Source organism: Trinickia sp. LjRoot230 (assembly GCF_964253315.1).
Lineage (GTDB): Bacteria > Pseudomonadota > Gammaproteobacteria > Burkholderiales > Burkholderiaceae > Trinickia.
This window is the reverse complement of sequence record NZ_CAXUQX020000001.1, coordinates 2,051,686-2,107,858: the sequence shown is the minus strand read 5'-3', so window position 1 is coordinate 2,107,858 and position 56,173 is coordinate 2,051,686. Positions and strand designations below refer to the sequence as shown.

General features: G+C 61.9%; 51 protein-coding genes and 1 pseudogene (1 of these 52 cut by a window edge). 31 read left to right on the top strand and 21 right to left on the bottom strand.

Going from position 1 to position 56,173, the window contains the following annotated elements; all coding sequences use genetic code 11:
* From phaC to phaR, 4 genes are all read left to right on the top strand, one after another.
* Positions 1-1,361, top strand: partial view of a class I poly(R)-hydroxyalkanoic acid synthase gene (phaC, locus tag ACSQ20_RS09835; protein ID WP_436023018.1) — the 3' portion only. Its footprint begins 391 nt before the window's first position; 1,361 of the gene's 1,752 nt are visible here — the last part of the coding sequence; the start codon falls outside the window, past its left edge; the stop codon is at positions 1,359-1,361.
* A 78-nt stretch (positions 1,362-1,439) separates the two neighbouring features.
* The gene (locus ACSQ20_RS09830) at positions 1,440-2,621 is read left to right on the top strand and encodes an acetyl-CoA C-acetyltransferase (protein WP_436019382.1); all 1,182 of its coding nucleotides are present in this window, start codon (positions 1,440-1,442) and stop codon (positions 2,619-2,621) included.
* A 107-nt stretch (positions 2,622-2,728) separates the two neighbouring features.
* Positions 2,729-3,469: a 3-ketoacyl-ACP reductase gene (locus tag ACSQ20_RS09825; protein WP_436019380.1), complete on the top strand. Its 741-nt coding sequence runs from the start codon at positions 2,729-2,731 to the stop codon at positions 3,467-3,469.
* 164 nt (positions 3,470-3,633) lie between these two features.
* Positions 3,634-4,203 (top strand): polyhydroxyalkanoate synthesis repressor PhaR, encoded by a 570-nt coding sequence (phaR, locus tag ACSQ20_RS09820; RefSeq protein WP_436019378.1) that lies wholly within the window; start codon positions 3,634-3,636, stop codon positions 4,201-4,203.
* A 46-nt stretch (positions 4,204-4,249) separates the two neighbouring features.
* Here the strand turns inward: phaR and ACSQ20_RS09815 are convergent, their stop codons facing one another.
* Positions 4,250-5,143 (bottom strand): alpha/beta fold hydrolase, encoded by an 894-nt coding sequence (locus ACSQ20_RS09815; RefSeq protein ID WP_436019376.1) that lies wholly within the window; start codon positions 5,141-5,143, stop codon positions 4,250-4,252.
* A gap of 254 nt (positions 5,144-5,397) precedes the next feature.
* Between ACSQ20_RS09815 and ACSQ20_RS09810 the strand changes: the two genes are divergently transcribed.
* The 6 genes from ACSQ20_RS09810 (at position 5,398) to ACSQ20_RS09785 (ending at position 10,936) form a co-directional block, all read left to right on the top strand.
* Positions 5,398-5,880: an Hcp family type VI secretion system effector gene (locus tag ACSQ20_RS09810; protein ID WP_436019374.1), complete on the top strand. Its 483-nt coding sequence runs from the start codon at positions 5,398-5,400 to the stop codon at positions 5,878-5,880.
* An 18-nt stretch (positions 5,881-5,898) separates the two neighbouring features.
* Entirely contained in the window at positions 5,899-6,420 is a 522-nt protein-coding gene (locus tag ACSQ20_RS09805; RefSeq protein WP_436019372.1) for a DUF2778 domain-containing protein, read from the top strand.
* Positions 6,401-6,670 carry a hypothetical protein gene (locus ACSQ20_RS09800; protein ID WP_436019370.1) on the top strand — a complete coding sequence of 90 codons (270 nt, stop codon included), beginning with the start codon at positions 6,401-6,403 and terminating at the stop codon, positions 6,668-6,670. The genes ACSQ20_RS09805 and ACSQ20_RS09800 overlap by 20 nt, the downstream gene beginning before the upstream one ends.
* Positions 6,671-6,915: 245 nt before the next feature.
* On the top strand, positions 6,916-8,307 hold the full coding sequence (rimO, locus tag ACSQ20_RS09795; RefSeq protein ID WP_436019368.1) for a 30S ribosomal protein S12 methylthiotransferase RimO: 1,392 nt from the start codon (positions 6,916-6,918) through the stop codon (positions 8,305-8,307).
* A gap of 201 nt (positions 8,308-8,508) precedes the next feature.
* Positions 8,509-9,693 carry a beta-ketothiolase BktB gene (gene bktB, locus ACSQ20_RS09790; protein WP_436019366.1) on the top strand — a complete coding sequence of 395 codons (1,185 nt, stop codon included), beginning with the start codon at positions 8,509-8,511 and terminating at the stop codon, positions 9,691-9,693.
* Positions 9,694-9,748: 55 nt separating this feature from the next.
* The gene (locus ACSQ20_RS09785) at positions 9,749-10,936 is read left to right on the top strand and encodes a cystathionine beta-lyase (RefSeq protein WP_436019364.1); all 1,188 of its coding nucleotides are present in this window, start codon (positions 9,749-9,751) and stop codon (positions 10,934-10,936) included.
* A gap of 24 nt (positions 10,937-10,960) precedes the next feature.
* Here ACSQ20_RS09785 and serB read toward each other — a convergent pair whose 3' ends face one another.
* Entirely contained in the window at positions 10,961-11,803 is an 843-nt protein-coding gene (serB, locus tag ACSQ20_RS09780) for a phosphoserine phosphatase SerB (protein ID WP_436019362.1), read from the bottom strand.
* A 314-nt stretch (positions 11,804-12,117) separates the two neighbouring features.
* Between serB and ACSQ20_RS09775 the strand changes: the two genes are divergently transcribed.
* Positions 12,118-12,669, top strand: coding sequence for a DUF6013 family protein (locus ACSQ20_RS09775; RefSeq protein ID WP_436019360.1), 552 nt, complete (start codon positions 12,118-12,120; stop codon positions 12,667-12,669).
* 15 nt (positions 12,670-12,684) lie between these two features.
* On the opposite strand, the gene ACSQ20_RS09770 is transcribed toward ACSQ20_RS09775, so the two are convergent.
* Both ACSQ20_RS09770 and ACSQ20_RS09765 read right to left on the bottom strand, forming a co-directional pair.
* A complete protein-coding gene (locus ACSQ20_RS09770; protein WP_436019358.1) occupies positions 12,685-13,494 on the bottom strand; it encodes an ABC transporter permease in 810 nt (269 codons plus the stop codon).
* Positions 13,491-14,183: an ABC transporter ATP-binding protein gene (locus ACSQ20_RS09765; RefSeq protein ID WP_436019356.1), complete on the bottom strand. Its 693-nt coding sequence runs from the start codon at positions 14,181-14,183 to the stop codon at positions 13,491-13,493. Before ACSQ20_RS09765 ends, ACSQ20_RS09770 begins: the two co-directional genes overlap by 4 nt.
* Positions 14,184-14,373: 190 nt before the next feature.
* Here ACSQ20_RS09765 and ACSQ20_RS09760 point away from each other — a divergent pair, with 190 nt between their 5' ends.
* The 3 genes from ACSQ20_RS09760 to ACSQ20_RS09750 all read left to right on the top strand — a co-directional run bounded on the left by ACSQ20_RS09760 (position 14,374) and on the right by ACSQ20_RS09750 (position 19,853).
* Entirely contained in the window at positions 14,374-16,701 is a 2,328-nt protein-coding gene (locus ACSQ20_RS09760) for an AsmA family protein (protein WP_436019353.1), read from the top strand.
* 61 nt (positions 16,702-16,762) lie between these two features.
* Entirely contained in the window at positions 16,763-18,355 is a 1,593-nt protein-coding gene (locus ACSQ20_RS09755) for an ABC-F family ATPase (protein WP_436019351.1), read from the top strand.
* Between the two features lie 58 nt (positions 18,356-18,413).
* On the top strand, positions 18,414-19,853 hold the full coding sequence (locus tag ACSQ20_RS09750; RefSeq protein WP_436019349.1) for an aldehyde dehydrogenase family protein: 1,440 nt from the start codon (positions 18,414-18,416) through the stop codon (positions 19,851-19,853).
* 52 nt (positions 19,854-19,905) lie between these two features.
* Here the strand turns inward: ACSQ20_RS09750 and ACSQ20_RS09745 are convergent, their stop codons facing one another.
* Together ACSQ20_RS09745 and ACSQ20_RS09740 are read right to left on the bottom strand one after the other, a co-directional pair.
* Entirely contained in the window at positions 19,906-21,447 is a 1,542-nt protein-coding gene (locus tag ACSQ20_RS09745; RefSeq protein WP_436019347.1) for an MFS transporter, read from the bottom strand.
* A gap of 10 nt (positions 21,448-21,457) precedes the next feature.
* Positions 21,458-22,198, bottom strand: a complete 741-nt coding sequence (locus ACSQ20_RS09740) for a 3-oxoacyl-ACP reductase family protein (RefSeq protein WP_436019345.1) — start codon at positions 22,196-22,198, stop codon at positions 21,458-21,460.
* Positions 22,199-22,295: 97 nt separating this feature from the next.
* On the opposite strand from ACSQ20_RS09740, the gene ACSQ20_RS09735 reads away from it, so the two are divergent.
* Both ACSQ20_RS09735 and ACSQ20_RS09730 read left to right on the top strand, forming a co-directional pair.
* Positions 22,296-22,946, top strand: a complete 651-nt coding sequence (locus ACSQ20_RS09735) for a TetR/AcrR family transcriptional regulator (RefSeq protein ID WP_436019343.1) — start codon at positions 22,296-22,298, stop codon at positions 22,944-22,946.
* A gap of 147 nt (positions 22,947-23,093) precedes the next feature.
* Positions 23,094-23,507 carry a VOC family protein gene (locus ACSQ20_RS09730; RefSeq protein WP_436019341.1) on the top strand — a complete coding sequence of 138 codons (414 nt, stop codon included), beginning with the start codon at positions 23,094-23,096 and terminating at the stop codon, positions 23,505-23,507.
* Positions 23,508-23,551: 44 nt separating this feature from the next.
* Here the strand turns inward: ACSQ20_RS09730 and ACSQ20_RS09725 are convergent, their stop codons facing one another.
* Entirely contained in the window at positions 23,552-23,755 is a 204-nt protein-coding gene (locus ACSQ20_RS09725) for a DUF1289 domain-containing protein (RefSeq protein WP_436019339.1), read from the bottom strand.
* Positions 23,756-24,169: 414 nt separating this feature from the next.
* Here ACSQ20_RS09725 and ACSQ20_RS09720 point away from each other — a divergent pair, with 414 nt between their 5' ends.
* The 4 genes and pseudogenes from ACSQ20_RS09720 (at position 24,170) to ACSQ20_RS09705 (ending at position 28,349) form a co-directional block, all read left to right on the top strand.
* The gene (locus tag ACSQ20_RS09720) at positions 24,170-25,270 is read left to right on the top strand and encodes a polyamine ABC transporter substrate-binding protein (protein ID WP_436019337.1); all 1,101 of its coding nucleotides are present in this window, start codon (positions 24,170-24,172) and stop codon (positions 25,268-25,270) included.
* Between the two features lie 210 nt (positions 25,271-25,480).
* Positions 25,481-26,569, top strand: a pseudogene (locus ACSQ20_RS09715) (ABC transporter ATP-binding protein); the annotation flags it as partial.
* A gap of 8 nt (positions 26,570-26,577) precedes the next feature.
* A complete protein-coding gene (locus ACSQ20_RS09710; protein WP_436019335.1) occupies positions 26,578-27,531 on the top strand; it encodes an ABC transporter permease subunit in 954 nt (317 codons plus the stop codon).
* Entirely contained in the window at positions 27,531-28,349 is an 819-nt protein-coding gene (locus ACSQ20_RS09705) for an ABC transporter permease subunit (RefSeq protein ID WP_436023016.1), read from the top strand. Before ACSQ20_RS09710 ends, ACSQ20_RS09705 begins: the two co-directional genes overlap by 1 nt.
* A gap of 39 nt (positions 28,350-28,388) precedes the next feature.
* Here ACSQ20_RS09705 and ACSQ20_RS09700 read toward each other — a convergent pair whose 3' ends face one another.
* The 3 genes from ACSQ20_RS09700 to ACSQ20_RS09690 are packed head-to-tail and all read right to left on the bottom strand — an operon-like array spanning position 28,389 to position 34,182.
* The gene (locus ACSQ20_RS09700; protein ID WP_436019333.1) at positions 28,389-29,837 is read right to left on the bottom strand and encodes an efflux transporter outer membrane subunit; all 1,449 of its coding nucleotides are present in this window, start codon (positions 29,835-29,837) and stop codon (positions 28,389-28,391) included.
* Between the two features lie 2 nt (positions 29,838-29,839).
* Positions 29,840-33,016, bottom strand: a complete 3,177-nt coding sequence (locus tag ACSQ20_RS09695; protein ID WP_436019331.1) for an efflux RND transporter permease subunit — start codon at positions 33,014-33,016, stop codon at positions 29,840-29,842.
* On the bottom strand, positions 33,013-34,182 hold the full coding sequence (locus ACSQ20_RS09690; RefSeq protein WP_436019329.1) for an efflux RND transporter periplasmic adaptor subunit: 1,170 nt from the start codon (positions 34,180-34,182) through the stop codon (positions 33,013-33,015). Before ACSQ20_RS09690 ends, ACSQ20_RS09695 begins: the two co-directional genes overlap by 4 nt.
* A gap of 182 nt (positions 34,183-34,364) precedes the next feature.
* Between ACSQ20_RS09690 and ACSQ20_RS09685 the strand changes: the two genes are divergently transcribed.
* Together ACSQ20_RS09685 and ACSQ20_RS09680 are read left to right on the top strand one after the other, a co-directional pair.
* Positions 34,365-34,973, top strand: coding sequence for a TetR/AcrR family transcriptional regulator (locus ACSQ20_RS09685; RefSeq protein ID WP_436019327.1), 609 nt, complete (start codon positions 34,365-34,367; stop codon positions 34,971-34,973).
* 121 nt (positions 34,974-35,094) lie between these two features.
* Positions 35,095-36,180, top strand: coding sequence for a hypothetical protein (locus ACSQ20_RS09680; RefSeq protein WP_436019325.1), 1,086 nt, complete (start codon positions 35,095-35,097; stop codon positions 36,178-36,180).
* Positions 36,181-36,230: 50 nt separating this feature from the next.
* On the opposite strand, the gene ACSQ20_RS09675 is transcribed toward ACSQ20_RS09680, so the two are convergent.
* From ACSQ20_RS09675 to ACSQ20_RS09645, 7 genes are all read right to left on the bottom strand, one after another.
* Positions 36,231-36,461, bottom strand: coding sequence for a DUF2795 domain-containing protein (locus ACSQ20_RS09675; RefSeq protein WP_436019323.1), 231 nt, complete (start codon positions 36,459-36,461; stop codon positions 36,231-36,233).
* Between the two features lie 55 nt (positions 36,462-36,516).
* A complete protein-coding gene (locus ACSQ20_RS09670; protein ID WP_436019321.1) occupies positions 36,517-36,780 on the bottom strand; it encodes a hypothetical protein in 264 nt (87 codons plus the stop codon).
* Positions 36,781-36,861: 81 nt separating this feature from the next.
* Positions 36,862-38,199, bottom strand: a complete 1,338-nt coding sequence (locus tag ACSQ20_RS09665) for a C45 family autoproteolytic acyltransferase/hydolase (protein WP_436019319.1) — start codon at positions 38,197-38,199, stop codon at positions 36,862-36,864.
* A 232-nt stretch (positions 38,200-38,431) separates the two neighbouring features.
* The gene (locus tag ACSQ20_RS09660) at positions 38,432-39,382 is read right to left on the bottom strand and encodes an IS5 family transposase (RefSeq protein ID WP_436018149.1); all 951 of its coding nucleotides are present in this window, start codon (positions 39,380-39,382) and stop codon (positions 38,432-38,434) included.
* Positions 39,383-39,523: 141 nt separating this feature from the next.
* Positions 39,524-41,257 (bottom strand): ClcB-like voltage-gated chloride channel protein, encoded by a 1,734-nt coding sequence (locus tag ACSQ20_RS09655; RefSeq protein WP_436019317.1) that lies wholly within the window; start codon positions 41,255-41,257, stop codon positions 39,524-39,526.
* A gap of 100 nt (positions 41,258-41,357) precedes the next feature.
* Complete coding sequence (locus ACSQ20_RS09650; RefSeq protein WP_436019315.1) at positions 41,358-42,092, bottom strand: glutathione S-transferase; 735 nt, start codon at positions 42,090-42,092, stop codon at positions 41,358-41,360.
* Positions 42,093-42,155: 63 nt separating this feature from the next.
* On the bottom strand, positions 42,156-43,226 hold the full coding sequence (locus tag ACSQ20_RS09645; RefSeq protein WP_436019313.1) for a YeiH family protein: 1,071 nt from the start codon (positions 43,224-43,226) through the stop codon (positions 42,156-42,158).
* 114 nt (positions 43,227-43,340) lie between these two features.
* On the opposite strand from ACSQ20_RS09645, the gene ACSQ20_RS09640 reads away from it, so the two are divergent.
* Positions 43,341-44,288, top strand: coding sequence for a LysR substrate-binding domain-containing protein (locus ACSQ20_RS09640; RefSeq protein WP_436019311.1), 948 nt, complete (start codon positions 43,341-43,343; stop codon positions 44,286-44,288).
* Positions 44,289-44,294: 6 nt separating this feature from the next.
* Here the strand turns inward: ACSQ20_RS09640 and ACSQ20_RS09635 are convergent, their stop codons facing one another.
* Positions 44,295-45,566, bottom strand: a complete 1,272-nt coding sequence (locus ACSQ20_RS09635) for a hypothetical protein (protein WP_436019309.1) — start codon at positions 45,564-45,566, stop codon at positions 44,295-44,297.
* Between the two features lie 200 nt (positions 45,567-45,766).
* Between ACSQ20_RS09635 and ACSQ20_RS09630 the strand changes: the two genes are divergently transcribed.
* The 6 genes from ACSQ20_RS09630 to ACSQ20_RS09605 all read left to right on the top strand — a co-directional run bounded on the left by ACSQ20_RS09630 (position 45,767) and on the right by ACSQ20_RS09605 (position 51,656).
* Complete coding sequence (locus tag ACSQ20_RS09630; RefSeq protein ID WP_436019307.1) at positions 45,767-46,534, top strand: sugar phosphate isomerase/epimerase; 768 nt, start codon at positions 45,767-45,769, stop codon at positions 46,532-46,534.
* Between the two features lie 18 nt (positions 46,535-46,552).
* Complete coding sequence (locus tag ACSQ20_RS09625) at positions 46,553-47,512, top strand: sugar kinase (protein WP_436019305.1); 960 nt, start codon at positions 46,553-46,555, stop codon at positions 47,510-47,512.
* Positions 47,513-47,578: 66 nt separating this feature from the next.
* A complete protein-coding gene (locus ACSQ20_RS09620; protein ID WP_436019303.1) occupies positions 47,579-48,874 on the top strand; it encodes an MFS transporter in 1,296 nt (431 codons plus the stop codon).
* Positions 48,875-48,878: 4 nt separating this feature from the next.
* Positions 48,879-49,868: a 2-hydroxyacid dehydrogenase gene (locus ACSQ20_RS09615; RefSeq protein ID WP_436019301.1), complete on the top strand. Its 990-nt coding sequence runs from the start codon at positions 48,879-48,881 to the stop codon at positions 49,866-49,868.
* A gap of 280 nt (positions 49,869-50,148) precedes the next feature.
* A complete protein-coding gene (locus tag ACSQ20_RS09610) occupies positions 50,149-51,216 on the top strand; it encodes a LacI family DNA-binding transcriptional regulator (RefSeq protein ID WP_436019299.1) in 1,068 nt (355 codons plus the stop codon).
* Between the two features lie 74 nt (positions 51,217-51,290).
* Positions 51,291-51,656 (top strand): DUF3022 domain-containing protein, encoded by a 366-nt coding sequence (locus ACSQ20_RS09605; protein ID WP_436019297.1) that lies wholly within the window; start codon positions 51,291-51,293, stop codon positions 51,654-51,656.
* 26 nt (positions 51,657-51,682) lie between these two features.
* On the opposite strand, the gene ACSQ20_RS09600 is transcribed toward ACSQ20_RS09605, so the two are convergent.
* A complete protein-coding gene (locus ACSQ20_RS09600; RefSeq protein WP_436019295.1) occupies positions 51,683-52,117 on the bottom strand; it encodes a PGDYG domain-containing protein in 435 nt (144 codons plus the stop codon).
* A 106-nt stretch (positions 52,118-52,223) separates the two neighbouring features.
* Complete coding sequence (locus ACSQ20_RS09595) at positions 52,224-52,730, bottom strand: Spy/CpxP family protein refolding chaperone (RefSeq protein WP_436019293.1); 507 nt, start codon at positions 52,728-52,730, stop codon at positions 52,224-52,226.
* Between the two features lie 175 nt (positions 52,731-52,905).
* Between ACSQ20_RS09595 and ACSQ20_RS09590 the strand changes: the two genes are divergently transcribed.
* Entirely contained in the window at positions 52,906-53,367 is a 462-nt protein-coding gene (locus tag ACSQ20_RS09590; protein ID WP_436019291.1) for an Lrp/AsnC family transcriptional regulator, read from the top strand.
* A gap of 200 nt (positions 53,368-53,567) precedes the next feature.
* Positions 53,568-54,665 (top strand): saccharopine dehydrogenase C-terminal domain-containing protein, encoded by a 1,098-nt coding sequence (locus ACSQ20_RS09585; RefSeq protein WP_436019289.1) that lies wholly within the window; start codon positions 53,568-53,570, stop codon positions 54,663-54,665.
* Between the two features lie 12 nt (positions 54,666-54,677).
* Here ACSQ20_RS09585 and ACSQ20_RS09580 read toward each other — a convergent pair whose 3' ends face one another.
* Complete coding sequence (locus ACSQ20_RS09580; RefSeq protein WP_436019287.1) at positions 54,678-56,132, bottom strand: hypothetical protein; 1,455 nt, start codon at positions 56,130-56,132, stop codon at positions 54,678-54,680.
* Positions 56,133-56,173 lie beyond the last annotated feature (41 nt).

The window sequence follows — 56,173 nt, the reverse complement described above, 5'->3', positions numbered from 1 at the left end:
GCGAGCGCATTCGCTTCTCCGTCCAGCAGTGGGCGGCGGCCACCTCTCCCAGCAACTTCCTCGCGCTGAACCCGGAGGCGCAAAAGGCGCTGCTCGAGAGCCACGGTGAAAGCCTGCGCCAGGGCGTGCTCAATATGCTTGCCGACATGCGGCGCGGCAAAATCTCGCAGAGCGACGAATCTGGCTTCGTGGTCGGCAAGAATATCGCAACGACCGAAGGCGCCGTCATCTTCGAAAACGAGCTGATGCAGCTCATTCAGTACAAGCCGCAAACGGCAACCGTATTCGAACGGCCGCTATTGATGGTGCCGCCTTGCATCAACAAGTACTACATTCTCGACTTGCAGCCGCAGAGCTCGCTCGTGGCGCATGCACTGGCGTGCGGGCACCAGGTCTACATGATCTCCTGGCGCAATCCGGACGCTTCGCTCGCGGCCAAGACGTGGGACGACTACACGAGCGATGGCGTGCTTGCCGCCATCGAGGTCGTCAAGGCCGTGAGCGGGCGAGAGCAGATCAACACGTTCGGCTTTTGCATCGGCGGCACGATGATCGCGACGGCGCTTTCGGTGCTGGCCGCGCGCGGCGAGCACCCGGCGGCGTCCATGACGCTGCTGACTGCGATGCTCGACTTCACCGATACCGGCGTGCTCGATGTGTTTGTCGACGAAGCGCACGTGCGCATGCGAGAGCAGACGATCGGTGGCGCGAACGGCACGGCGCCGGGGCTCATGCAGGGGGTTGAATTCGCCAACGCATTCTCGTTTTTGCGGCCGAACGATCTTGTGTGGAACTATGTCGTCGATAATTATCTAAAGGGCCGCACCCCCGCGCCGTTCGACCTGCTCTATTGGAACAGCGATTCGACCAATCTGCCCGGGCCGATGTACGTCTGGTATCTGCGGAACACGTATCTGGAAAACCGCTTGCGCGAGCCGGGCGCGCTCACCGTGTGCGGCGAGTCAGTCGACCTCTCGCGCATCGATGTGCCGACCTTCATCTATGGCTCGCGCGACGACCACATCGTGCCATGGCGCACGGCGTATGCCTCCGCGCCGTTGTTGACGGGGCCGCAGCGCTTCGTGCTCGGTGCATCGGGCCATATCGCGGGCGTGATCAACCCGCCGGCAAAGGGCAAACGCAGTTATTGGTCGCATGAAGGCAGCGAGAAGGCGCTGCCGGAAGACCCGGACGCATGGCTGGCGGACGCTGTCGAGAAACCCGGTAGCTGGTGGCCCGATTGGATCTCCTGGCTTGATCAATACGGCGGCAAAAAGGTGAAGCCTCGCGCGCAGCTCGGTTCGGCCGAATATCCGATCATCGAGCCGGCGCCGGGACGTTATGTGCAGCAGCGCGACTAACCGCGTGCGAAACGATTTTTAACTGTACGAGTTGTGGCTGAGTGTGGCCGCATCGCGCAGAGCTCAGAGGAGTGACAAATGACAGACGTAGTGATCGTATCGGCCGCCCGCACCGCGGTCGGCAAATTTGGCGGCTCGCTGGCCAAAATCGCGGCGCCCGAGCTCGGCGCGGCGGTGATTCGCGCAGTACTCGAGCGCGCGGGCGTCAAGCCCGAGCAGGTCAGCGAGGTAATCATGGGACAGGTGCTCACGGCCGCTTCGGGCCAGAACCCCGCGCGTCAATCGCTGATCAAGGCCGGGTTGCCCTCGGCTGTCCCGGGCATGACGATCAACAAGGTTTGCGGTTCGGGCCTCAAGGCAGTCATGCTGGCCGCCAATGCGGTGATCGCGGGCGACGCGGACATCGTCGTCGCAGGCGGTCAGGAAAACATGAGCGCTGCACCGCATGTGCTGCCGGGCTCGCGCGACGGCTTTCGGATGGGCGACGCCAAACTCGTGGATTCCATGATCGTCGACGGCCTCTGGGACGTGTATAACCAGTACCACATGGGTATCACTGCGGAGAACGTCGCGAAGGAATACAGCATTACGCGGGAGGAGCAGGACAAGTTCGCGGCATTGTCGCAAAACAAGGCTGAGGCTGCGCAAAAGGCCGGGCGTTTTGACGACGAAATCGTCCCGATCGAGATTCCGCAGAGAAAGGGTGAGCCGCTGCGCTTTGCGACCGACGAATTCGTGCGGCACGGGATCACGGCGGAGTCGCTCGCAGGCCTCAAGCCGGCTTTCTCGAAAGAAGGCACGGTGACGGCGGCCAACGCGTCGGGCCTCAACGATGGCGCCGCGGCCGTACTCGTCATGTCGGCGAAGAAGGCGGAAGCGCTTGGACTGACGCCGCTTGCGCGCATCAAGGCGTATGCGAATGCGGGCGTCGATCCAAAAGTGATGGGCATGGGGCCTGTGCCGGCGTCGAGCCGCTGTCTGGAGCGTGCTGGCTGGTCGGTAGGCGACTTGGATCTGATGGAGATCAACGAGGCGTTCGCGGCGCAGGCGCTTGCGGTTCACAAGCAAATGGGCTGGGACACGTCGAAGATCAACGTGAACGGCGGGGCGATTGCGATTGGCCATCCGATCGGCGCCTCCGGGTGCCGTATTCTCGTCACGCTGTTGCACGAGATGCAAAAGCGCGATGCCAAGCGCGGGCTCGCGTCGTTGTGTATCGGCGGCGGCATGGGAGTGGCACTGGCGCTCGAGCGCATTTGACGCCAGGTGGAGCGCAGCGAGGGCCGTCCGTGAGCCGTCTGGTTTGCGGCAAGCAAAAAGGGGGCGTCGGCAAGACGCCCTCTGAAAACGAAAATGGAGCGTGATTCATGAGTCAACGTGTTGCATACGTAACGGGCGGAATGGGCGGCATCGGTACCGCTATTTGCCAGCGCCTCTTCAAGCAGGGCTTTCGCGTGGTTGCCGGTTGCGGGCCAAATTCGCCGCGCCGCACGACTTGGCTCGAGCAGCAAAATGCGATGGGGTACGATTTCGTCGCATCCGAGGGCAACGTTGGCGATTGGGAGTCGACCAAAACGGCGTTCGACAAGGTCAAGGCCGAGGTCGGTGAAGTCGATGTGCTCGTCAACAATGCCGGTATCACGCGCGACGTCGTGTTTCGCAAGATGACGCACGAAGACTGGACCGCCGTCATCGATACGAATCTCACGAGCCTTTTCAACGTCACGAAGCAGGTCATCGACGGCATGGTCGAGCGAGGCTTCGGACGCGTCATCAATATTTCGTCGGTCAACGGTCAGAAGGGGCAATTCGGCCAGACCAACTATTCGACGGCGAAGGCAGGCATTCACGGCTTCACGATGGCGCTTGCGCAAGAAGTGGCGACCAAGGGTGTGACAGTCAATACCGTCTCCCCGGGTTATATCGGTACGGACATGGTCAAGTCGATTCGTGCCGACGTACTCGAGAAAATCATCGCCACGATTCCGGTGCGCCGGCTCGGCGCGCCGGAGGAGATCGCATCGATCGTTGCATGGCTCGCATCGGACGAGTCCGGGTTCTCGACGGGGGCGGATTTCTCGTTGAACGGCGGTTTGCATATGGGCTGATCCGCGTGCGACTCGCCTCGCAGCATGAGTTGGTGTGCGAGGCGGCCGCACCCGCATCAGGGCGTTTCGGTTTCGGGGAGCCCGTGGGCCGTGCAGCACAGCAACGAGCGGACTCACGGGCGCCATCACAGCGCTGCGTTGGCGTTCATAAGAGAAGGCGTTACATGTCGACTACAAAGAAAACAGCCGAACGATTCATCAAAAAATATCCGAACCGTCGGCTCTATGACACGGAGACGAGCACGTACATCACGTTGGCCGACGTGAAGCAACTCGTGCTCAATCAAGAGGAATTCAAGGTCATCGATGCGAAGAGCAATGAAGACCTGACACGCAGTATCCTGCTTCAAATCATTCTCGAAGAGGAAAGCGGCGGCGTGCCGATGTTTTCGTCGTCGATGCTTTCGCAGATCATCCGTTTTTACGGCCATGCGATGCAAGGGATGATGGGCACGTATCTCGAGAAGAATATTCAGGCGTTCATCGATATTCAGAACAAGCTTACCGAGCAATCGAAGAATCTCTACGAAGGTAACGCGCTCAACCCCGAGGTCTGGTCGCAGTTCATGAACATGCAAGCGCCGATGATGCAAGGCATGATGACGAGCTATATCGAGCAATCGAAGAACATGTTCGTGCAATTGCAAGAGCAAATGCAAAATCAGGCGAAGAGCATGTTCGGCACGTTCCCGTTCAACAAGCCGCCGACGGGATCGGAGCCGGAGAAGAAGTAATCGACGCGATCGGCACCAGCGTTTGCATCGCAGGCCGCAAGCGGCGTCAGCGCAGGTGCTCGATCAGCGCTCGTGCGACCTGCTCGGGCGCTTCTCGCGGCGGGAAATGCCCTACTCCGTCGAGCACGAGGCGGCGATAGCCCGCCGAGAAGTGCTTTTCCTGGCCCTGCGAAAGCTCGGGTTCGTCGCATTGGTCGGCGCCCCCCTGGATCATCAGTGTCGGCACATCGATGACATCGATTGTGCGCAGGGTGATGCGCGATCGGTCGTAATCGGGGTCGCTCAGCGTGTCTGCGCACCAGCGTGTGCGATAGCCATTGAGCGTGACTTCGGCCCAGTCGGGGTTGTCGAATGCGCGAGCCGTCGCCTCGAATTCGTCGTCGTCGTACCAGCCCGGCGGCGACCACGTTTCCCATTGAATCCGCGCGAATCCTTTTGGATCTCGCCGGACCGCGGCCGGGCCGTCGTCGAGGGTCATAAACCACTGATACCAAAAACGTCGCGCTTGCTCGAAGTTTGTCGGTAGGATGAATGCGCCATGGGGCTGGAACGCGAGCGCGAGTGCCGAGATGCGCCTCACGCGCTCGGGGAAGAGGGCGGCCAGCGTATAGGCCGCGCGAGCGCCCCAGTCGTGGCCGACAACGTCGAAGTGTTCGAGGCCGATCGCTGCGGCGAGGTCCGCGGCATCGTGCGCCAGCGCAACGCCGGTGCCGTCGCGCATGATGTCGTCGCGCACGAAGCGTGTTGCGCCGAATCCTCGTAAGTCGGGGACGATGGTTCGAAATCCGGCTGCGTTCAAGCGCGCAGCGACGCTTGCCCAGGCCCGCGCCGAATCGGGCCAGCCGTGCAGCAACAGTACCGGTTGGCCAGCGGGCGGGCCCGAATCGGAATAGGCGATATCGAGCTTTGCTGTGCGAGCGTGGCGAAGCGAAGCTTGCATCGCGGTTCTCCTGGTTTGGGAAAGACGACGATAGGTTAGCGCACCGAAGGCGGATTAACAGACATGCCGGGCCGTAACGGCCGCTGCTCGGTCTACCGACGCAGGCAACGAGCCTCTCGATAGGCCAACGCGGCAATTCTTACAAATTCATTTCAAATATTCTCGCGCATGGTGTATCGTGCTGGCCGGGCCGATTCCTTAGACGATTCTGCTCGGAAACATGGTCCTTAACTCGAAAGGGAGCAGAAACCAGTATGCCGATTCCAGCCTATATGTGGCTCAAAGACGATGGCGGAGCAGATATCAAGGGTTCCGTAACGGTACAGGGGCGTGACGGAAGCATCGAGGTGATTGGCTTTAGTCACGGGCTGAATCTTCCCGTCGATAGTAGCTCCGGGAAAATTACCGGTACCCGCTTGCACTCTCCGATGAGCATCGAAAAGGAATTCGATGCTGCCAGCCCCTACCTGTACAAGGCGGTCGCCAAAGGGCAGACGCTCGAATCCGCGGAACTAAGGTGGTACAGAATTAACGACGCAGGGCAAGAGCAGGTCTACTTCATCATGCTGCTGGAAGGCGTGAAAATCACGGGTATCAATCCCGGAATGGCTAACACGAAGTTGGCAGAAATGTCGGCGCTCAACCATATTGAGTCCGTTTCGATGATGTATGAGCGCATCACGTGGCATTACACGGACGGCAATATCAAGTTCACCGATGCGTGGAGCGAACGCTAATTATCGGGAGAGACGTCGATGGCTTTGCAGGGAAAATTTGTTGTAAACAACGCACCTCTGTCTCCATTGTCTATTTTTGGAGTAGGCACATTCATGGCTTTCTCCGGCGATGGTGTTTATCGCAATCGAGGTGGATGTACGGCTGTGAAGGACAAGGGGCCTCTACCCGCCGGGAAGTATTGGGTAGTTGACCGGCCCACCGGTGGCATTCGCTCGGAGGCGCAAACTTGGGTTAAAGACGCATGGAACACCATCTTTTTGGACGCACCGTCCAATCATTCGGAATGGTTTGCTCTGTATCGTGATGATGCCAAGATTGACGATCGCACATGGATAAATGGAGTAGAGCGCGGCAATTTCCGGCTGCATCCGATCGGCGGCGGTGGATCCTCGTTTGGATGTATCACACTGCAAAGTCGTTCTCAATTTCAGACTCTCCGGCAAGCATTGCGACATACAACCACTATTCCTGCGGGTAATTCAGCGCTAAGCGCATATGGATGGATTGAGGTCATTGCATATGGAAACACTTGTTCGTAGGGTTTTCAAAACACTTTTATTTTGTGGATTGTTTTTCCTGGCGGGGAGGTATGTTCACACTTATCCGATTCCAATGACGATGGAGCAGCAACATCAGTTAATCGTGATATCTGAAGCATTCGGAGTGCGCGATTATGAGATGTTCTATATTGGCTCGATGGCATCTATAGATCTCGTCGTCGCTATCGCTGCTTATGCTTTGCTTATAAAACTCTGGCGATTTTTCAAGGTGAAACATAAAACAGATTAGCAGGCCACTGAAAAACTATTTGGGGAGGGACCGGAAACCATGACCTTTCAATACAGCCCCCAAGCCGCTCGTGAGACTCAAGTAAGCGGTGAGTGACCCATCCGGTGCTTCTTTGCAACGGCCGGCGCAACGTGCTGGACATCACACCGCCCCGCGCCGCCTCGCATCTCCATCTGTCAGGTAAAATTCGAATTTGTCGCTCGGCCGCGCTGCCCGGCGTGGTTGCCTCACTTCCGGATGTATTCGTGAAAAATCCCGCAGAATCAACGTTCCCCGTTCAATCCGCGCCCCGCGTGGGTTTCGTGTCCCTAGGCTGCCCCAAAGCGCTCGTCGACTCCGAGCAAATCATTACCCAGTTGCGCGCAGAGGGTTACGAGATCTCGGGTAGCTACGACGGCGCCGATCTGGTGGTCGTCAACACCTGCGGGTTCATCGACGAAGCGGTGCAGGAAAGCCTCGACGCCATCGGCGAGGCACTCACCGAGAACGGCAAGGTCATCGTGACCGGTTGCCTTGGCGCCAAGAAAAGCGCAAGCGGCTCCGGGCTGATCGAGGAAGTGCATCCGAAGGTGCTGGCCGTCACCGGCCCACATGCACTCGGCGAAGTCATGCAGGCCGTGCACAGCCATTTGCCGAAGCCGCACGATCCATTCGTCGACCTCGTCCCCGCAGCGGGCATCAAACTCACGCCGCGCCATTACGCCTATCTCAAGATCTCCGAAGGCTGCAACCACCGTTGCACGTTCTGCATCATTCCGTCGATGCGCGGCGATCTCGTGTCGCGGCCGGTGGCCGAGGTCATGCTCGAGGCCGAGAATCTCTTCAAGTCCGGTGTCAAAGAGTTGCTCGTGATCTCGCAGGACACGAGTGCTTACGGCGTCGATGTCAAGTACCGCACCGGCTTCTGGAACGGCCGTCCGCTCAAGACGCGCATGACCGAACTCGTCGGCGCGCTCGGCGAACTGGCCGCCGGGTTCGGGGCCTGGGTGCGTCTGCATTACGTGTATCCGTATCCGCACGTTGACGAAATCATTCCGATGATGGCGCAGGGCCCGCTCAAGGGCCATATCCTGCCATATCTCGACGTGCCGTTTCAGCACGCCGATCCGCAAGTGCTCAAGCGCATGAAGCGTCCGGCCAACGCCGAGCGCACGCTCGAACGGGTTGCCGCCTGGCGACGCATGTGCCCCGATCTGACGATACGCAGCACCTTTATCGCCGGCTTTCCGGGCGAGACCGAGGCGCAATTCGAGACGCTCCTCGAATTCATTCGGGCTGCGGAGCTCGATCGCGTGGGCTGCTTCGCGTACTCTCCTGTCGAAGGCGCGAGCGCCAATGAACTCGACGGCGCGCTGCCGGACGAAGTGCGCGAAGCGCGTCGCGCGCGCTTCATGGAAGTGGCCGAAGAGGTGTCGGCCAAGCGCATGGCACGCAAAGTAGGCAAGACGCTCAAGGTGCTCGTCGATGAAGTCAACGCCGACGGCGGCATTGGCCGCACAGCCGCCGATGCGCCCGAGATCGACGGTGTTGTCTATGTCGCGCCCGCGTCCAAAGCGTCGAAGCGCTACAAGGTCGGTGACTTCGTTTCCGTGCGGATTACCGGCGCGGATGGCCATGATCTGTGGGGCGAAGTCTGAGTCCAGGCCCCAGGCCCGTGGCCACCCGTTGCTCGCGTGGTGCAGCTACTTTGACGCGTCAACGCAATGTCGACAATTCTGAACAGCTTTGCATGGGACCGGAGTAAGCGCTAAAGCGCTAACTCGATAACTCTGAACAGCTTTGCATGGGACCGGAGTAAGCGCTAAAGCGCTAACTCCGGTCGACACAGGAGAAAAGCAATGCAACGAGAAGTGGTGGTGGTGAGCGGGGTGCGCACGGCAATCGGCGACTTTGGCGGCAGCCTCAAGGATCTTGCACCGACCGAGCTTGGCGCACGGGTCGTACGCGAGGCCCTCGCGCGTGCGAAGGTGAGTGGCGATGAAGTGGGGCATGTGGTGTTCGGCAATGTGATTCAGACCGAGCCGAAAGACATGTATCTGGCGCGCGTTGCCGCACTGAACGCGGGTGTCACGCAGCACGCGCCCGCCATGACGGTCAACCGTCTTTGCGGCTCGGGGTTGCAGGCCATCGTTTCGGCTGCGCAAAGTATTTTGCTCGGGGACACCGACATCGCTGTCGCGGGTGGCGCGGAAAGTATGAGCCGTGCGCCTTATATCGCGCCGACGGCCAGGTTCGGCCAGCGCATGGGCGATGCGCGCCTCGTCGACATGATGCTCGGCGCACTGCACGACCCGTTCGAAGCGTTTCATATGGGCGTGACCGCCGAAAACGTCGCGCGCAAGTACGGGATTACGCGCGCGATGCAAGATGAGCTTGCACTCGAGTCGCATCGCCGTGCATCGCAGGCGATTCGCGCCGGCTGGTTCAAAGATCAAATCCTGCCGATATCGATTCCTTCGAAAAAGGGCGAAGTGGTCTTCGATACCGATGAACACGTTCGGCATGACGCCTCGCTTGCGGATTTGACGCGCCTTAAGCCCGTCTATCAGAAAGAGGATGGCACGGTGACAGCGGGCAATGCGTCCGGGCTCAATGATGGCGCCGGCGCCGTGGTGCTGATGGAGCGCAGCGTGGCGCAAGCGCGCGGGCTGCAGCCGCTCGCGCGCCTCGTTTCGTACGGACATGCGGGTGTCGATCCCGCTTATATGGGCATCGGCCCCGTGCCGGCCACGCGCAATGCGCTCGCGCGCGCCGGCCTTCGCACTGACCAACTCGACGTGATCGAGGCAAACGAAGCGTTCGCGGCGCAAGCCTGCGCGGTGACGTCCGAGTTGCAGCTCGATCCCGCCAAGGTCAATCCGAATGGCTCCGGCATCTCGCTTGGTCACCCGATCGGCGCGACCGGTGCGATCATCGCGGTCAAGACGCTGTACGAGCTCGCGCGCAGCGAGGGCCGCTACGGTCTCACCACGATGTGCATCGGCGGAGGGCAGGGCATTGCCGTCGTGTTCGAACGCATTTGAGCGCCGATCAACCTATTGCATTCAACCCGTTCCATCTGCTGTCGACTGACTTGCCATGACCGACTCCACTTCCACGCGCGGGCGCCAAACGTGCATCGTGCATGCCGATACCGATCTCACACCGGGCTTCGCCGCGTTCACCACGCCTGTGGCGCGCGCATCGACGGTGATCTTTCCCGATCTCGCGACGGTGCGCGCGGCCGATTGGCGCGATGATGCGCAATGGCGCTATGGCTTGCACGCCACGCCGACCTCCGCGGCGCTCGCGCAGCGCATTGCCGCGATTGAAGGCGGACGATATGCGTTGCTGCAGCCGTCGGGATTGTCGGCAATCTCGAACGTCTATTTCGGCATCGTGAAGTCAGGCGATGGCGTGCTGATTCCCGATAACGTCTACTCGCCGAACCGCGAGCACGGCGAGTGGCTCGCACAGGATTTTGGCCTGGAGGTCAGCTATTACGATCCGCTTGTCGGGGCGGGTATCGCCGATCTCATTGCGCCGAATACCCGCCTGATCTGGATCGAAGCACCAGGTTCGGTGACGATGGAAGTGCCGGATGTGCGTGCAATCGTGAAAGCGGCGCGCGAGCGCAACATCGTCACGGCGATCGATAATACTTATTCGGCCGGGCTGGCGTTTCGACCGCTCGAGCTGGGCGTCGATATTTCGGTACAAGCGCTGACGAAGTATCAGTCGGGTGGTAGCGACGTACTGATGGGCGCGACGATTACAGTCGATCACGATCTGCACCTCAAGCTCAAGCGGGCCAGAATGCGCATGGGGATCGGTGTGTCGGCCGACGACTGCTCGCTCGTCCTGCGTAGTTTGCCGAATATGAAGGCACGCTTCGAGGCCCACGACCGGACGGCGCTGAACCTGGCGCACTGGCTGAAAACCCGCGCCGAAATTGCCACGGTGTTGCATCCGGCGCTGAGTGACTGCCCCGGGCACGCGCAATTCGAGCGCGACTTCACGGGCGCGGGTGGCCTCTTCTCCGTGATTTTCGACGAACGATACAGTGCGCGTCAGATCGACGCGTTCGTCGAAGCGCTCGAACTGTTTGCGATCGGCTGGAGCTGGGGCGGGGCCCACAGTCTTGTCATGCCTTACGATGTGGCGTCGGCGCGCACCGCCTCGCCGTGGCCGCATCGCGGCACGTTGGTGCGCTTCTATATGGGCTTGGAGGACGAGGCCGATTTGCGCGCGGACATCGAACGCGCGATGGCGATCACGTTGGCCTGACGGGCGTCGCTTCGCTAATCTGCGCTACTGTAAAAGCCGTAAGAGGCCATCGAGGCCGACGTGGTTGAACGCCACGTCGGCCGCCGCCCGCACGACGGGTTTCGCGCGAAACGCCACCGACAGCCCCGCTTCGGCCATCATCTCGAGGTCGTTCGAGCCGTCGCCGAGCACGATGGCCTGAGCGGGCGCAATGCCGAGCGCGGCACAGGTTTCGCGTACGGTGCGCGCCTTGACGCTCGCGTTGACGATCTCACCCAGCACGCAGCCGGTCAGTTTGCCATCGACGATATCGAGCGTATTTGCGCGCGTGAAGTCGAGCTGCAGCCGCGCTTTGAGCCGGTCCGTAAAAAAGTTGAACCCGCCCGAGACGAGCAGCGTGCGCAGCCCTACCGATTGTGCCGCTGCGAGCATGGTTTCGGCACCCGGCGATAACTGCAGCCGCTCGGCATAAACATGGTCGAGCGCGTGTGCGTCGAGCCCCTTGAGCAAGGACACGCGCGCGATCAAGCTTTCGTCGAAATTCTTGATTTCGCCGCGCATCGCCGCTTCGGTGATGGCCGAAACCTCGGCTTTCAAACCACAAAAATCGGCGATTTCATCGATGCATTCGATCGTGATGAGCGTCGAATCCATATCCATCGCGACCAGACCGAAGTCGCGCCATGCGAGATCCGGCCGCACGAACGCGTAATCGAGTGCGTGGGTCTCGCAGTAGGCGTCCACATTGCCGCGCTGCGTCGGATCGGTCTCGGTGATGCGTATCGCATGCGCGTCGATATGCTGGACGCTCACGCCGCGGGCGAGTGCGAGAAGCGGCTTGGCATGGGCGGCCGCTAAGGGCTTTGGGCTCTGAATGACGAGGTTCATGGCGACGCTTGCGTGGGTTTCATGCCGTCGGTGCGCCGACAGCGTTTGGGAGCAGGAAATCCGCGTATTGTAGCGGCTGAGCGACGGCTGCCCGGTATCAGCTTCGAGTCACGTGTCGACAGCGAGCATTACCCGCCCATCCGCAAGTCAGCACCGAACGCAAGCGGGACAACTCCCAATTTCCAGAGCGCAACAGCGCGCGCGAGTTGGCGTTAGACTGACAACGCATCGCCCATCCGGTCACAGAAATTGCATCCGCTGTACAACACGCCGCGACATGCCGTCGTGCGCCGCTAAAAAAAGGAGGTGACAGCATGAGTGTTTGCCGCAGATCGTTCGTCGCTCTGGCTTACGTCGCCGCATGTTCGCTCGGTGCGCTTGGCGCTGCCGCGTACGCTGCGCCCCCCATCACCGTGACCTCGAAGACAGCCGCTGATGGGCCGATCAAATACACCGTGAAAGTTGCATCGAAGTCGTTCGGCAACGTCCAGGAAACGCGTACCATCCGCTCCGGCCAAAGCGACGATTTCAACTGGAAGACAGTCCCTCCCGGCGGCGCGGTACCCATGCCTGAACACTGCCCGAATAGCTCGGGTCTCGCGGTGGACGTCAATGGCGCCGCCATGCGCTCGATTAGCGTTCGCCTGGCGCCAATCGTCGCGCCGGACGGCACGGCTACTGTCCAGTTGAGCGTGCAAGCTGCCGCACCCAAGGCCAAGGCGTCGGCCAAAGCGGCCGGTAAAGCGCAATGTCCGCAGATGGTGACGGTTAGCCAGGTCCTGCGCTTCACGATGCCCACCACCGGCAGCGCGAAGACCGTCAGCTTGAGCGACGGCAGCAAGGTAACGGTGTCGGCGCAGCGTTAAAAAGAGACGCAAGCCCTAGTTCGTACCGCCCCGCTCGACGAGACGCGCGGCCAGGAATCTGTGCTCGGGTGAGAAGAGCCGTCGATAGGTGAGCAAGACGGCTCCCACGGTCCCGAGCGCAGACGCCGCCGCGATCAGGAACATGATGACGATCTGATACCGGACGGCTTGCAACGGAGACTGCCCCGCCAAGACCTGCCCGGTCATCATGCCGGGCAGGCTGACGACACCGACCACGGCCATCTGATTGAGCGTCGGGATCATGCCCGCGCGCACGGCTTGACGGGCGGGCCCCTGCGCTGCCTCCCAGCGCGTGGCCCCCAATGCCAATGCCATCTCGAGGCGATCGCGTCGTGCGGTCAGCGCTTCAGTTATGCGCTCGATGGCAAGCGAGACACCGGTCAGCGTGTTACCAAGAATCATCCCGAGGATGGGGATGGCGTATTGCGGTGCGTACCACGGATGAATGCGAATGACGGCGAAAAGCCCCACGGCGGCGACCAGCCACGCACTTAGCCAAATCGACACGATGCTGTCGATGCGCTGGCCGCGATAGCCGTGCTCGCCGCGCGAGGCGCCCGCCAACCCTGCGACCACGGTCATCAATGCCATCAACGGCAAGACGACATACCAGCGATCGAATCGGAACACCCAGCCGAGTACGTAGCCGATCGCGAGCAACTGGACGACCGTGCGCAATGCGGCAAGCGCGAGCTTGCGGCCCAGGCCAAGCGAGAGCGCGGCCGAGACGGCCCCGTTGACGACGATGAGCAGCGCCGCGATTGCGACATCGACAAGGCTCAACTGGTGTAGCGCCGTGTTCATCGGAGGGTCTCGGTCACCGGCTCGATGCGCCCCGCGAGCATCGCGACGGCGCGCAAGCCGACACGGTGCGCCTGCGCCGGATCGTGTGAGACCCATATCGATGCCCGAGCGCCGTCGCCTGCGGCGAACCAGTCGTCGACGAGCGCCTCGACCGCTTGCGCCGTTTGCGGATCGAGCGAGGATGTCGGCTCATCCAGCAGCAGTATTTCAGGTTCGAGTTGCAGCGTGCGGATCAATGCGCACACTTGCGCCTCGCCCCCAGACAGTTCGCTCGCGCGTTTGTCGAGAAAGCCGCGTGGCCGGCCTGCGCGTGCTGCGAGCCGCTCGGCACCGCTGCGGTCGAAACGACGGCCGCGATACGTGTGGAGCGAGTAGGGGTAGCGCAGGTTGTCCTCCACTGTGCCTTCGAGTAAGGCCGGCCGTTGCCGGATATAAGCAACGGCCGCGCGATAACGCGGAATGTGCTTGCGTTCGACAAGTTGCCCATGCCATTCGATGTGCCCGGTATCGAGCGGATCGAGCAAGGCCAGCGCGCGCAGCAATACGCTTTTTCCGGCGCCGGAGGGGCCTGTGAGACTCACGCGTTCGCCTGCCGTCAGCGAGAAATCGGTTGCGGCCAGCAGTGTGGTGCCCGAGCGCAAATCGCGGCGGACGATGCCATGCGTCTGGACGAGAGGAGGGGCAGCCATGCGTTGAGGTCGATCGGGATAGAGAAAGTGGCTGCGTCGCCGGTTATGCTCCGACATCATATGCGATCAGCCGCAACCCACGGCTCGGCACGAGGTTTGCTACATAGGGTGCACAGACTATGCGAGCATGACTATCGCGCATGCGGCATTTTGGCGGGATCGTCACTGCGTCGCGCACGCCGGAGTCCTTATGCCGCTTGCTCGAACCCTTCCGCGCACCGCGGGCCTGATTGTCGCCTGGGCACTCGTTGCCGTCATCGTGCTGATCGCCGCCTGTGCCGTTTTTGCCATCACATTCGACTGGAATCGTGCCCGCCCTTGGGTGGACGACAAGGTATCGCAAGCGATCGGGCGCCCCTTTGCAATCAATGGCGATCTGCGTGTGAACTGGCAGCACCCGGTGAGCGAGCGCGGGTGGCGAGCGTGGATACCGTGGCCGCGCTTTTCGGCCTACCGTATCAGCGTCGGTAATCCGCCCTGGACCAAAACACCACATTTCGCGACAGCCGACGAGATCGCTTTCACGGTCGAGGTTTTGCCGCTTTTTGCGCATAGGATCATCGTGCCGTCGATCGATTTGACGAATCCGTCGATCGATTTGGAGCGGCTGGTCGACGGCCGTGCGAATTGGGTATTCCAGTTGCCGCATCCGCAGCAGCCAACACGCTGGCGGCTCGAACTCGCCAATCTCGGGTTCGCAAACGGCAGCATCGCGCTGGCCGACGCGCTCAAGAAAGTCGATCTGCAAATTGGCATCGACACGCTTGGCAAGCCGCTTGCGATCGGCGATGTACTGAAACAACAGGAAAGCGCGTCACGCGAGACGGCCGCGCAAGTGGTGGGCAAGCACGGCGCCCGCGCGTTGTCGGCGCAAGAGCGCGCCGCTTTGGGCGCCTCCGGTGCCGCAGGTGCATCAACTGCCTCAGGTGCGTCGGCGGCGTCAACCGCTGCGCCGGGCGCGGCGAGTTCGGCATCCTCGCCATCGGCGTCGCCAAACCCGCGCGATCTTTACGCGCTGGCCTTCAACGCGAAGGGGACCTACCGCACGACAGCGGTCTCGGGCAGCGGCAAGATCGGCGGCGTGCTGGCTTTGCGCGATACGACGCGGCCGTTTCCGATGCAAGCCGACGTCAAGATCGGCGACACGCGCTTGGCGCTTGTCGGTACGCTGACCGACCCGCTGCACTTGGCCGCGCTCGACCTGCGGCTTTGGCTGCAAGGCGCGAGTCTGTCGCACCTTTATCCGATTCTCGGCGTGACGCTGCCTGATACGCCGCCCTATGCGACCGATGGCCACCTGAGCGGCCAGTTCGGCACCGAGGACGCCGAGACGAAGTTCATTTACAGCGGCTTCACAGGGCGCGTGGGCGACAGCGATCTCGAGGGCACGCTCACCTACGAGCGGCCGCAGCCGCGCCCGTTCCTGCATGGCCAAGTGGTGTCGAACCTACTGCGCTTTGCCGACCTGGCGCCGATTGTCGGCGCCGACACCAACCGCAGCAAAGCGCGGCGCGGCGACCCGGTCAAGCAGCCGGAGACGCGCGCGCTGCCGGTCGAGCCGTTCAGGACCGATCGCTGGCGCGCGATCAATGCCGACGTGACGTTTACGGGCAAACGCATTCTGAAAGACCCTGCGCTGCCGATCTCCGATCTGCACACGCACGTGCTGCTCAAAGACGGCGTGCTGAGCCTCAAGCCGCTTCGCTTCGGTGTCGCCGGGGGCACGCTCGCGATGGATACCGGGCTCGACGGCAGCCGGGTTCCGCTCAACGCACGCATGTCGATGTCGGCTCGTCATTTGAAACTCAAGCAGCTTTTCCCGTCGCACAAGACGATGCAATCCGCGCTTGGCGAGATCAACGGTGACGCCGCGTTGTCGGCCACCGGCAACTCGCCGGCGGCGCTCGCAGCGACGCTCGATGGCGAGGTGAAGGCGCTGGTGACGCACGGCACAGTCAGCCGCTTGTTGATGGAAGAGGCAGGACTCAACGTGGCCAATATCGTGTACGAAAAGCTGTTCGGGCATCGCGACGTGAATATCCGCTGCGGCGTAGCCGATTTCACGGCCAGCGACGGGGTGCTTGACTCGCGGACGTTTGCGCTCGATACCGAAGATGCGCTGATTGCGATGGACGGACGCATCGATTTGCGCAATGAGACGATGAACCTGACGATCCATCCGCAGACCAAAGGTTTCCGCGTGTTTTCGCTGCGTTCCCCGCTTTACGTGAAGGGCACGTTCAAACACCCCGACGTCGGCGTGAGTAAGGAGGCGCTCGCCTTGCGGGCCGGCGCGGCAGTGGGGCTCGGGCTGTTGAATCCGTTCGCCGCGTTGCTTCCGCTGATGGCGCCGAGCCACAACCAGCCGGCCCCCTGCGAGACGCTGATTGCGCGCATGCGCGAGGCGCCGCATGCACCGCCGCCGTCCGCGCGACCGAAGCCGCCTGACGCGGCGGCCGGCACCAGTAGTGCGCTGCCGGCCCAAAATGCGCCCGTCAACGGGAAAGGAGGTGGGTGATGTCGCGGAAACTTGCTAAAATTGCGAGTTTTTCGTCGAACATCATTCTGAGGGCCGCGCCGTGCTGTCTACCGCCAATATCACCATGCAATTCGGGCCGAAGCCGCTCTTCGAGAATATCTCGGTCAAGTTCGGGGAGGGCAACCGGTACGGTCTGATCGGCGCGAACGGCTGCGGCAAATCGACGTTCATGAAGATTCTCGGCGGCGATCTCGATCCGAGCGCCGGCACAGTCATGCTCGAGCCCAATGTTCGCCTCGGCAAGCTGCGCCAGGATCAATTCGCGTATGAGGATATGCGGGTGCTCGACGTCGTGATGATGGGGCACACCGAGATGTGGGCCGCGATGACGGAGCGCGATGCAATCTACGCGAACCCCGACGCGACGGACGACGACTACATGCACGCGGCCGAACTCGAAGCGAAGTTCGCCGAATATGGCGGCTATACGGCCGAAGCGCGCGCAGGCGAACTGCTGCTCGGTATCGGCATTCATATCGGGGACCACGCCGGTCCGATGAGCAACGTTGCGCCGGGTTGGAAGCTGCGCGTGCTGCTGGCACAGGCGCTGTTTTCGAACCCCGATGTGCTGCTGCTCGACGAGCCGACCAACAACCTCGACATCAACTCGATTCGCTGGCTCGAAGACGTGCTCAACGAGTACAACTCGACGATGATCATCATCTCGCACGATCGGCACTTTCTGAATCAGGTCTGCACGCACATGGCGGACATGGACTTTGGCACGCTCAAGGTCTATCCGGGCAATTACGACGACTACATGCTTGCATCGACGCAGGCCCGCGAGCGTCAAGCGAACGCCAATGCCAAGGCGAAAGAGCGCATTGCCGATTTGCAGGACTTCGTGCGGCGCTTTTCGGCCAACAAGTCGAAGGCCCGCCAGGCGACGAGCCGCTTGAAGCAGATCGACAAGATCAAAATCGAGGAATTCAAGCCGTCGTCGCGACAGAACCCGTTCATCCGTTTCGAATTCGAGAAGAAGCTGCATAACATCGTCGTCGTGGCGGAGAACATCACGAAGCGCTACGAGCGCACCATTTTCGAGCACTTCGATTTGAGCGTGCAGCCGGGCGAACGTATTGCGATCATCGGCGAAAACGGGGCAGGTAAGACCACGTTGCTGCGTGCGCTGCAGAGCAATCTGGCGCTCGACGGCGGCACCATCAAGTGGGCTGAGAACGCAAATATCGGCTACATGCCGCAGGATACGTACGAAGAGTTTCCGCGCGACGCCACGCTGATGGAGTGGATCGACGACTATCGCAAGGAAGGCGATGACGACCAGATGGTGCGCGGCACGCTGGGACGGTTGCTGTTTAACGCTGACGACATCAGAAAGTCGGTCAAGGTCCTATCGGGAGGCGAAAAGGGCCGCATGATCTGGGGCAAGCTGATGCTGGGCCGCCATAACGTGCTGCTGATGGACGAGCCGACGAACCATATGGACATGGAGTCGATCGAGTCGCTGCAGATCGCGCTCGACAAATACGAAGGCACGCTGATTTTCGTCTCGCACGACCGCGAGTTCGTGAGCGGGCTGGCCAACCGCATCATCGAGGTGCGTACGGACGGCACGCTCTACGACTTCGGTGGAAATTACGAAGAATTCCTGACGAGCCAGGGCGTGCAGTAACGGCGTCAAGCGAGCCGCGTAAAATAGCGCACTCAATCGGCAACGACGGATTCTCACGATGAAAACGTACGAGCATTTATACATCGGCGGCAAGTGGCTGCAGCCGTCGGCGAGCGGCATGATCGACGTGATCGATTCGGGCACTGAAGCGGTCATCGGGCGCGTGCCCGAGGGTGCGGCGGCTGACGCGGAGGCCGCCGTCGAAGCGGCGAAGCTCGCGTTCGACGGCTGGGCGGCAACGCCCGCCGCTGTGCGCGCCGATTACCTCCAAAAAATCGCGGACGGCCTCAAGGCGCGCACCGAAGAACTCGCGCAACTCATTTGCGGCGAAGTCGGCATGCCGATCAAGCTTGCCCGGGCCATCCAAGTCGGCGCGCCCGTCTACAATTGGAACGCTTACGCTAAGCTTGCGCGCGAATTCGCGTTCGAGGCGCGCGTCGGCAATTCGCTCGTCGTGCGCGAGCCGGTTGGCGTGGTTGCGGCGATCACACCGTGGAACTACCCGCTCAATCAAATCACATTGAAAGTAGCGGCGGCGCTCGCGGCCGGGTGCACGGTCGTGCTCAAACCGTCGGAGGTCGCACCGCTCAGCGCTTTCGTGCTCGCGCAAGCAATCGATGATGCGGGCTTGCCGGCCGGCGTCTTCAATCTCGTGAGCGGCTACGGTTCGGTGGTTGGGGAAATTGTCGCGAGCCATCCGTTCGTCGATATGGTGTCGTTCACCGGTTCGACACGCGCAGGTAAGCGCGTGTCGGAACTCGCCGCAGCAACGGTCAAGCGCGTGGCGCTCGAACTCGGCGGCAAATCGGCGTCCATCATTCTCGACGATGCCGACTTTGCTGCGGCCGTCAAAAGCACGGTGTCCGCCTGCTATCTGAATGCCGGGCAGACCTGCTCGGCACATACGCGCTTGCTGGTGCCCGAAGCGCGCTACGACGAAGCGCGTGCGCTCGCGAAAGCGGCGGCCGAGGCCTACGTGGCGGGGGACCCGCGCAGTGACACGACGCGTCTTGGTCCGCTCGCCTCAGCCGCGCAGCAAGCACGCGTGCGTGACTACATCAAACGCGGTATCGCCGAAGGTGCGGAGCTTGTCACCGGTGGCCCCGATATGCCCGACGGGCTCATGCGGGGCTTCTTCATCAAGCCGACGGTGTTCGGCCGCGTGCATCCGAAAGCGAGCACCGCGCAAGAAGAAATCTTCGGTCCGGTGCTCTCGATCCTGACGTACAAGGACGAGGAAGAGGCCGTGCGCATCGCCAACGATTCACTCTATGGCCTTGCCGGCGCCGTATGGGCCGGCGACGACGAGCATGCGTTGCGCGTCGCGCGACGCATCCGCACGGGCCAGATCGACATCAACGGCGGGGCCTGGAACATGCAAGCGCCGTTCGGCGGCTTCAAGCAGTCGGGTTATGGCCGCGAAAACGGGGTGTATGGGCTCGAGGAGTATCTCGAGTACAAGTCGCTCCAATTTCAGGCGGCGAAGGCAGCCAACTGAGTGAGGAGCGAAGCAGGGCGGTAGCCAGACTCGCTGGCTAGCCGATGCCTGATTAGTGCTGGTTGCGATCCGTTTTCCGACTCGCCCCCAACATGGCGAACGAGACGATCGCAACGAGCATGGTACAACCCGCCAGCGCGAGCAACGTGGTATGAAAGGCATCGGCGTACACAGTTGTCAGTGACGTGCGGCCAACTTGTGGCGCGAGCGCGGCCGCATGTGTGAAATTGCCGGCGGCCATATCAGCGGCGATGAAGGGAGTCGCATCGCCCGCTGCCGATGCGTGACGATGCAGGCCGGACTGCAGTTGTGCCATCAAGGCAGCGCCGACCGCAGCCAAGGCAATCGCCTCACCCGCTAGCCGCATCGTCGAGAAGATGCCGGTGGCCATGCCGGCGCGTTCTCTCGACACGACGCTGACCGACAGGTCGTCCATCAACCCCCACGGCAGGCCCGTGCCGATGCCGATCAACAGCATCGGCCAGATCACCGCCATCGACTGTTGCCCCATCGGCACGGCCGCAAGCCATACGAGCCCGAGCGCCGCAATCATCAGACCCGCTGCCGACAGCCCGCCCGACGAGAAGCGCGGCGCGAGCACGCTGGCAACGAATGGCACGATGGCCATCGGCGCGGAGAGCGGGATCATCATCATGCCGGCTTTGATCTCGCTGTAGCCTTCAGCGCCGATAAAGCCGATCGGCATCACGATCAGCAGCACCACAAAACACACCGCGGTGGCCAGCGGCAACAACTGCACCCCTATGAAACGGGGGAGAAGGAACAGCGACAAATCGAGCATTGGCCGCACTTGACGCAATTCGATCCAGACGAAAGCGATCAGCAACGCCGCTGCGCCCAACAACAACGCCAGCACGGGTGCGCTAGCCCAGCCTGAGTGCGGTGCCAGTGTGATGCCGAAGATCAACAAGGACAGGGCGACGGTAAAACTCAGCGTGCCCCACCAGTCAATGCCGCGTGCATTGGGGTCGCGCGTTTCGTGCATATGCGGTACGCCGCCAACGAGCACCAACAGGCCAACCACGGTGCCGGTCAAAAAGATCGCGCGCCAGCCCAGCCATTCGATCAGGAACCCCGACCACACAGGCCCGAACGCCAATCCTACGCCAAAGGTCGTGCCCAACAAGCTGAACGCGCGCGTGCGCGCGGCGCCCTCGAACTTCTGCGCCAGCGACGCGGCGCCACCCGCCATCGTGAGGGCAGCGGCTACGCCCTGCACGCCGCGCAGCAAGTCGAGCACGACAAGGTTCGGCGCCAGCGCGGTCACCAACGACAACGCGGTGAAGCCGATCAAGCCGCTGCGAAAGATGCGCTTGCGCCCCAGTTGGTCGGCCAATGCGCCTGCCGCCATCACGCAACTGCCGAAAGCCAGCACAAACGCGTTCACCACCCAGGCCAATGCCACCGGAGCGCCGCCCAGCTCGCGTGCGATGGCGGGTGTGGCGACCGCCGGCCCGGTGAAGCTGAGCGGCATCATCAGCCCTGCCAGGCACACCGCGGCGAGGATGATCGTCTTGTTCCGCGCGACGTCAGTGCGGCGAATATTTATTTCGGTTTTCGTGGCCGATTCCATGCCGAGATCCTCAGATGTTGTAGCCGCCGTCGATCGTCAGCGCTGCGCCGGTGATGAAGCGGCTTTCGTCGCTGGCGAGATAGGCGACGAAGCCGCCGATGTCGTCTCCGGTACCGTAATGACCCAGCGCCATCAACGCGCGCAACGAATCGGCGCGGGCGCCGTCGGCGGGGTTCATGTCGGTATCGACGGGCCCGGGCTGCACGAGATTCGCCGTGATGCCCCGCGGGCCGAGATCGCGTGCCATGCCCTTGGTCAGCCCGATCAGCGCCGACTTGCTCATCGCATACAGCGTGCTGCCCGGCATCGGGACGCGCTCGGCGTTGCAACTGCCGATGGTGATGATGCGGCCGCCTTTCACCATGTGCCGCGCCGCAGCTTGCGCACCGGTGAACACGGCGCGCACGTTGACGGCGGTAACACGGTCGAACTCGTCGAGGCTGAATTCGTCGAAGGGCTTCCAGTAGCCGATGCCGGCGTTGCTGACCAGGATGTCGATGCGGCCTAGTTCGGCCACCGTGTGGTCCACCGCTTCGATGGTGGCATGCGGGTTGGCGCTGTCGGCGGCCAGCGCCAACCCGCGCCGACCCAGTTCGCGGATTCCATGCACCACGCCATTGGCCTTGTCGCGCGAATTGACGTAAGTGATGGCCACATCCGCGCCCTCCTGTGCCAGTCGTATTGCAATCGCCGCGCCGATGCCACGGCTTGCGCCCGTTACCAAAGCTACCTTTCCAGTCAGTCGAGACATAACGCCTTCTAATTCAGTAGTGATCGTTATAGAATCGTGATCGACAGCACCCGATGTCGTCAAGTATTTTTTTAACGATTGCTACAAAATTTGATCGATGAAGGCCGAACGAGGACGACCGCGCGGATTCAATCGCGAAGCGGCGCTGCAGCAAGCGATGGAAGTGTTTTGGGAGCGCGGCTACGAAAGCACGTCGGTGGCGGCGCTCGCGGCGGCAATGAATATCAACCCGCCGAGCCTGTACGCCGCTTTTGGCGACAAGGAAGCGCTTTTCCGCGAAGCCGTAGCGCACTACCGCGCGGCGGATGGCAGCTTGACCGGTAAGGCGTTGCGCGAAGCGCCCACCGCGCGCGAAGCAGTGGAGGGCATGTTGATGATGGCCGCGCACACGCTCACGCTGCCGGACAAACCGAACGGGTGCTTGGTGGTGTTGGGCGCTACGAATTGCTCGCCGTCGAGTCGACCTGTGGACGTGTTCCTGCACGACGTGCGGATGGCATCGGTACGGGACATCCGCGCGCGGCTGGCGGACGCCGTTGCCAACGCCGAATTACCGCCTGACTCCGACATCGAGCAGATGACTGCCTATTTTGTGACCGTATTGCACGGCATGTCGCTGCAGGCGCGCGACGGCGTCACGCGACAGGCCCTGGAAGGCGTTGTACGAATGGCGATGGCCACCTGGCCTGCGCCACACAAAACGAAGCCGCCGCGCAAAGGCGGGCGGCATCTACCTAAGGGGGGATAGACGGTTGCGGGGCTCCAGCAATCGGCATATCGTCCTGCAATTGGTTTCTTTGCGAGCACGCTGGCCCTTCCTGCCAGGTCGGCGGAGCAACGAAAATAGCCATTCCTCATTCACCATATAGCCCGCGGTCAACCTAAAGGAGATCTGATGACGAAGATGATTTTTGTGAATCTGCCCGTTCGCGACCTACCCGTCGCGCGAACTTTCTACGAGGCGGTTGGAGCAACCAATAACCCACAGTTCACCGACGAAACTGCCGCGTGCATGGTTTTCTCGGAAACGATCAACGTCATGCTGCTGACGCACGCCAAATGGGCCACATTCACGACGAAGCCGATTTCAGACGCGCACAAGGCGGGTGAGGTGATGCTCGCGCTGTCATGCGACAGTCGCGATGCCGTTGATGCGATGGTTGATGCCGCGGGTAAGGCTGGAGGCATTGCCGACTGCAACCCGCTACAAGACTATGGATTTATGCTCAACCGCAGCTTTCAGGACCCGGACGGCCACGTCTGGGAAGCGGTTTGGATGGACCCACAGGGCATGCCAGCACACGGATGATGTAGATTGCGACGACGGCGGTCTGACAAAAACAAAAAAACGCGTTAGAGCTTGTCGCGCGCAAAGCGCATCGCCGTCCCCTCTCGTTCGATGCGGACCCAAACAGCGCGTTTTTCGCCGTCGGTCATAAAGACCCAATTGGACACCTCGACCGCTGTTCGTCCGCATCCCTTGCAGACTTCATCGAAAAGCGTGGAGCAGACGCCGATGCAGGGGCTATCGGGGACGTCGTGGAGGTTGGATGCCATCAAAAAACCTTGGGACAATGCTGGATCAAGCGCTATGGTAGCCGATTAGGGCAGGCGGCCCGCAGCGCGAGCGGGCGAACATGGGTGTCACGTCCGAACGTCTTTTTTGTACGCTGGACAAGGACGCATAACCCGCTAAAATTGCGCGCGATTTGACGCGCTTGACGCGCTTGACGCGCTTGACGCGCTTGACGCGCTTGACGCGCGACTTGCAACGGGACGCAACGACGTGCAGCGACGTGTAGCCAATGCTGCTGTACCGTTTGCGCGACAGCCGGGCTGATTGGCCGGCATTTTTTTGTCGTTGGTTGCAATTGATGGTAGTTTTCGAATTTTTCAAGGGCCGCACGCCAAGCGCTGCGGCATCGGGCGGGGATGAGCGCCGGCGCTGGCCGGATGGACCGGGAGAGTGGAATGAACAAGCAGGTAATGAGCGGACTCGCCGCGTTGGCGTTGTGTGTCGCACCTTGGACCGTGTCGCAAGCCAAAGACACGCAGCTCAACGTCTATAACTGGTCCGACTACATCGCCAAGGACACGATTTCCAACTTCACGAAGCAAACCGGCGTTCAGGTCAAATACGACAACTACGACAGCGACGACACGCTGCAAGCCAAGCTGCTCACCGGCAATTCGGGCTACGACATCGTCGTGCCGACGAGCAACTACGCGGGCAAGCAAATTGCAGCCGGCATTTTCTCGCCGCTCGACAGTTCGAAGCTGCCGAATCTGAAGTACCTCGACCCCGCGCTGATGAAGCTCGTGGCCGGCGCCGACCCTGGCAACAAATACGTGGTGCCCTGGGCGTACGGCACGACGGGCCTTGGCTACAACGTGACCAAAGCGCAGCAAATTCTGGGCGCCAATACGCCGCTGGACAACTGGGACATTCTCTTCAAGCCCGAGAACATTTCGAAGTTGAAGAAATGTGGGGTGTCCGTGCTCGATGCGCCCGATCAAGTCTTCGCGGCCGCACTGCATTACCTTGGCAAGGACCCGATGAGCGCTAACCCGGCCGATTACAAAGCCGCGCTGACGATGCTCAAGAAAATTCGCCCCTACATCACGCAGTTCAACTCATCGGGCTACATCAACGACCTCGTCGGCGGCGATATCTGTTTCGCCTACGGTTGGTCGGGCGATGTCGTCATCGCCAAGCATCGTGCGCTCGAGGCGAAAAAGCCGTACAAGGTCGAGTACTACATTCCGAAGGGCGGTGCGCCGATTTGGTTCGACGTGATGGCGATCCCGAAAGACGCCAAGCACAAGGAAGCGGCCCTCGAGTGGATCAACTATATCGAAACGCCGCAAGTGCATGCCGCTATCACGAATGCGGTCTACTACCCGAGCGCGAACGCCGAGGCACGTAAGTATGTCGACAAGGATATCGCCAACGATCCGGCGGTATACCCGCCCGCCGATGTCGTCAAAACGCTCTTCCTGCTAAAACCGCTGCCGTCCGACATTCAGCGTTTGCAAACGCGCCTGTGGACCGAATTCAAGTCGGGCCGGTAGTCGCTCTCCGTATGTCTTAGCCGATAGGCAGCCCGCAAGCCCCCGGACCGTGCCGGGGGCTTTGTACGTCAAACGATTGGAGTCAAGCAGCACATCATGAGCGATCAGTCGAGCTCGCAGGCCGCAAACGGCATGACCGGCGCCAAGAGCGCAAATGGTGCAGACCCTGCCGTAAACGGCATGCCCCCTTTGTCGACAAAACCGGCCGGGGCCGCGAACTTCGTCGAAATCGTAGACGTCGTCAAGAAATTCGGCGAATCGGTGGCGGTGCGCAACGTCAGCTTATCGGTCGCGAAGGGCGAACTCTTTGCGCTGCTTGGCAGTTCCGGGTGCGGCAAGTCCACACTGCTGCGGATGTTGGCCGGGCTCGAGCCGGTGACCTCCGGCAAGATCCTGATCGACGGCGAAGACCTCGCGCTGATGCCGCCTTATCGGCGGCCGGTCAACATGATGTTTCAGTCGTATGCACTTTTTCCGCATATGACGGTGGAGACGAATGTCGCGTTCGGCCTCAAGCAGGAAGGCGTGCCGACGACCGAACGCAAGGAACGGGTGCAGGCGGTGCTCGATCTCGTCCAAATGGGCCGATTCGCGAAACGCAAGCCGCATCAGCTCTCGGGCGGGCAACAGCAGCGCGTCGCACTGGCCCGTTCGCTCGTCAAGCGGCCCAAGCTGCTGTTGCTCGACGAACCGATGTCGGCACTCGACAAACAGATTCGCCAACGCACGCAAATCGAACTCGTCAATATTCTCGAACGGGTTGGTGTTACCTGCATCATGGTGACGCACGACCAGGAAGAGGCGATGACGATGGCAAGCCGCCTGGCCGTCATGAGCGAAGGCCAGATCGTGCAGCTCGGCACGCCGCACGAGGTGTACGAGTATCCGAACACCCGATTTTCGGCGGAATTCATCGGCTCGACGAATCTCTTCGATGGTCATGTCGTTGAGGACGAACCCGATCACGTCTTCGTCGAAACACCGCTACTGCCAAGCAAGATGTATGTGAACCACGGCATCACCGGCCCGCTCGGCATGCCGGTGACGATTTCGGTGCGGCCCGAGCGTATTGCGCTCACGCGCAAGCCGCCCGAGGGGGCCTACAACTGGGGGCACGGCGTGATATCGAATATCGCTTACCTTGGCGGCTATTCTCTGTATCACGTCAAACTCGACTCGGGCAAGACCGTGATCGCCAATATCTCGAGCCTCGCGCTTTCGGAGATCGACTCCCCGACGTGGGGCGACGAGATCTACGTGCGCTGGAGTGCGTCGGCCGGCGTGGTGCTGACGGCATGAGAACCAGCATGAGATCCGGCGTGAGAACCGGCTTGAAAAGCGCACTCGCAACGTTCGCCGCGTGGCCGGCGCGGCGTTTCAAACTCACTGGCGGCACGGCCGTCGTCGCCGGGCCATTCATTTGGCTGTTGCTGTTTTTCTTCGTGCCGTTCGTGCTTGTCGTAAAGATCAGCTTCGCGGAACTCGAACTCGGCATCCCGCCGTATTCGGAACTTGTCAGCTTCAAGGATGGCGTCGTTCAGATCGCGCTCAATATTGGGCATTACGCTTTTCTCTTTAGCGACAGCCTTTATTTCGCGACTTACGTCAATTCGCTCGTCGTGGCCGCGGTAACGACGCTGCTGTGTTTGCTGCTTGGCTATCCGATGGCGTATTACATCGCCCGCTCCAGCGAACAGTCTCGCAATCTGCTGATGATGGCTGTCATGCTGCCGTTTTGGACGTCGTTTCTGATTCGCGTCTACGCGTGGGTCGGCATTCTGAAGAACAACGGCCTGCTCAATAACTTTTTGATGACGATTGGCTTCATTCATACGCCGATCGAGCTTTATCGAACGAACGTGGCCGTTTATATCGGCATGGTCTATTCGTATCTGCCGTTTCTCGTCATGCCGCTTTATGCTCACCTCGTGAAAATGGATCTGACACTGCTCGAGGCGGCCTATGATCTCGGTGCGAAGCCGTGGAAAGCGTTCGTCCAAATCACGTTGCCGCTGTCGAAGAATGGGATCATCGCTGGATGCCTGCTCGTATTCATCCCGGCGGTAGGCGAATATGTGATTCCCGAGTTGCTCGGCGGAGCCAACACGCTGATGATCGGCCGCGTGATGTGGAACGAGTTCTTCAACAACGCAGACTGGCCGATGGCTTCCGCGGTGACATGCGCAATGGTCTTGTTGCTCCTTGTACCGATGGCCGTGTTTCAACATTACCAGGCTAAACAACTCGAAGCGCGTCGATGATCAAACCGAATCGCACGTTGCGACTGATTGCGCTCGGCATCGGCTTCGCGTTTCTTTATATTCCGATTCTGAGTCTCGTCGTCTATTCGTTCAACGAGTCGCAACTCGTCACTGTCTGGACGCGTTTTTCGACACGCTGGTACACCGCGCTTGCACGCGACGACGAACTGATCACGGCCTTTTGGCTGTCGTTGCGCATCGCGTTGCTGACGGCGTTTGCTTCGGTGTTTATCGGCACCTGGGCCGGGTTCGTGCTCGCCCGTATGGGCCGGTTCCGCGGCTTTACGTTATTTACCGGCTTGATCAACGCGCCGCTCGTCATCCCCGAAGTCATTCAGGGCATTTCGCTGCTGCTGCTTTTCATCGAAATGGGGAAGTGGCTCGGCTGGCCGGAAGGGCGCGGTCTCGTCACGATCTGGATCGGGCACGTCATGCTCTGCATGTCCTACGTCGCGATCATCGTGCAGTCACGTGTACGCGATCTCAACCCTTCGCTGGAAGAAGCCGCGCTCGATCTCGGTGCAACACCGTTCAAGGTCTTTTTTACGATTACGTTGCCGTTGATTTCGCAAGCATTGATGGCAGGGTGGCTGCTGTCGTTCACGCTGTCGATCGACGACCTGGTGTTGTCTGCATTCTTGTCCGGTCCCGGCTCGACCACGTTGCCGCTCGTCGTATTCTCGCGTGTGCGGCTCGGCCTGAACCCGGAGATGAATGCGCTCGCCACGCTTTTCATCGCCGTCGTGACGGTCGGCGTGGTCGTGATCAACTATTTCATGCTCAGAGCGGAAAAGAAAAAATTGCAGGCGGTTGCGTGAAGGCGAGCCGATCGAGATCGGCTCGCCTTCATACTCGGCTCATGAATGACCATCATCGTGTGGCCATTCGCCCATCGCCTGAAAAAGCCCCGCCGTATCCGCCAAACGTCGGCTTGTCGCTCGAATGGCGTCGAGCTGAGCGTTCAGATATTGCTGCTCGCTCGCACGCTCGGCCGATGGTGGCAACGCCCCGAGGCGTCTTCGCGCCGCCGTCTCATCGAACGAGGTGTGGGCAGCGCCACTAGCCGTATCGGCCGATTCCAACGCCTGCGCATCGTGCTCGAGCGACGCCAAGCTGTCCGCCACATCCTGAAACGCCGATAACACCGCGGTTTTGTACTGCGCTACCGCTGCATCATATGAATCGACAGCCGCGCGCCGCTGTGCGAGCAGGGCGCCGCCATGAAAAATCGGCTGCGTGAGTCCGGCACCGATGCTCCATACCGCGCCCGCGCCAGACAATGCGACGGGCCAGCTGAATCCGCTTTGCCCCATCGACGCCGACAGCGAAAGGCTCGGAAAGAGCTGCGCGGTCGCCACGCCGACCTGCGCGGCAGCGGCTTTCAGCGTGGCTTCGGCGGCGCGAATGTCAGGCCGCGAACGCAGCAAGTCCGAAGGCACCACGACGGGCACGCGTTCGGGCAACGCCAGGCTTTCGAACGGGGGCACGGCTGGCGCGGCATCCGGTGTGCGCCCCAGCAGTACGGCTAGCGCGTGCAGGGCCGCCGTGCGCTGCTGGCGCAAGCCCGGCAGCGTGGCGGCCAGCGATGCCGCGCTTTGCTTCGACGCGAGCGCCTGCGCATGCGGGGCGGCGCCGAGTGCGTAGCGGCGCTCGTCGTCGTGCGCGCTATCGTTGGACAGCGCGACAAGACGCTCGGTCAGCGCGATTTGCCGCTCGAGCGAGGAGACGTTGATCACCGCCCCGACGATGTTGGCGGCAAGCGCGCGACGTGCGGCATTCAGTTGGAACGCCTGCTGGTTCACGCGTGCGCCCAAGACGGCGTTGGCGTAGCGCGCCGCGCCGAAAATATCGAACGTATAGCTCGCGCGCAGCTCGCCGACGAACACGTTATAGAGCACGGTGTTGCGCATCCCTGGAATGCCGAGCGCACGCTCGCGGGTGGCCTGCGCGCCGGCATCGATGCTCGGCAGTAATGAAGAGCCCACCTGAGCACGGTATTGCTCGTGCGCCGCTGCGAGGGATTTTTCGGCCGCGGCCAGCGTCAGGCTGTTGCGCAACCCTTCCTCGACGAGCGTATCCAGTGCGTCTGAGTGATAGAGCTGCCACCATTGCGGCACTGGTTGCGCGCCAACGTCGAATTGCTGCATGACGCCGGCGGCGGCAACGGTTTGCGCAGGTTGAGGTGCTTCACCGTAGTGCGCGGGCGAGGGCATCGCGGGCGGCGCACCGGACGGGCCGAACGAGCAGGCCGCGAGGGCCAGCGCCGCAGCGCCGGCGAAAGCCGATTTGTAATGCACGAGGCTCATGATCAATTCCCGGAATGCGCGGCGTCAGCGGGTGACGGATCGCGTTCGTCGCGCTTGACTCTGAACCATGTCGCGTAAAGCGCCGGCAGATAGAACAAGGTCAGCACGGTCGCGCTCGTAATGCCGCCCATCAGCGCGGTTGCCATCGGTCCGAAGAAGTTGGAGCGCAAAAGCGGTATCAGCGCGAGTACGGCGGCCGCCGCGGTCAACGTGATTGGCCGGAAGCGCCGGACGGTGGCGCCGATGATCGCATCGACACGCCGGTGGCCCGCTGCGATGTCCTGCTCGATCTGGTCAACGAGAATCACCGAGTTACGCATGATGATGCCGAACATCGCAATGACACCGAGCATCGCGACGAACCCGAACGGCTTGCCAAAGAGCAGCAGGGCGACGACCACGCCGATCATGCCGAGCGGTGCGGTCAGCACGACCATCAACACGCGAGCGAAACTCTGCAACTGAATCATCAGCAACGTAAATACCGCGATGGCCATCAGCGGCATTTGCGCGTTGATCGAGTTTTGCCCCTTCGCGCTTTCTTCGACCGAGCCGCCGACTTCGATCCGGTAACCGAGCGGCATTTGGGCGCGCTCGGAGGCAAGGGCGCGGTCGATGTCGTGCGTGACGTCGATACCCTGCGCATTGCCGCGTACATCGGACTGCACGGTGATGGTCGGCTGGCGGTCGCGCTCCCAAATGACGCCGTATTCCAGCGACGGACGCATATGTCCGAGCGAACTCAGCGGCACGGGGCCATTCGGCGTCGGCATGGCAAGGCTCCCGATCCGCTGCGGGTCGACACGCTCGCGCTTGGGGGCGCGCAGCTCGACGCCGATCAACTTGTCGCGCTCGCGAAACTGCGTCACCGTATAGCCCGATAGCGTCATGGCGAGAAAGTTGGAGACGTCTTGCGAGCTCACGCCCAACTGTCGGGCTTTGATCTGATCGACTTCGAACGAAAGCGAACGCTCGGCCGGTTCGTCCCAATCGAACTGGACGTTACGCGTGCGGGCGTCGGCGCGCATTTTCGCCGAGACTTTTTCGGCGATCGCACGCACGGTTGCGATGTCGTCGCCGCTCACGCGGAATTGCACCGGAAAGCCGACGGGCGGCCCGTTTTCGAGCCGCGTGAGTCGGGTGCGAACGCCTGGGTACTCGTTCTCCAGCTTGGTATCGAGCCATTGCGCGAGCTTGTCGCGCGCTTCGACGCTCTTCGCGGTGACGACGAACTGCGCGAAATTCGGCTGCTGCAATTGCTGATCGAGCGGCAAGTAGAAGCGGGGCGCACCGGTGCCGACGAAATCGACCAGATGATCGACCTCGGGCCGCCCGTCCAGCGTTTTCTCGAGACGCTTCGCTTCGCGCAACGTGGCCTCGAACGAGGCGCCTTCGGGCAGCCGGATATCGATCAGCAGTTCGGGCCGGTCGGAGCTCGGGAAAAACTGTTGCGGTACGAGCGAAAACCCTGCGAGCGCGATGACGAACAGCACCACGGTGATGACGAGCACGATCGCACGGCGCTCCACGCACCACGTCACCCATACCGACAAACGCCGGTAAAAGCGGGTGTCGTAGATGTCGTGCTCGTGGTCGTGCGGCAGCCCGGCCTCGCGTTTGCGCTCGGGCAGCAGGTGAAAGCCGAGCAGCGGGATCAATACGACGGCGGCAAACCATGAGGCGATCAGCGCGATCGCCGAGACCTCGAAAATGGAGCGCGTGTACTCGCCGGTGCTCGACTTCGCCAGTGCAATCGGCAAGAAGCCCGAGACGGTGACGAGCGTGCCGGTCAGCATTGGAAACGCCGTGCTCGTATAGGCATAGGCCGCCGCGCGCGTGCGGCTCCAGCCCTGTTCGAGTTTCACCGCCATCATTTCGACGGCGATGATCGCATCGTCGACGAGCAGCCCCAGCGCGAGCACGAGCGTGCCGAGCGAAACCTTGTGCAGTCCGATATCGAAGATGTACATGCAAAGCGCGGTGACGGCCAGCACGATTGGAATCGAGATGGCGACCACCATGCCGGTGCGCAAACCGAGCGAGACGAGGCTCACGATCAGCACGATTGCCACCGCTTCACCGACGGCTTCGAGGAAGTCGTTCACCGAATGCGAGACGGCGTGCGGCATGCTCGATACTTCGACGAGCTTGAGGCCGGCCGGCAGGTGCATGCGAAGCTCGGCGCGTTTTTCGTCGAGCGCCTTTCCGAGTTGGATGACGTCGCCGCCCGGCTGCATTGTCACGCCGATGCCGAGCACGGCGTGGCCGCTTGCACGCATCTGCGTGATCAGCGGGTCATCGTAGCCGCGCTCGATCTTCGCGATGTCGCCGAGGCGGAAACTGCGCTGATTAATCGTAATCAACGTGTCCGCCAGTGCGCGTACGTCCTGGAATTGCCCACTCGGACGAATGAATACGCGATCGACGCTGGTCGTCACGGTGCCGGCCGACGACACCGTATTTTGCGCATTGATCGCTTGCGCGAGTTGCTGCGGCGAAATGCCGAGTCGCGTCAATGCTGAATTCGAGATTTCGATAAAGACGTGTTGATCGGGGTCGCCAAAATAGTCGACCTTCGCCACACCCGGCACCCGCAGCAGTACGGTGCGCAATTGATCGGCGTAATCGTGCAGTTGCGCCGGCGAGAAGCCGTCTCCTTCGAGCGTATAGATGTTCGTGTAAACATCGCCGAACTCATCATTGAAGAACGGCCCTATGGTTCCCGGAGGCAGCGTGGCAGCAATGTCGCCGACTTTCTTGCGCACTTGATACCAGGTTTCCGGGACGTCTTTAACCGGCGCCGAATCCTTCATCGTGAAGAAGATCATCGATTCGCCGGGGCGCGAATAGCTGCGCTGAAAATCGATGTGCGGTGCTTCTTGCAGCTTGCGGCCGATGCGGTCGGTGATTTCCTCTTGCACCTGCCGTGCCGTGGCGCCTGGCCACAGCGTTCGGATCACCATCACACGGAAAGTGAAGGGCGGGTCTTCGGACTGCGCGAGCTTTGTATAGGCAAGAATGCCGGCCAGCGTGGCAAGCGTGATCAGAAACACCACCAGCGCCTGGTGGCGCAACGCCCAGGCCGACAGATTGAAGCCGCCTTCCGCGGGATGTCCGGGCGGGGACGCGGCGTGCGGCAATGCGGCGCCGCGTTCGGATTCGCGATCGGAAGCGCTCATGACGCGAAGTCCTCGGGGTGCAGCGGCGCAATGACGCGAACGTGCTCGCCGGCGCTCACGGCATGGACGCCTTGCAGCACGACGCGCTCGCCGTCGTTTAAGCCCGTTGCGACAGAAACCGTGCGCTCGTCATAGCGCACGACTTCGATCGGACGCAATTCGAGCGTGTCGCTGCCGGCTCGGACGACCCACACCGCCGGCCGCTCGCTGGTGTGAAACAGCGCTGTAGCGGGCAATGTGAACGGATGGGCGGCCGAGCCGCCATTGGCCACATTGAATGCGACGTCGGCAGTCATGCCAAGCCGCACGGCGCCCGGCGGCGACTGCAGCGTGAGCTTCACACGGTAAGTGCGGCTTTGCGGGTCCGCCGCGGGCGCCACTTCGCGCACGCGTGCGGCGAACGTTTTGCCCGGCAAGGCAGGCAGGCTCACCTGTGCGGTGTGGCCGACGCTCAAGGCGCTCAGCAGACGCTCAGGGGCGTCGCAGACGACATCGACGTCGCCGCTCCACGCCAGATGGTAGACGGCCTGCCCAACTGCCACGTTTTGCCCCGTGTCCGCGTCTTCCGCCGTGATGAGCCCGGCGTGGTCGGCCGTCAATACGGCGTAGCGCAACTGGTCCGCCGCCAGCGCCAACTGCGCCCGCGCGGAATCGCGCTGAGCCGCGGCCGCCGCGTAGGCGTCCTGCGTCTGCTCCCACTGCGTGGGTGCGATCAGGTTTTCCTGCGCCTGTGCTCGATCACGCTCGAGCTGCTGCTTCGCATAGACGAACCGATGTTGTGCGGCATCGAGCTGAGCCTGCGCATTCGAAACGTTCTTTTGCGCGTCCGCCGGATCGAGCCGGGCAACGATCTGACCTGCTTTCACGGTGTCGCCCAGCCGAACCAGCCGGTCGACGATCTTCCCGCCGACGCGAAACGAGAGCGGCGTGCTGTAGCGCGCCTCGACCTGACCCGGCAACGACGCCACCGGCGCACGTCCGTCAGGATGAACCGCCACGGCGACGACAGGCTTCGGTGCTGGCGCGGCGGCTTCGCGCGAATGACAAGCTGCCAGCGCCAACGTGCAGCACGCGGCAGCCCAAAGAACGTATCGGCGCGGCCGACCGGCGGGCCTAAGCGAAACGGTGCGCGCGGGGTTCGGCGCGTCAGAAGCGGGACAATTCACGGTGCCCCCGTGGCAGAAAAAGTGATGGAAGGACGGCGGATCGTCCGCCGGAAAGCATTGGAAGCCGTGCTTGAGCGCGGATCCAGGCATGCTTATCTCAAATTTGGTCATGCATTCTAATACGGATCTGTATTTGAATGCAAAGATGAATTTTTATGACAAGCGATGCTACACTTCGCACCATGAAAAGAAACCGCCTGACCCGCGAGCAGAGCAAGGACCAGACGCGCGAGCGCCTGATCGAAGCGGCTCGGACGATGTTCATGAAAAAGGGATATGTCTCGACGAGCGTCGAGGACATTGCCGCGGCCGCGGGCTATACGCGCGGCGCGTTCTATTCAAATTTTGGCGGCAAGTCGGAACTGATGATCGAGCTGCTTCGGCGCGATCATGACCGCATACACGAAGCCTTCGAAGCAATCATGACCGAGGGCGGCACGCGCGAAGAAATGCAAAAGCGCGCGATGGTGTACTACAGCCAGATGTTTCGCCAGGACGACTACTTTCCGCTATGGGTGGAGGCGAAGCTGCTGGCCAGCCGAGACGCCAAGTTCCGCGTTCTCTTCAATGCGTTCAGAAATGAAAAGCTCGATCGAATCGCAGCCTATATTCGGGCGTTTTCCGAGCAACTTGGCACGCCGTTGCCGCTGCCGGCCGATACGCTCGCGTTGGGGCTGGTGAGCCTGTGCGACGGCGTGCAGTTTTTCCGCATGTCCGATCCGCAGCAGTTCACCGATGAGATTACGGAGTCTGTTCTCGCCGGTTTCTTCCGGAAGGTCATGATCGACTGAAAGGGCGGGAACGCGGCGTTATCAAGATATTTCGCAACGATTTGTGCATCGACTCTGATTAAAACTATCTGGGACGTATCGAGCGAATGTGCTCGATCCCTAACGGATAAAGGCGTCGACTATGCCGGGTTACTCACGCGAAGACAACGCCAGACTGCGACTGATGGCTATGCAGCAAAGCCGGGCGACCTCGCCGCGAAATCGAAGCGAGAATCTGCCGCAGGATCTTCAAGCTCTGCGGGCGATGTCGCTGCTGGTAAAAGGCGCGCAGGACGTTCGCGCAATGCAGGCGTGCGCGTTGGGTACGAGCTACGAGGAGTGCAAGAAGCTCGTCTATACACTGATCGAGACGCGGCCGAAGTTCCCGCACGCCAAACTGGGCGCCGCGGCGGATACCTTCGCTCAACTCGTGGCGTCGCCTGTGCCCGCGGCAATCAATGCAGTGGGGCAATTCGTCGCGAAAGCGACCGGTAGCGAGACGGTCGGCAAGATCGTCGAAGGGGCCAAAGAAGTTCACGACGCAACCGACGGTCTGGTGAGCGCGGCAGGAACGTTCGTATCGACCATCCCGCCGATGGCAAGCACCGTGTTGAGTACCAGCAACAGCGCGCTCGTGCAGCAATGTATGACATGGTGGATGAGCGCTAACGCTGCGGCGAACGCGACAACGCTTGCGAGCGGATATCTCGGCGTGCTGAGCCACATCTCCACCATCATTTCGGTTCTTGTGATCAACAACAGGCTCGACCCCATGCTGGCGCTCGAAGAACGGTACCGCGGTACGTGCAGTTGCTGCGATCGGGCGGCGAAGATCGCACAGGGATGGATGGATGCGGCGGCGGCATCGGCCGCTTCGCTCAATCCGATCGCGGCTGTCGGACTTTCCGGATATCGCGCATACGATAAGCTCTCGCACCGCATCGGGAAAATGCGGGCGACGCCCCAGGGCAAGGAAGTTCATCGCGACGCGTACTACATCGCTTGTGCGCTATGGGACGCTGCTCAGGCGAATCCGTCGGAGCATGAGGTGTTTCAGCATCGATATCCCGATGTCCTCGGACACGATGCGCGCTGCCCGCTCGCCATGCTGATCCTGGCTACGCTTTTCGGCGAAGGGAATTGTGTCGAGGGCGCGCCGAAGGCCGTGGCCGCGATCATCGCGAATCGGGCCAGCGCGGTGGAAAAGATCAAGGCTCTGGTGGGCTAGCGGCAGCGCCAGCCACCGTCGGGCGCGCTCAAGTGCCGGTCACGAGCCGGTCACGAACTGACACCGGGCCCGTAGTTGCTGCCGATCAGCGGCATCACCGCGTTGATGTCCGCGTAGTCCTGTTCGGGCAGACCATCGAGAATCGCCAGTAGTTCGTTGCTCGCACCCGCCTCGCGCGCAATATCGACGATCTGGTCTTTATTCGCCGGAAACGCCACGTTACTCAGTACATCTGTCATCTGCAGATCGATGGGTTCATCGGGGATGGCCGATGTCGTCATGGCGCGGCTCCTGTCGTTGGTGGGCGGGTTTGCGAACGGGCTGCGTTGTGCCCGATCAAGTCTGGGCCTGTCGCTCGTGCGGCGCAAAATGGCTGGCCAAGCCTCGTGCTTTCGGTAGCTCGATGCGTCGCCAGTGCTCCGGACCGGGGCCGCTGCCGGCCAGCACGCGCGGGGCCGCGGGGGCGACGGGCGGCGCGTCTGCGCGGGCAGTGGCAAGCGCGGCGCGCGCCGTCAGGCTATCGAGCGCTGTCATATGAGTCGGCGCCGCGAAGCACGATGCCGAAAGCAATGCCATCGTTGTCACTGTCGAGACTTTCATGACTCGACCTCCTTTTCGATGCGTGCATCCTGCCGATGGGCCGCGGTTTCGAGCCATCGGGCCGCATGCCACGTGCCCGCGCTAGCGCAGCACCTCGAAGCGTGTCCACGGCCAGGACGGCCGGTCGCGCATATAGCCATTCAGCCAATTCCACTGCGGATGCCGCTTCATGAACGCTTGCGCGTCGAACGGCCTGCCGCACGGATGCCCCCAGCGCGCCCAGAACGATAAATCGCGCGCCATCTCGCTATCGACGACTTTGCCGTCGTTCGCCCCCCATGGATTGAACGGCCCGTGATCCGAACCGCCGAAACGCGCATCGTCGAGTTCAAGGTGTCCGCAGATCGTGCGCGAGCAGGGGTTGTCGCTGCGATCGAGGTAGACATCGTGATGGTCCGCGATCATTTCCTTGGCCAGCTCCACGTCGATCTTGCCGTGGTGCAGGTCGGCGAGTTGCATGAAGCGCAAGCGGCGCGCGCCGTTTTTGCGCACGTCGGTGTAGTCCTCGCCTTCTCCAACGCACTCCTGGTTGCGGATCTTAAGATCGGTGGCCGTGTTGTAGCCGCTATAAAAGCCATCTTTCGTGATCTCGAAGCCGCGATAGTGCAGGCCCAACTCATAGCGGGCGATCTCGCCCGTCTTGCGGTCGCCGAGCAGCCAGCTGTTCGCGTATCCCCCATTGTTCGACAGCGAAAACATATCGCACCACTCGCTAATGGAGTTGGCGTATTGCGTCGCTCGTCTGGACCGGTAGAACTCGGGCGCGCCGGAAGCGTTGTAGCCGGCGAAGTTCGAAATGGTCGTCTCCGTGACCATCAGCCCGGCTGACGTCAGCCAGAAGTCGGTCAAGCTCGAAATGCAGCCGGGCAAGCCTTGCATCAGAATGCGGTGCCCCGCGTCGGGCACGATGTCGAACACGACGTTGAACGCGTCGCCAGCCGCGTAGCGGTCCCACGAGTTATGCGCCATGACGATACGCCCGTCGCGCGTCGCACTGCCGGTCGCGATAAATGCGCTGCAATGATGGCCGCGGCGGCCGCGCCACGGTCTGACGCCAAGCCGCGGCTCGCGCGCGGCCACTTGCGCCGGCCACCAGCTTTGCAGCAAATCCATATAGCCGTTCCAGGCCAAGACTTCGGCGAACGGTACTTGTGCACCGTCGGCGATGCCCTGGATTTCATCGAGAAACTCAGTGTCGAGCCGGTGGGAAAACTGCTCGAGCGCGGCGCGGGTGAAGGTTGCAAAGTCTTCGCCCGTGTCCCAGCGGGCCAGGTACTTCGCTGTCCGGATGGCGTTTTGAATTTCGGAGGCCAGCACCTTGCCATGCTGCTCGCCGCGGTCGTACGGCTCGCCTTCGAGGTGAACAAAGATCCAACCCGCGTGATCGCGGCGCGCGGCATCGAGGGACGGTTCGCTCATCTTCGCTCCGCAAGGGATGACTCGACCGAAAGAACGCTGGCGTCACAGCGCGGGCGCTGAGCCTTGAGCGCACTTAGGGAACATCTGATCTATTGACGTTTTGAACGTTGACGTTCATGCCAGCAATTTTCTGCGAGCTTCGATGATCGATTTTTCCGGCCATCACGCTACCAATCGAGGCCATATCGGCCCCGAGCGCCGATTTTCCGAGGCAGCGGACGGATTTTTCCCATCAAGCCATCAGCTTTCGCCTCGCTAGATAAAGATTCGTCAGGCCGATCAGCGAGAACACCTGCGCCGCGTTCTTCGCCAGCCCTTTGTAGCGCACCTTCGCGTAGCCAAATTGCCGCTTGATCACCCGAAACACGTGCTCGACCCGGGCCCGGATCGAGGACATCCGGTGATTGAAGCGCTTGTTTGCGCTCGTCAGCGGATACGGCTTGCTGCCCTTGAGCGCAACACCCCAGAACACACCGGCTTCACGCGCCAGACGCTTGAACGCGTTGTTCACGTAGCCCTTGTCGCCGAACACCGCCCGATCGCTCTCTCGCAGCAGCACCGGCAACTCGCTCACGTCCGCCGTGTTGGCCGGCGTCACCGATACCGTATGCACCAGGCCGCTATCGACGTCCGCCCCAACGTGGATCTTCATGCCAAAGAACCACTGGTTCCCCTTCTTCGTCTGATGCATCTCCGGGTCGCGCTGCTTGCCCTCGTTCTTCGTCGACGGCGGCGCATGGATGATCGTCGCGTCTACCATCGTGCCGCCCTTGAGCAGCATGCCCCGTGCTTCCAGCGTCTCGTTGATGACGTTCATCATCTTCGAGGTCAACCCGTGCTGCTCCAGCAGATGTCGGAACTTGAGGATCGTCGTCTCATCGGGCAGCGCATCGTCCGACAGTTCAAGCTGCGCGAACCGGCGCATCGATTCGATCTCGTAGAGCGCGTCTTCCATCGCCGGGTCCGACAACGCGTACCACTGCTGCATGAAGTAAATCCGCAGCATCGTGGCCAACGGCATCGGCGGTCGGCCACGCCGGCCCGACTTCGGATAGTGCGGCTCGATCACCGCCAGCAACGCCGTCCACGGCACCACCGCTTCCATTTCCGTCAGGAAACGCTCCCGGCGCGTCTGCTTCTTCTTTCCATCAAACGCCAGCGAGGCGAACGTCGTTTGTTTCATGGCTCGGAGGCAAGTGGCAACGGATCAATCTTAACGGCTCGAATAGATCAGATGCTCCTTAGCAAGTGTTTTCATTGTAGAAAAATTGCTGCGCTTTGCTATGCAGACCTACACGCCCCGCCCGGCGGCGGTCGGCCATGCTCAAAGTGCGGGATTCATCCGACGGTATGCGTCGAGCAGCGCCGTTTTATAGACGGCACCCAGCAATTTTGGTTTGTCCACACTGACGATAACCGGCAACCGTTCGCCTTGAAACGCCAAAAAACGCTGCAATGCCACCCCGATCGGCATATCGGGCGTGAGCGTGGTGAATTCCGGCTGAAGATAGTCGCCCGCCGTTCGCGAGGCCGTGTCGCGCTTCTCGAGCAGGTCGGACGTGATGTCCTTGAGGGCGACGACGCCAACAAAATGGCCGTCGTCATCGGTCACATAGAGGTACTTGACCGGATATTCGAGGAAGACCCGCGTCATGTCATGTACCGTTGCCGTGAGCGGCACGACAGTGTCGGCAGGCTTGATGAACTCGCGCATTTGCGTGGCGCGCAGCCGTATGCGCTCTTCGTCATCGGCATGCCGGCGCAACGTGATTTCGTACATCGACGCCTTGCCGCTCGCGCGGGCCACGAAATAGGCAACCACGCATGAGAGCATCAGCGGCAACACCACCTGATAGCTGAGCGTCATCTCGAAGATCATCAGAATGGCCATCAGCGGCGCTTGCGTGGCGCCCGCCAAAAATGCACCCATGCCGACGATGGCATAAGCGAATGAACCCGATGTGCCGTGCGGCCAGACGGCGTGCGACGCCAGGCCGAACAGCGAGCCCAGCGCGGCGCCGACGAACAGCGTCGGCGTGAACACGCCGCCCACGGCGCCCGAGCCAACCGTCGCCGCAGTGGCGACGAGCTTTGAAATCAGCACGACGATGAGCGCGGTCCATGTCCAGGGGGAATGCAAAATGGAGTTCACGACGCTGTAGCCATTACCCCACACCTCCGGCACCCATACCGAAACGATGCCGACGATCAGCCCGCCCAGCGCAAGCCGCAGCGGCAACGGCCATGGCAATCGCCTGAATTGCGCTCGGGAAAGGTCGATCACGCGCAGGAACTGGGGTGCCGTCGCGCCGCACAGGAAGCCAAGCGCGACAAAAAGCAGCACCTCCACGCCGGCAACGGGCGGGAACACCGGCATTTCATACGGCGGTCTATACCCGGCGAATTCGCGCATCGTGATATTGGCGACCACGGAGGCAACGACGACTGGCCCGAAGTTCTCCATCGCAATCGACCCGAGCACGATCTCCGTCACGAAAAAGGCGCCGGCAATGGGGGCGTTGTAGGCGGACGTGATGCCGGCTGCCGCGCCGCAAGCAACCAGCAGGCGCAGCCGTTGCGGATCGAAGTGCACGACGCGGCCGATGACCGAGCCGGCCAGCGCGGCGAGTTGAACCATCGGTCCTTCGCGGCCGATCGAGCCGCCAAAGCCGATCGTGAAGAGCGACGAGATGCTGCGCCAGACGCTTTGCCAAATGGGGACGACGCCGTCGCCGATCGCAATGGCTTCCATGTAGTCGGAGTTGGCCTGCTTGTCGGCATGGCGTTGCGCGATCAACAGCAGGCATCCCGCGATCAAGCCGCCCGCGGCGGGTAGCCAGAAGCGCACGGTCCACGGCAAATCCCGCGCCATTTCGACGAAGCTGCCCGCACGCCCGGTGAAGCTCCATTGGAAGAAATCGATGCAGCGCCGAAACGCAACCGTGGCGAACGCACCGAGCACGCCGGTGACGATCGCCCACAGCAGCATCGTATGCGCTTCGGACAAGCGGAACAGGTTCTGGGCGCGGGTACGCGCACGGAGCAGGAAGGAAAGCACGGCGGCATCGGCGAGTGGCAGTCGAGCGCAAGGATAGCACCGCGCTTTCGCATCGCGCCCCGATTTTATGCGGTACAGGCAGATGGGCGGGGCGATATGTTCAGTGTGCTGCCCGGTCGAGTTCCGGATAGTGCCGGAAGATGCCTGTTTCGTTGAACGGCAAACGCCGTTCCGAAGCGAGATAGTCGGCGATGTTCGGACGGGCGGCGACGGCGTCATGCAGCGCGGCCAGATGCGGATAGCGCGCGGCAAAGCGTTTCATCGCACGGGAAAACGCATAGTGGAGCCCGGCAACCACCTGGAACATCGACAGATCAACGTAAGTCAGCGTCTTGCCGACCATGTGCCGAGGGCCGTGCGGATTCTGCTCGAGCACGCGCTCGAAATAGCCGAGGAACTTCGGCAGACGATGGTCGATGAAATCGCCCGCGCGGGCCTCCGCCGCTTCCTTTTGATCTTCGTAATAAAGACCGCTGGCGATGGGGTGGTGCGTGTCGTGCACTTCGGTGACGAGATCGGCGATAGTCAACTGAAGGCCGTGCACGACGTAACGCAGGTCGTCTTGCGGCGCCAGATGTAATTTTGAGCCGAGATACAGCAAAATGTTGGCGGTCTGCGCAACGATAAGGTCGCCGTCTTTCAAAAAGGGCGGTGCAAACGGAATGTGCGGCTCGGTGCGGCTATTGATCAGCGCGAGCATCGCGTCTTCTCCGTGCCCGTCTTGCGCTCGTTCGCGCGCCACGTCGATATACGGCGCGCGGGCTTCTTCGAGCGCGAGTCGCACGAATTCACCGCGCCCCTGCAAGCCGTCCCAATAATGCAGTTCATATGCCATCGCTTGGTCCCTCATCACGAAAACAATCCGCGGCCGAAGGCACCCTGTTCGCCTTCGGTTCGCTCAGGCGACGAAACGCTCGACGGCGTACGTCATCGCGAGGCCACCTACGCCCAGCCATATGTAAAGGACCAGACCGGTTGCCAGCGCGCGGGGGCCGGCAACGCGCACCTGCGAGAGGCGCGTTTCAATGCCGAGCGCCGTCATGGCCATGGTCAGCGCGAACGTGTCGGCGACATTCACCGCGTGTGTGACGGCCTGCGGCAACACGTGCAGCGAGTCGATCATCACGCAGCCGAGAAAGCCGAGCGCGAACCAGGGCATGGCGAGCTTGCCCGAGCCATGCGTGCCGCGCCCGCCGGAGCGGCGGCTCGCAGCCAGCCATGCTCCCAAAGCCAGCAATACCGGTACCAGCAGCATGACGCGCGTCATTTTGACGATGGTGGCGACGTGTGTTGCCTCGGCACTGACGTCGCTCGCGGCGCCGACGACCTGTGCGACTTCATGAATCGTACCGCCGAAGAAAAGGCCCACGCCCGTCGTATCGAGATGTAGCCATCCGGCATGGTAGGCAAGCGGGTAAAGCAGCATCGACAACGTGCCGAACAGCACGACCGTACCCACCGCGACAGCGCTTTTCTCGGGCTTCGATTGCAGCGTCGATTCGAACGCGAGCACGGCAGCCGCGCCGCAAATAGCGCTGCCGGCCGCGGTGAGCAGCGCCGTGTCGCGATCGAGTTTGAAGAGCTTGCCAACCAAGACGCCGATCACAAGCGTGCTGACGACCATGAGCACCGAGATACTCAGGCCGGGCAAGCCGACCTGAGCAATCTCTTGCAAGCTGACCCGCAAGCCAAAGAAAGCCACGGCGATGCGCAGCAGCCGCCGCGCCGCGAAGTTCACGCCGATGTCCCAATGCGCGGGCATGCCGGCCCGCAGCGTGTTGCCGTAGAGCGCCCCCGCCACGATGCCGACGATCAGCGGGCTCACGCCCAGTGCCGCGACGGGCCGTAACGCCGCAAGCTGGGTGACGGCGGCGGCAAAGAGCGCCACAAACAGCAGACCGTTGAGATGGCCGTGCGACCCGGCGCTGGCAGCGGCCGGCGCCGGGTGGGGAAGAGTTGAGGAATGCATCGAAGCTGCCTGACCTAGCAAATGTGGTGATGGGCTTATGCTATTACTCGAATAAGCTTATGAAAAATCGTTATTTGCGACGTAATATATCGGTATATCCGATGATTCCTTCTCATGACCCCTGACCAACTTATAACCTTCGCGGCCGTCGCCGAGCATCTGAATATCAGTCGTGCCGCGCTTGCACTTTACCTCTCGCAGCCGGCGGTGTCCGGGCAGCTGCGCCAATTGCAAGACGAATTTGGCGAGCCGCTCTATCGACGAAACGGCCGCGGGGTATTGCTGACCCCGAGCGGGAAGCAGCTCGCCGAATATGCTCAGCGCTTGCGCGAAACATATCGACAAGCCCATGGCTATCGCGACGCGCTGCGCGGTTTCGCTCGGGGCGCGCTGCGCATCGGCGCCAGTACGACGCCGGCAAGCTATCTGCTGCCCTATTTGATCGCGGCATTTCAGCAACGCTTTCCCGAAGTTGCGATCCAGACAGCGGGCGGTAACACGGCTGACATCGTCGGCTCGCTGGATTCGCTCGATATCGCGATGATCGAGGGGCCGGTCAACCTCGGGTTGCCGCAGGGCACGGGGGTACATCGTTGGCACGAAGACGAGATCGTCGCCATCGTTCCGCGCGGCCATCCGCTCGCCGGGCACGAGCGCGCCGGAGCCGGCACTGTAACGTTCGCTCAGCTTGGCGGCTTTTCGTTGGTGCTACGGGAAGAGGGCTCAGGGGTGCGCCAGTTGGTGGAACAGGCGTTCGCTGCGGCGCGCACGTCGCCGCAGGTTGCGCTCGTCGTGGCTGGCGTGGAAGGGGTCAAGGAGGCGGTCCGCGCGGGCATGGGGGTCGGTTTCGTCTCGCTTATGGCAATGCGCCACGAGGACGATGCGTTGACGCGCCTCTCGCTTGCTCCCAAGCCGTTGACGCGTCAGTTTTCGATTCTGGTACCGCACGAAGGCGCGCCATCGCGCGTGGCGGCGTCGTTTCTCGAAATGTGTTTGTTGTCCGATGCGGCGCACGGGCGGCTGGCTGACGGCGGCGCGCGGGTTGCGTCAAGGGGGCGTTAGGTCTGTCTACTCCGCTTGCGGGGTATTAGCGATAAGTCGGGCAAGCACCTGTGCCTTTAGTTCATCGTCTGGCAGTTGCGTCGCCAGTTTCACGACGCGTGCAAGCGTTTCCTTGCTCATCACGGGGGCCCCATCTGCAAGCCCTTTCAGCGCCGCGGCCATCTTCCGCTTGTCTGTCATGCCGCCTGCGGCATCAACGAGGCGCTCGCGCTGTGCTTCGTCCAACAAAGCCATTTCGTCGCCAAGCGCGGCGATTGCACGCGCCGAGCCCTCTTGGTCGTGAAGGTCCACAGCGGCATCGACGAGAAGCCCGCGCAACTCTTTGCTCAAAGCCGGTAGCCCGGGCGTCAGACCGGCGATTGCTGTTCCCTTGGCCCAGTGGTTTTGAAGCCCGGTTGTTGCGGTCACGATGCGTTCGTGCTGCTTGATGTCCAGTTCGGCCAAGTGCGGTCCCAGGCCGGCGATGCCATCCGCTTTCGCCTGTTCGTCGTCGTCGATATCAAGCACAGCGTCGACGATCTGCGCACGGTGCGGCTTACTGAACATCACCATGTTCGACGCGAGTATGGAAAGAGCACCTGCCCGAATAAAGGTGAAATGAACTTTTCGCGCATGGTCGACGAGGCGACCGCGTTGAGTCTCGCTTAGAGCGTACGCGCGGCGTACGAGTTCGGCGAAAGGAGTCGGGCTGTACACCATGTCGACCGAAACGACTGCATCGATGAGCCGACCGCGCTGCGTCTCGGTCAAGCAACTCACGCCGCACGCAAGATGGGCGATTGCCGCCGCTTTCTCGTTCTTGGACTCAATGCCGATCGCAGCGTCGATGACACGGTCGCGCTCAGTTGGCGGCAGCAACGGAAGCATAGAGGTCACCTCCGGCCACATCTTCCACATTCGCCGCGGTTCGGCCAACGCGGCGCCGACGAATTGGCTCGCGGCGCCCGCGAGGCCGTCCGGCTCCTGCGGCTCGCTGGCTGATTCAGGGCTGCCGCCCAGCCGGACGCGGGGCGTAGCGTCCCGGCGCAAGTCAGCAATTCCGCTCAATGGCCCAGTTGGCTTTGGTCGTTGTGCCGGCTCGGGTGGTCGCGCCTCGACTTCTGGGATTTCCGGTGTAGGGTTGCTGCGCGCGGCGGAGCCGGCTCCTTCGATTGGTGATGTCATGGCAGAAGGTTGCGCGCCGAAAAGGGTGTTGCGGCGCACTGTGTCTGGAATATGGAGATGGCCGACAAAACGCGCGGCGATGACATTGGACGATACGGCTTTATCGGTTCCCATATGCGCGGCTGCGCGAATGTGCGGCCAAGCTCGCGAAGCGGCTGTTTCTGCATGTCGGGATTTCCTCTATGGCAACGTCGTGTCTTCGACGGCATCATTGCGACATCGAGCGCTGCGGCGGTCGATTTTTTAAACATTAAATGGAACCGGTTCCATTTGAGAGGTGCCCGTAACCGGCGGACGAAAAGGAGAAGCCACCGATGGCAGAAGTGGTGATTGTCGCCAGCGCCTTCGGCGTCGACTCGATTCGACGCGAAGGTCATGGCGCCAGGCTGAGCACGACGGCTGCAGCGGGTGCGCATGGCATCGAGGTTCGCCGCGAACTGTTCGCCACAGACGCCGACGCGTCGCACGCCGCGCTGGCGCGACTGGGCGCTGACGCGCGGGCACGCGGCCTATGGACCGTCTACTCGGCACCGATGAGCCTTTACGCCGATGGCCGTCTAGCCGCCCACACGCTTGCGGCAGCGCAAGCCGAAGCCGATGCGCTCGGTGCGCGCTTTCTCAAGCTGCAGTTGGGCGAATTTGCAGGCGATGCCGATGCCGACGGCATAAGACGCGCGACCGAAGGCGGGCGGGCGCGGCTTCTCGTCGAGAACGGGCAACGTCCGGAAGATGGCGCGCTCGAGCAGTTCGTGGCATTGTTTCACGCGCTCGAACGGGCGGGAGAGGGCGCACGCGATCTCATCGGCATGACCTTCGACATCGGAAATTGGCAGTGGACGGGGCAAGCCCCGCTCGCCGCGGCGAGCGCGCTCGCGGCTCACGTCGAGTACATCCATTGCAAGGATGTCGCCGGCGAGGGCGGGCGCCGCTTCGCCTGCGCACCGGCGCTCGACGATCCATCGTTTCCCGCTATCTTCGCGTTGTTGCCGCGCGCCGTGCCGCGCGCAATCGAATTTCCGCTCGATGACCGGGCGCTCGCCGAGGATGCCGTGCGACGTGTTGCCTGGCTCGCTGCCGTTTGAACCAAGGAGCCCTTTGAGATGCCCTCTGCAATTGATGTCCTCACCTACGGCGAAGCAATGGCGCTGTTCGTCGCCGACGAGCCCGGGCCGCTCGCCGAAGTCAGCCGATTCACGAAGCGCGTCTCGGGGGCCGATCTGAACGTGGCCATTGGGCTTGCGCGGCTAGGCTTCAAAGTCGGCTGGATGAGCCGCGTCGGCGATGATTCGTTCGGCCGCTTCGTGCTCGATACGCTTGCCAAAGAGGGCATAGACGCGACGCGCGTCACGATCGACGGCCGCTATCCGACCGGCTTTCAGCTCAAGTCGAAGCAAGACGACGAGCGCGACCCGAGCATCGAATACTTTCGCAAAGGGTCGGCTGCAAGCCACCTGTCGGTAGAGGACTATGTGGCCGACTACGTGCTCGCGGCCCGGCATTTGCATCTGACCGGCGTGGCGCCCGCCATTTCCGCGTCGTCGCACGAACTCGCATTTCATCTCGCCCGCGAGATGAAGGCGGCGGGCAAGACGATTTCGTTCGATCCGAACCTGCGCCCGACGCTGTGGTCCTCGCGCGCGGCGATGGTTGAATCGCTGAACCGGCTCGCCGCGCTCGCGGATTGGGTGCTGCCCGGTCTCAGCGAGGGTGCGATTTTGACGGGGCTGGATTCACCAGAAGACATTGGGGCGTACTACCTCGACGCCGGTGCGCGTGGCGTCGTCATCAAGCTGGGGGCGAGCGGCGCCTATTATCGGACAGCCGATCGGTCAGGTTACGTGGCGGCACAGCCGGTGGCTAATGTTGTGGACACAGTTGGCGCCGGCGATGGGTTCGCTGTCGGGGTGGTGAGCGCCTTGTTAGAAGGTCGCGATGTCCCGGACGCCGTCGCGCGCGGTAATCGGATCGGCGCACTGGCCATTCAGGTCATTGGCGATTCGGAAGGTTTTCCGACCCGCGAGGAACTTGATCGTCTGGAGCGGCTCGCTGCGCCTGCTTGAAGCGTACTTCGAGCGTGACGGCTACGCCGTGGAACACGCGAATAACGACCGCCTAAGGAGACACTGATGCTACCAACGCCACTCGCCGCCCGCCGCTGGTGGACGATCATGCCGATCGTCTTCATCACCTACAGCCTCGCTTATCTGGACCGCGCGAACTACGGCTTCGCCTCCGCCGCGGGCATCAACAAGGACCTAGGCGTAAGCCCAGGGCTGTCATCACTGATCGGCGCACTGTTCTTTCTAGGCTACTTTTTCTTTCAGATCCCCGGCGCGATCTACGCCGAACGACGCAGCGTCAGAAAACTAGTGTTCGTGAGCCTGGTGCTGTGGGGAGGCTGCGCTGCGCTCACAGGTATCGTGACCAACATCCCATCGCTCATCGCCATTCGCTTTCTGCTAGGCGTGGTCGAAGCGGCAGTCATGCCAGCCATGCTGATCTTCATCAGCAACTGGTTCACCCGAGCCGAACGCTCTCGCGCAAACACGTTCCTGATTCTAGGCAACCCGGTGACGGTGCTGTGGATGTCAATCGTCTCGGGCTATCTCGTCCACGCCTTCGGCTGGCGCGAAATGTTCGTCGCCGAAGGGCTGCCCGCCATCGTGTGGGCGCTCTGCTGGTGGAAACTGGCGCGCGACAAGCCGCACGAAGTACAGTGGCTAGCGGACGACGAAAAACGCGATCTCGAAGCCGTCCTCGCGGCGGAACAAGCCACCATCAAGCCGGTGCGCAACTATCGCGAGGCGTTTCGTTCGCCAGCCGTCATCAAGCTCTCAGCGCAGTATTTTTGCTGGAGTATCGGCGTCTACGGCTTCGTCCTCTGGTTACCCTCCATTCTGAAAAACGGCTCGGCCCTAGGCATGGTCGCAACCGGATGGCTCTCGGCACTGCCCTATCTGATGGCGACCATCGCCATGCTGGCCGTCTCGTGGGCGTCCGATAAGCTTCATATCCGTAAGGGCTTCGTCTGGCCGTGCCTGCTCGTGGGCGCCGCGGCGTTCGCCGCATCGTACGGTCTCGGCACGACCCACTTCTGGCTTTCGTACGCGTTGCTGGTCGTGGCGGGCGCGGCAATGTACGCGCCCTACGGTCCGTTCTTCGCCATCGTGCCCGAACTGCTGCCCAAGAACGTGGCAGGCGGCGCGATGGCGCTAATCAACAGCATGGGCGCGCTCGGTTCGTTCGTCGGCTCCTATGTGGTCGGCTATCTGAACGGTGCCACGGGCTCGCCCGCCGCCTCTTATGCCTTCATGAGCGCGGCGCTCGTTGCGTCGGTCCTCTTCACGCTTGCAGTGAAGGCGCAACCTGAAAACGACGCGACGCTCGCTCAGCACGCTCGCGCTCACGCGCCAGGAAAATGACCCGATGCTGCCTCGAATCGTTGTCTACAAGACCTTGCCTTCCGATGTGCTAGCTTCGCTGCGCGAGCAAGCGCAAGTGGAGTTGATCGACCCGGCGGCGTTTGCCTCGCGCGACGCATTCTCTGCAGCGCTTGCACACGCATTTTCCGAAGCCGACGGCGCCATCGGTGCGAGCGTCAAGATAACGCCCGCGATGCTCGAGGGCGCGAAGCGGCTGCGCGTGCTGTCGACGATTTCCGTTGGAGTCGATCACTTCGATGTCCCCGATCTGACGCGGCGCGGCATCGTGCTGACGCATACGCCCGACATCCTGACGGAATCGACGGCCGATACCGTGTTCGCTCTCATTTTGGCAACCGCGCGCCGCGTGGTCGAACTCGCGCAATGGGTGCGGGCAGGGCATTGGCGCGGCAGCATTGGCGAGGCGCAATACGGCCTGGAAGTACATGGCAAGACGATCGGTATCATCGGACTCGGACGCATTGGCGGGGCGGTTGCGCGCCGCGCCGCGCTCGGCTTCGACATGCGCGTGCTCTATACGAACCGACACGCCAACGACGCTGCTGAGCAAGCCTATGGCGCGCGCCGCGTGCCGTTCGCGCAGTTGCTCGCCGAAGCTGATTTCGTCTGCCTGCAAGTGCCGCTCACGCATGAAACGCAGCGGCTCATCGGCGCCAACGAACTCGCGTCGATGAAACGCAGCGCGATTCTGATCAACGCCTCGCGTGGCGCAGTTGTCGATGAAGCAGCGCTGGTCGACGCGTTGGCAAACGGCACGATCGCAGGCGCCGGGCTCGACGTATTCGAGCACGAGCCACTTTCCGCCGATTCGCCACTGCTGCAAATGCATCATGTCGTCGCGCTGCCCCACATCGGTTCGGCAACGCATGAAACACGGCATGCAATGGCGTGCGCAGCGGCGCAAAACTTGATCGAAGCACTCGCCGGCCGGCTTGCGCGCAATATTGCAAATCCCGGCGTGCTCGCGCGCTAGCGCTTCGCCACGCCGAATATCGGCCGTTCGTCACCTCTCAAACCAGCTAGGTCGCCCGCGCGCTACGCGGGTGGTGCCGCGTGCAACGCTGCGCTATGATGCCGCCACCGTCCGAGTCGGAAAGCGCGCCACGGCGCGCTTTTTCTATTGTTTGCCGCTTGACGGGCCTCTACTGTCCCTACTGGCCACTACGGGGCTCTTATTGAGCTCTATTTCCCACGAGGAGATTACCGTTGGTACACGCATTTCCGAATTCGTCGCGTCAAGCGGAGGTCGCCCGATGAACGTGCGGCCGCCAGGCGTGCCGCGTCGCGCGACGATCAGCGACGTCGCGCGCGAAGCCGGCACGGGTAAAACGAGTGTCTCGCGGTTCCTGAATGGCGAAACAAATGTGTTGTCGGCCGAACTGCGCGCACGTATCGAAGCCGCCATCGCGCGCCTCAACTATCAGCCAAACCAAATGGCCCGCGGGCTCAAGCGCGGCCGAAACAGATTGGTCGGTATGCTCGTGGCCGATCTGACGAATCCGTATACCGTCGAAGTGCTGCGCGGCGTCGAAGCCGCATGTCACGCACTCGGGCTCATGCCGCTCGTATGCAATGCCGCGAACGAATTGGAAATGGAGCGTCGTTATCTCCAATTGATGACGACCTATCGCGTCGAAGGGGTGATCGTCAACGCGCTCGGGGTGACCGAGGAAACGCTGCAGGCGCTGGGCGCGGGCGGCACCCCTGCGGTGCTCGTCGATCGCACCGTAACCGGCCTTGCTGCCGACATGGTCGGGCTCGATAACGACGCGGCCGTCCAACTGGGTATGCGGCATCTGATTGCACAAGGGTTCGACGATATCAGCTTCGTCGTCCAGCCCTACGAACACGTCAGTTCGCGGCGCTTGCGCCAAGCCGCGTTTCGCGCGGCCCTCGATCAAGAGCAGCACGAGCGTCCCGAACGTGCGCCGCAAGGGCGTACCATCGTGCTCGATCTTGCCGACGCCGAGGCGGTGAGCCGCACGCAGGCCGAACTCGACGCCCACCGTCGGACGTCGTCCGCCAGCAGCGGCAAGCGCATTGCTTACTTTGCTGCGAACGGGCCCGTCGCGCTGTCGCTCGCGCTGCATTTGCATGCGTGCTACGGCGCGCATTGGCAGGAGCACGCGGCGCTGATGGCGATCGACGATTCGGAGTGGGCCGAGCTCGTCGGCGTCACGACGATCCGGCAGCCCACCTATGCCATTGGCTACCGGACTGTTGAATTCCTGAACGAGCGCATCGAAGGGATGACCGAGCCCGCGCGCGAGGCGATCCTGCCTGGCGAGCTCGTGGCGAGAACGTCGACGCTGCGACCTTGAAGCGCCGCGCTTGCCGCCAGATACCACACAGATATAGATAGACAGCCCGAGAACCCGGGAAAGAGAACGCCACGATGGAAGCCAATCGATACGAATTCGCGGACGCCGAACTCGAGGCGCTCGCGCGCGTCATCTGCGATCTCTTTCCGGAGCAGACGCTGTTCGTCGAGCGCACCGCCGCCGGTGGCACGACGCAACTCGCCGTTCAATGGGTCGCGATGCGTTTTGGGCCGAGCGCACGGCGCATGACGCTGGCCGTGAGCTTTGCGCCGCTGGTGTATGCGCGCTACCGCGCGATGCCAGCGCACGGCCGGGCGCGCAGCTATGCCGTGCTGCGTGCGTATGTCGAAGCGGCACTGGGCTCGCTCGAGGAACAGTATGCCAACGGCGAGCCCGTGCCGCGGGAGGTCGAGATCGAGTTGGCGGACGAATTCGCTTGATATCAATGTGAATTGCGAAGGCCCGTTCAGCGCGCACGCCGATAAACGGCAGCAAAGCGCTCGGCCCGCACGACGCCGTAATCGCCGGGCGCGTATTGCACGACCCAGTCGCCGGCATCACCGTTTAGCACGTCACCGTTTGCCGAGCGAGCGATCGAAAACGGAACGGTCATGCACTTGGCGAGGACCACGACGGGTTGGTTGTGATAAGAACCGGCTTCTCCATGCGCCGCGGTCTGAGCGGCTGGGACATACTTCGCATCGAAACGCTCGCGTTCGACCACCCAGCGTGCGCCGCCCGTTCCGGTGATCAGCGCATCGCCGTTCGCGTAGCGGTTCGGTCCTTCGAGGCTCATCAGTTCGCCGGAAGCCGACGCAAATTCCACAGTGACGGTTTCGTCTTTCACATATCGGCCGGCGGCATCGTCGCTGCGCAGATCGAGGTCCTTCAGTTGGATCATCACAAAAGCTCGGGAGCAGGCCACAGGGCCAAAGGCGTGAGCGTAGCCGGAAAGCCGGCGCGGCGCACGCCTTCATTGTGCAAGTGATGAATGGATGCGGATAGTGCTATGGCTGCTGCGCCGGCTTTTGCAGTTTCGGCATCGGCCCGCGATGATGATGCTGCCCCATGCGCTCGCGGAACGTCGTGTCCGCTGCCCGTTTTTGCTCAGCGGACAGGCTGTTATATAGCGGCTCGAACGCCGCAACGAGCTTTTTCGCGCCGTCGGCATGCGCCTGCGTGATCTCGGCGTAGTTGCGCATGTTGTCGAGCGCTGATTGCGACGAGGCGTCCTTCATCCGCTGCTCGTAGCGCTTGCCCATGGTTTCGCCGTCTTCGCGCATCGCATCAGCGAATGCTTTCCACTGCGTTTCTTGCGCCGGGGTGATCTTGAGCTGCTTGTGCAGATAGGCGATGCGCTCTTCGATGCGTGCCTCGTGCTTCGAAGCGGGCGTGGCGGGCATGGCTGATGTGGCAGGCATCGACGCACCGGGAACTGCAACCGGCGCCGACGCTTGGGCGAATGCCCCATTTGCGGCCACCGCGCATGCAAGTATAAAGACGAGTCTTTTCATGGAAACTCCTTTTGTCGTGTGGACAACGGTATTTGTACCACCGCGGCAACCAATGCGTTCGCAAATGAGATACGCGCTTACAAATGAAACGACCCGGTAAGGGCATGCCTTGCGCCGCGCGATCGGCGATAATGCGCCGCGTATCCCTTCATAAGCGGCCCCGAGCCCTTCATCGATGAGACCTCCGCGCCTCGACCAACTGGACGACCTCGACCGCAATCTCGTTGCATTGCTGCAGGCGAACGCGCGCGAAAGCGTTGCCAATCTCGCGCGCCGGTTGGGCGTTGCGCGCACGACGATCCTCGCGCGAATCGAGCGGCTCGAGCGCACGCAGGTCATTGCAGGCTACGGCGTGCGCCTTGGGCAAGACGTGCTCGATGCGAGCATCAACGCTTACGTCGGCATCATCCTTGCGCCGAAGAACGGACCAGACGTGCAAAAGCGCTTGGCGAAGATGCCCGAGGTACAGCTGCTTTGCGCGGTGAGCGGTGAATACGATTACGTCGCCTGGCTGCGGGCCGATTCGCCCGAACGCCTGAACGAGTTGCTCGATCAGATCGGTGCGCTCGATGGCGTCGAGCGCACGACGACCTCGATCATCCTCGCCCGCAAAATCGATCGCGGCACGATGGGTTGACGCCACGAATCACGGTGAAGCGGACGGCGTTCGACGAAATGGCGTGTTCGATCGTCGTTCCGACGAAGGCGCCCGCATTGCACGGCACTTTGCGTCTGTTTTCTGTTTCTGCGCCTCTCTACACTGTTTGGAAGCGCTGAACGCCGCTTGCGAAGCGACGAGCCAGCACATCCAGAAAACAGAACATGAAGGAGAAGCGCATGAGAGTTGCCATCGTCGGAGCTGGGCTGATTGGTCACACCATCGCCCATATGTTGCGCGAAACGGGCGATTATGAAGTGGTCGCATTCGATCGCGACCCGCAGGCCCTGGCAAAACTCGCGGCAAGCGGGATGGTGACTCAACGCGTCGATTCCGCCGACGCCAATGCGCTCAAGGCCGCCCTGCCTGGTTTCGATGCGCTGATCAACGCATTGCCTTACTACCTGGCAGTCAACGTGGCCGCCGCGGCGAAAGCAGCGGGCGTTCATTACTTCGATTTAACGGAAGACGTGCGTGCGACGCATGCGATTCGCGCGCTCGCTGATGACGCATCGCACGCGTTCATGCCGCAATGCGGTTTGGCGCCCGGCTTCATCGGCATCGCTGCACATGAACTCGCGAATCGATTCTCGCAAGTGCGCGAAGTGAAAATGCGCGTGGGCGCGTTGCCCGAATTTCCGACCAATGCGCTGAAATACAACTTGACCTGGAGCGTCGACGGCCTCATCAACGAGTACTGTCAACCTTGCGAGGCAATTCGCGACTCGCGCACGCAGTGGGTGCAGCCGCTCGAAGGCCTCGAGCATTTCTCGCTCGACGGCACCGAGTACGAGGCGTTCAATACCTCCGGTGGCTTGGGCACGTTGTGCGAAACACTAGGGGGGCGCGTCGAGTCGCTCGATTACAAGTCGGTCCGTTATCCGGGCCATCGGAATTTGATCCAGTTCCTGCTCGAAGATCTGCGGCTCGCGAGCGACCGGGATACATTGAAATCGATCATGCGGCGTGCCGTCCCATCGACATCGCAAGACGTGGTACTGATTTTTGTGACTGTCACCGGCACGCGCGATGGTCAACTGGTGCAGGACGTCTTCACGCGCAAGATTTTCGCGAAGGAGGTCTGCGGTGTGCCGATGAGTGCCATCCAGATCACGACGGCGGGTGCAATGTGCGCCGTGCTCGACCTGTTCCGCGCGGGCGAGTTGCCGCAACGCGGATTCATCCGCCAGGAGCAGGTCCCGCTCAAAGCGTTTCTCGCCAACCGTTTCGGTCGGCTGTATGAGGGAGAAACGCTGCAAGCGCTGACAACGGCGTAGAACCGATAAGCGTCACGGGAGGCGGTCTTTAATCGCGTTGACATCGCTCAGCACACTGGCGTCGGCGTATTCGGGTACGAGGTCATCAAGCGCAAGGTAAGCATCCTCGAACGCAGCCTCGCGCTGCTCCTTGCCCCGCAGATAACGCGAGCAGGTTGCGAGCTCGATCAACGGCTCGGCCTGAAATTCAGCTGGTAGTTGCGTGATTGCGTCCTGGAGGTCCTGGAATTGCGCGACCTTCTCGGCGCGGCTGCCCGGCACATCGGCGAAGCAGGCCGCCAGCGCGGTCAATGGCTCGACCTGATCTAGGGGTAGCAGCTGTCTGGCCGCGCCGAGCACGTCCGCAAACGCCGCCGTCTTCTCCTCGGCGGCAGCAAAGCGCAAGACGTTGTTTGCAAGCACCATCATCGGCTGGGCCTGATGCTCGGGGGGCAGGCGCGTGATCGCACGGTAGGCCAGCCGCCATGCCGTCATCTTGTGCCCCGGGGTCCGCAGGCCAACCAGACGGTATACCAGCGTGGTCAGTGGTCCATCCTGATGTTCAGGGGGCAGTTGCGTGACGGCATCGACGAGCGTTTTAAATATCGTCATCCACGGCTCGCCGGGCGGCAGTGCCGGAACGCAGGATATCAGCGCGTTCAACGGCCTGATTTGGCGTTCGCGTGGCAAGCGTATGACGGCGGCGAAAGTGAGCTGGAATGCCGCTAACCGCTGTTCATCGGTCGACAGGTAACGCGTGCTGGCTGCGAGCTCCGTCAACGGCTCGACTTGTTGCTGTGGCAGGGCCATCACGGCGTCGAATAAATCCAGGAATACATTGCGAAACGCATCCGCCGTCAGCCGCTGCTCGCCGACCGCCAAGCTGCTCATGCATTCGGTAAGCGCCGTTAGCGGCGCGGCTTGGAGAGCAGCGGGCAGACTCGTGACGGCACCGAAGACGGCTCTGAACGCTGCTTCGTGTTTGCCGCGAGGCAAGTCGAAAATGCTGCTCACAAGCTCGAGCAATGGCCCGAACCGATCTTGTTCGACCGGCAGCGCTTGAATCGCTTTGACTGTCGCATGCAACGCGGGCGCGCGTTCACTCTCCTGCAGACTCGGAATTCGATCTGCCAGCACTTTGAGAAGCTCGCTCTTGTGCGAATCAGGCAGGTTGCGGATCGATACGCTGTCGTCCTTTCGCACAGGCGCGTCACGGCGGAGTATGTCCAGCACATCGGCTAGATGTTTCGCGCCAATCGCTTTGGCCGTCAGGTGGTCGTTGATGCGCGCGATGTACGCCGCCCGCGAGTGTTCGAATGATGCTCGGCGGTCCGGCTCCGGCTGCGCGTGCTGCAACGGTCGCAGCCGTGCGTCGGCAAACGGGTTTGTGGGTCGACCATCGATGTCGTCCGTATGGCCGGGCTCGGGACCGGGCTCGGCGTCATCGCCACCCCGTACGCCATCTCCGCCGCCAATGCGAGGCGTCATGTTCGCAGGCTTCCTTTCAGTTGTTGGAAGGCCAGCTATAC

What these genes read in the sequence shown, in the direction of transcription:
- ACSQ20_RS09830 (WP_436019382.1), top strand. Translation starts at nt 1,440, where the DNA reads ATGACAGACGTAGTGATCGTATCGGCCGCCCGCACCGCGGTCGGCAAA.
- ACSQ20_RS09825 (WP_436019380.1), top strand. Translation starts at nt 2,729, where the DNA reads ATGAGTCAACGTGTTGCATACGTAACGGGCGGAATGGGCGGCATCGGT.
- phaR (WP_436019378.1), top strand. Translation starts at nt 3,634, where the DNA reads ATGTCGACTACAAAGAAAACAGCCGAACGATTCATCAAAAAATATCCG.
- ACSQ20_RS09815 (WP_436019376.1), bottom strand. Translation starts at nt 5,143, where the DNA reads ATGCAAGCTTCGCTTCGCCACGCTCGCACAGCAAAGCTCGATATCGCC.
- ACSQ20_RS09810 (WP_436019374.1), top strand. Translation starts at nt 5,398, where the DNA reads ATGCCGATTCCAGCCTATATGTGGCTCAAAGACGATGGCGGAGCAGAT.
- ACSQ20_RS09805 (WP_436019372.1), top strand. Translation starts at nt 5,899, where the DNA reads ATGGCTTTGCAGGGAAAATTTGTTGTAAACAACGCACCTCTGTCTCCA.
- ACSQ20_RS09800 (WP_436019370.1), top strand. Translation starts at nt 6,401, where the DNA reads ATGGAAACACTTGTTCGTAGGGTTTTCAAAACACTTTTATTTTGTGGA.
- bktB (WP_436019366.1), top strand. Translation starts at nt 8,509, where the DNA reads ATGCAACGAGAAGTGGTGGTGGTGAGCGGGGTGCGCACGGCAATCGGC.
- ACSQ20_RS09785 (WP_436019364.1), top strand. Translation starts at nt 9,749, where the DNA reads ATGACCGACTCCACTTCCACGCGCGGGCGCCAAACGTGCATCGTGCAT.
- serB (WP_436019362.1), bottom strand. Translation starts at nt 11,803, where the DNA reads ATGAACCTCGTCATTCAGAGCCCAAAGCCCTTAGCGGCCGCCCATGCC.
- ACSQ20_RS09775 (WP_436019360.1), top strand. Translation starts at nt 12,118, where the DNA reads ATGAGTGTTTGCCGCAGATCGTTCGTCGCTCTGGCTTACGTCGCCGCA.
- ACSQ20_RS09770 (WP_436019358.1), bottom strand. Translation starts at nt 13,494, where the DNA reads ATGAACACGGCGCTACACCAGTTGAGCCTTGTCGATGTCGCAATCGCG.
- ACSQ20_RS09765 (WP_436019356.1), bottom strand. Translation starts at nt 14,183, where the DNA reads ATGGCTGCCCCTCCTCTCGTCCAGACGCATGGCATCGTCCGCCGCGAT.
- ACSQ20_RS09760 (WP_436019353.1), top strand. Translation starts at nt 14,374, where the DNA reads ATGCCGCTTGCTCGAACCCTTCCGCGCACCGCGGGCCTGATTGTCGCC.
- ACSQ20_RS09750 (WP_436019349.1), top strand. Translation starts at nt 18,414, where the DNA reads ATGAAAACGTACGAGCATTTATACATCGGCGGCAAGTGGCTGCAGCCG.
- ACSQ20_RS09745 (WP_436019347.1), bottom strand. Translation starts at nt 21,447, where the DNA reads ATGGAATCGGCCACGAAAACCGAAATAAATATTCGCCGCACTGACGTC.
- ACSQ20_RS09740 (WP_436019345.1), bottom strand. Translation starts at nt 22,198, where the DNA reads ATGTCTCGACTGACTGGAAAGGTAGCTTTGGTAACGGGCGCAAGCCGT.
- ACSQ20_RS09735 (WP_436019343.1), top strand. Translation starts at nt 22,296, where the DNA reads ATGAAGGCCGAACGAGGACGACCGCGCGGATTCAATCGCGAAGCGGCG.
- ACSQ20_RS09730 (WP_436019341.1), top strand. Translation starts at nt 23,094, where the DNA reads ATGACGAAGATGATTTTTGTGAATCTGCCCGTTCGCGACCTACCCGTC.
- ACSQ20_RS09725 (WP_436019339.1), bottom strand. Translation starts at nt 23,755, where the DNA reads ATGGCATCCAACCTCCACGACGTCCCCGATAGCCCCTGCATCGGCGTC.
- ACSQ20_RS09720 (WP_436019337.1), top strand. Translation starts at nt 24,170, where the DNA reads ATGAACAAGCAGGTAATGAGCGGACTCGCCGCGTTGGCGTTGTGTGTC.
- ACSQ20_RS09710 (WP_436019335.1), top strand. Translation starts at nt 26,578, where the DNA reads ATGAGATCCGGCGTGAGAACCGGCTTGAAAAGCGCACTCGCAACGTTC.
- ACSQ20_RS09700 (WP_436019333.1), bottom strand. Translation starts at nt 29,837, where the DNA reads ATGAGCCTCGTGCATTACAAATCGGCTTTCGCCGGCGCTGCGGCGCTG.
- ACSQ20_RS09695 (WP_436019331.1), bottom strand. Translation starts at nt 33,016, where the DNA reads ATGAGCGCTTCCGATCGCGAATCCGAACGCGGCGCCGCATTGCCGCAC.
- ACSQ20_RS09685 (WP_436019327.1), top strand. Translation starts at nt 34,365, where the DNA reads ATGAAAAGAAACCGCCTGACCCGCGAGCAGAGCAAGGACCAGACGCGC.
- ACSQ20_RS09680 (WP_436019325.1), top strand. Translation starts at nt 35,095, where the DNA reads ATGCCGGGTTACTCACGCGAAGACAACGCCAGACTGCGACTGATGGCT.
- ACSQ20_RS09675 (WP_436019323.1), bottom strand. Translation starts at nt 36,461, where the DNA reads ATGACGACATCGGCCATCCCCGATGAACCCATCGATCTGCAGATGACA.
- ACSQ20_RS09670 (WP_436019321.1), bottom strand. Translation starts at nt 36,780, where the DNA reads ATGAAAGTCTCGACAGTGACAACGATGGCATTGCTTTCGGCATCGTGC.
- ACSQ20_RS09665 (WP_436019319.1), bottom strand. Translation starts at nt 38,199, where the DNA reads ATGAGCGAACCGTCCCTCGATGCCGCGCGCCGCGATCACGCGGGTTGG.
- ACSQ20_RS09660 (WP_436018149.1), bottom strand. Translation starts at nt 39,382, where the DNA reads ATGAAACAAACGACGTTCGCCTCGCTGGCGTTTGATGGAAAGAAGAAG.
- ACSQ20_RS09650 (WP_436019315.1), bottom strand. Translation starts at nt 42,092, where the DNA reads ATGGCATATGAACTGCATTATTGGGACGGCTTGCAGGGGCGCGGTGAA.
- ACSQ20_RS09645 (WP_436019313.1), bottom strand. Translation starts at nt 43,226, where the DNA reads ATGCATTCCTCAACTCTTCCCCACCCGGCGCCGGCCGCTGCCAGCGCC.
- ACSQ20_RS09640 (WP_436019311.1), top strand. Translation starts at nt 43,341, where the DNA reads ATGACCCCTGACCAACTTATAACCTTCGCGGCCGTCGCCGAGCATCTG.
- ACSQ20_RS09635 (WP_436019309.1), bottom strand. Translation starts at nt 45,566, where the DNA reads ATGGGAACCGATAAAGCCGTATCGTCCAATGTCATCGCCGCGCGTTTT.
- ACSQ20_RS09630 (WP_436019307.1), top strand. Translation starts at nt 45,767, where the DNA reads ATGGCAGAAGTGGTGATTGTCGCCAGCGCCTTCGGCGTCGACTCGATT.
- ACSQ20_RS09625 (WP_436019305.1), top strand. Translation starts at nt 46,553, where the DNA reads ATGCCCTCTGCAATTGATGTCCTCACCTACGGCGAAGCAATGGCGCTG.
- ACSQ20_RS09620 (WP_436019303.1), top strand. Translation starts at nt 47,579, where the DNA reads ATGCTACCAACGCCACTCGCCGCCCGCCGCTGGTGGACGATCATGCCG.
- ACSQ20_RS09615 (WP_436019301.1), top strand. Translation starts at nt 48,879, where the DNA reads ATGCTGCCTCGAATCGTTGTCTACAAGACCTTGCCTTCCGATGTGCTA.
- ACSQ20_RS09610 (WP_436019299.1), top strand. Translation starts at nt 50,149, where the DNA reads ATGAACGTGCGGCCGCCAGGCGTGCCGCGTCGCGCGACGATCAGCGAC.
- ACSQ20_RS09605 (WP_436019297.1), top strand. Translation starts at nt 51,291, where the DNA reads ATGGAAGCCAATCGATACGAATTCGCGGACGCCGAACTCGAGGCGCTC.
- ACSQ20_RS09600 (WP_436019295.1), bottom strand. Translation starts at nt 52,117, where the DNA reads ATGATCCAACTGAAGGACCTCGATCTGCGCAGCGACGATGCCGCCGGC.
- ACSQ20_RS09595 (WP_436019293.1), bottom strand. Translation starts at nt 52,730, where the DNA reads ATGAAAAGACTCGTCTTTATACTTGCATGCGCGGTGGCCGCAAATGGG.
- ACSQ20_RS09590 (WP_436019291.1), top strand. Translation starts at nt 52,906, where the DNA reads ATGAGACCTCCGCGCCTCGACCAACTGGACGACCTCGACCGCAATCTC.
- ACSQ20_RS09585 (WP_436019289.1), top strand. Translation starts at nt 53,568, where the DNA reads ATGAGAGTTGCCATCGTCGGAGCTGGGCTGATTGGTCACACCATCGCC.
- ACSQ20_RS09580 (WP_436019287.1), bottom strand. Translation starts at nt 56,132, where the DNA reads ATGACGCCTCGCATTGGCGGCGGAGATGGCGTACGGGGTGGCGATGAC.